Raw genomic sequence first — 57,671 nt, forward strand, 5'->3', positions numbered from 1 at the left:
TCGAGGCGATGTCTTCGAAGTGGGTCAGCACTTTGTTCGGGATGTCGGGGCTTGAGACGTGATAGACGGACAGGCTGCTCATTGGGGCAATTCCTCGGTATCGGCCTTGCCGTCCGGTTCTTGCAGACCGGTCGGGCACAGCATTTCATCAGGCAAATGGGCTACTTCTGGTGAAGTCAGCCTTGGCGGTTCATGACGCTGCGGGTTTTCAACTCGCATTCAAACAGAAATTCAAAGGCCTCGATCTGCCGCAGCGCGTCGTTCATCTGCGCGCCCCAAGTGTAGAGGCCGTGGCCGCGAATCAGATAACCGACGCAATCAGGATGGGCGTCGAGCCAAGGCTGCACCTTGGCGGCGAGGCGCGCAATGTCCTGATCGTTGTCGAAAATCGGCACGCGCACCGGCGATTCGTGGGTCGAGATGCCGCTGAAGGCCTTTTGCAATTCGTAGTCTTCGAACTCGATAAAGTCTTCAGGGGTCAGGCGCGACAGCACCGTGGCATTCACCGAATGGGTGTGCAGCACTGCGCCGATCTCCGGCCGCCAGCTATAAAGCTGAGTGTGCAGCAGGGTTTCGGCGGACGGCTTTTTACCCGGTTCCAGGCTGTTGCCCGACAGGTCGGTGGCGAGCACATCGTCCAGCCCCAACTGGCCCTTGTGCTTGCCCGACACGGTCAGCAGCGCTTCGCTCGGCGACAGGCGTGTCGAGTAATTGCTGCTGGTGGCCGGCGACCAGCCGCGACCATAAAGAAAGCGCCCGGCGTCGACGATTTGCTGGGCGAGTTGTTCACGCGTAAGGCTCATGGCCTGTCCTCTTGCATACGTGTGGCAATGATAACGGCAGCAGCGAGTGCCGCGAGACTGGCAATACTAAAGGTCAATGTCGCGCCGAGGGCATTCCAGCTGTAACCGGAATACAACGCGCCAAGCGCACCGCCGGTGCCGGCCAGTGCGGCGTACAACGCCTGGCCCTGCCCTTGCTGGCGGGCGCCGAAGCTACGTTGCACGAAGGCGATGGCAGCGGCGTGAAAACTGCCGAAGGTCGCCGCGTGCAGAATCTGCGCGAACAACAGCACCCAGAGAAACTCGGCGAACGAACCTAGCAGCAACCAGCGCAGCGCCGCCAGCAGAAAACTCGCCATCAGCACCCGGCGCAGGGAAAACCGCGCGAGAATCCGGCTCATTGCCATAAACATCAGCACTTCGGCGACGACTCCCACGGCCCAGAGCATACCGATCGTGCCGCGTGTGTAGCCGAGCCGTTCAAGGTGCAGGGTCAGAAAGGTGTAATACGGGCCGTGGCTCATCTGCATCAACGCCACGCAACCGTAAAACGCCAGCACGCCGGGATTGCGCAGCTGTTTGAGAAAGCCCTCGCCGTTCGGCCGATTGCCTTGCGGCGGTTGCGCATTCGGCACCCACAGACTGCTGAGCACGATGCCGGCCATGATCAGCACCAGCGCCGCCGGATAGATGTCGAGGCTGAGCCATTCGAACAGCCGCCCCAGCGCGACCACGGTGATGATGAAACCGATCGATCCCCACAGACGGATCTGGCTGTAACGCGAGGTCTGCCCCTGCAAATGCGCCAGCGTAATCACTTCGAATTGCGGCAGTACCGCGTGCCAGAAAAACGCATGCAGCGCCATGACCATCGCCAGCCAGGCGTAGGTCTTGCTGACAAAAATCAGCGAGAAGGTCAGCAGTGTGCACACCGCACCAAAGCGCACGATGGCCAAGCGTTTGCCGGTGTAATCGCCGAGCCAGCCCCAGATGTTCGGCGCCACGCAGCGCATCAGCATCGGGATCGCAACCAGCTCACCAATCCGCGCCGGACTGAAGCCGAGGTGGTCGAAGTACAGCGCCAGAAACGGCGCTGTCGAACCGAGCAAGGCGAAATAGAACAGATAGAAACTGGACAGCCGCCAGTAAGGGAGCGCCGCCACGGTTATGCCGCGACGGCTTTAGAGCCCGCCATCAAAGCTGACCCAGCACCGGCGTGCTCACGCGCACATCGGCGTTCTGGCCACGGTGACGCAGCAAGTGATCCATCAGCACGATGGCCATCATCGCTTCGGCAATTGGCGTGGCGCGGATGCCGACGCACGGGTCGTGACGGCCCTTGGTGATCACATCGACCGGGTTGCCGTGGATATCGATCGAACGACCCGGGGTGGTGATGCTCGACGTCGGTTTCAACGCCAGGTGCGCAACGATCGGCTGACCGGAAGAAATACCACCGAGAATGCCGCCGGCATTGTTGCTGAGGAAACCTTGCGGGGTCATTTCATCGCGGTGCTCAGTGCCGCGCTGGGCGACCGAGGCGAAACCGGCGCCGATTTCCACGCCTTTGACCGCGTTGATGCTCATCAGCGCATGAGCCAGCTCAGCGTCGAGGCGGTCGAAAATCGGCTCGCCCAGGCCCGGCATCACACCTTCGGCGACAACGGTGATCTTGGCGCCGACCGAGTCTTGGTCGCGGCGCAACTGGTCCATATAGGCTTCCAGCTCCGGGACTTTGTCCGGATCCGGGCTGAAGAAGGCATTCTCTTCCACCGAATCCCAGGTCTTGAACGGGATTTCGATCGGGCCGAGCTGGCTCATGTAGCCACGGATGACGATGCCTTGGCTGGCCAGGTATTTCTTGGCAATCGCACCGGCCGCCACGCGCATCGCGGTTTCGCGCGCCGAGCTGCGGCCACCGCCACGGTAGTCGCGCTCGCCGTATTTGTGGTGATAGGTGTAGTCGGCGTGGGCCGGGCGGAACAGATCCTTGATCGCCGAGTAGTCCTTGGACTTCTGGTCGGTGTTGCGGATCAGCAAGCCGATCGAGCAACCCGTGGTGCGCCCTTCGAACACGCCAGAGAGGATTTCGACTTCGTCGGCTTCCTGACGCTGGGTGGTGTGGCGGCTGGTGCCGGGCTTGCGGCGATCGAGGTCACGCTGCAAGTCTTCGAGGGAGATCTCCAGGCCCGGCGGGCAGCCGTCGACAATGGCGACCAACGCCGGACCATGGCTTTCGCCAGCGGTGGTGACAGTGAACAACTTGCCGTAGGTATTGCCGGACATGCAGGACGCTCCGTGAAATCAAACCCAAATTCGTGATGCGCGCCAGTATACGCAGGCTAACCGAGTAGTTCATCCTCGAACCTTAGTGGTGCTGGCGAGTCCAACCGGCACCTTGGCGAATGATGGCGTGATGATGCTGCGAGTTTTGATCTTGAGTCTTACCCTGTTTACGGGCTTTGCCCAAGCGACTGTCCTACAACGCCCGGTTACTTTGGATACCGGCACCGGCGAACTTTTCGGTTCGCTACTGCTGCCAAAATCTGACAACCCGGTGCCGGTTGTCCTGATTATTTCTGGCTCAGGTCCTACGGACCGTGACGGAAACAACCCCGACGGCGGGCGCAACGATAGCCTCAAGCGTCTGGCCTGGGTGCTGGCCAAACACAACATCGCCAGCGTGCGCTACGACAAGCGCGGTGTTGCGGCGAGCCTGGCGGCGACGCCGGATGAGCGCAATTTGTCGGTGGAAGCCTATGCGGCGGACGCGGTGGCGTGGGGGCAAAAACTCAAGGCCGATCCGCGTTTCGGCAAATTGATCCTGCTCGGCCACAGTGAAGGCGCGCTGATTGCCAGCCTCGCCGCGCCGAAAGTCGATGCTGCAGCGGTGATTTCCCTGTCCGGCAGCGCCCGCCCGGTCGATCAGGTGATCCGCGAGCAACTGGCCCGCAGCCTGCCGCCGCCGCTGATGCTGCGCAGTAACGAACTGCTCGACAGCCTCAAGGCCGGCCACACCGATGACAATGTGCCGCAACCGTTGCAGGTGATTTTCCGCCCGAGCGTGCAGCCGTATCTGATTTCGCTGTTCCGTCAGGATCCGGCGAAAGCCTTCGCGCAATTGAAGATGCCGGCGCTGATCGTCCAGGGCAGCAACGACATGCAGGTCGGCGTTGGCGATGCGCAGGCGCTGAAAGCCGCCAAACCTGACGCCGAACTGGCGGTGATCGACGGCATGAACCACGTCATGCGCATCGTCCACAACGATATGAAGCGGCAATTGGCTTCGTACAAGGATCCAAATTTGCCGCTGGCAGCGGAACTGGGCAGCAAGATCATCGAGTTTATTGACGGACTTCGCACCCGTTAACGGTTGTTTGCCCTCTAGTCCTGACAGAAACGGCCGATAAGTCTTTGTCGCCAGCGCAACGGCTGGCGACAAGCAGGGCTTGGACAGGATCTCGCCGTTATGACTGATACCCAGACTTCACCCGACACCACCGCTGAAAAAGACGCACCGCCAGCGGTCGAGCTGCCGTGGGCGGATGTCCACGTCGAGCACCACAAGATGCTCCGCCTGGCCCCGCTGCAAACCGATCGCAACACCGGCGGGCGCCCCTTGCGCTTCGTCGAATTCGGCTATGCCGAGCGCAACAGCAAAGAAAAAAGCCTGATGCGCATGGCGATCAAACTGCCCGGCCAGCGTGTGCGCAAAGAGCAGAATCAGCTGGACGTGTGGGTGGATCACACCACCAAGCGTGTGCACTTCGGCCCCGACAGTGGCTTGCAGATCGAACCGATGAACCGTGGCATCGGCCGTTACATGGCCGCGCAAGGCATCAATTGGGCGAAAAAACGCTGGCCGACCTACACCGTCGACGGCATGGACTTGAACAACAAGGACGCGTTGAACGAAGACACGCGTCTGCGTCGCGATCACTTCCTGCGTGTGCATGGTTTTGATGTGGTGTACGCCGATGCCCAGCACTTGAAGGGCAGCGTCAAGGATGTGTTGGTCGGCGATTTGCTCGGCGACTGGAACAGCGAGAAGCTGCAGATCGTCGAGATTCTTGAAGCGGCGCAGATGCTTCAGCAAGCCGAACAGAATCTGGCTGAGCAGGAAGTGAAGCTGAAAAAGCAGGAAGACAAGGTCAGCAAGTTCAAGCGTGAAGATGCCGGGCTGCGCTTCACGATTACCTGTCTGGTGGCGTTTGCGGTGTTTCAGGCGGGGTTGTTGATCTGGATTGCCACACACCGATAACAGCTTGAGACCGAGTCGCGGCCATTCGCGAGCAAGCTCGCTCCCACAGGATTTGTGTCGTACACCGAACCTGTGGGAGCGAGCTTGCTCGCGAAGCTTTTAAGGGTCAGATGCGGGAAGCGAACAACGCCTGATGATCGCGGCACTGCTCCGCTGTCAGCATGAACACGCCATGCCCGCCGCGCTCGAATTCGAGCCAGGCGAAATCGACTTCCGGGTACAGCGCGTCAACGTGCACCTGGCTGTTGCCCACTTCAACGATCAACAAGCCCTTCTCGGTCAGATGATCGGCCGCTTCAGCCAGCATGCGTCGAACCAGATTCAGACCATCATCGCCACAGGCCAGACCCAGCTCCGGTTCATGCTGATATTCGTCCGGCATGTCAGCGAAATCTTCCGCATCCACGTAAGGCGGGTTCGACACGATCAGGTCGAAGCGCTGACCCGGCAAACCAGCAAAACCATCGCCCTGCACGGTGTACACGCGCTCATCGACACCATGACGCTCGATGTTCTGATTGGCCACTTCCAGCGCTTCGAACGACAGATCCGCCAGCACCACTTCGGCATTCTGGAACTCGTAGGCACAGGCGATGCCGATGCAACCGGAGCCGGTGCACAGGTCGAGGATGCGCGCAGGTTCGCTGCCGATCCACGGGGCGAAGTGATTTTCGATCAGTTCGCCAATCGGCGAACGCGGGATCAACACGCGCTCATCGACGATAAACGACATGCCGCAGAACCACGCCTCACCCAACAGGTAAGCGGTCGGAATGCGCTCTTCGATACGGCGCTTGAGCAAACGCTGCAAATTGACCAGCTCATCGTCTTCCAGCGCGCAATCGAGGTAGCTGTCGGCGATTTCCCACGGCAGGTGCAAAGCGCCGAGCACCAACTGCCGCGCTTCGTCCCAGGCATTGTCGGTGCCATGGCCGAAAAACAGATCCTCCCCATGGAAGCGGCTGACGGCCCAACGGATATGGTCACGCAGGGTACGAAGTCGGGAAGTGATCACGGCGCAGAACTCCAGAAAAAACGACTGGCGATTCTAGCAGCCAAAACGCCTGACGACGACGCAGGAAAAATATCGCCCCGACGGTGGGAGTTTTCTGTTTTTTGCATCAGCTATTGAACAGAACGTGTAACTTGACAAGGCTGCAGGCCAATAACGACGGTGCCTACGATGGTAGCGATTCACAGAACCGCTCAGCCAGAGGACAATGTCGCAAAAGCCCCACCCCAAGGAGCCCCAGAATGTCCGTTCCAAAAACGATGTTTCAACTCAGCGGTCGCGGTTACGCAGCGGCCACGCTGAGCCATGCCACCGTGGTCATCATCGATGCCCAGAAAGAATATCTCAGTGGCCCGCTGGCCCTGAGCGGCATGGACGCGGCCGTCGCGAACATCAAACAAGTGGTTGCCGCAGCCCGTGCAGCCGGTCGGCCGATCGTGCACGTGCGTCATCTCGGCACCGTCGGTGGCCTGTTCGACCCGCAGGGCGAACGCGGCGAATTCATCCCCGGCCTCGAGCCGCAGGGCGATGAAACCATTATCGGCAAACTGCTGCCGAGCGCGTTTCATGGCACCGAGTTGCTGGATCGCTTGCAAAACCTTGGCTCGCTGGACCTGATTGTCTGCGGTTTCATGAGCCACTCCAGCGTCAGCACCACCGTGCGTGCGGCGAAGAACCTGGGCTTCCGTTGCACTCTGGTGGAAGACGCCTGCGCCACCCGCGACTTGCCGTTCAAGGGCCGCGTGCTCAGCGCCGCTGTGGTGCAGGAAGCCGAAATGGCGATCATGGCGGACAACTTCGCCACCCTCGCACTGACTCAAGACCTGATCTGATCTGCTCTGATGAGCGGCTCACGGCGCCGCTCATCCGCAAAATCCTCTCATTTGCCGCAAATGCCATAGCCTCAGGAACAACCCGGTCAACTCCCGGTCGAAGGGCCGATACCCATTGAGGAAGGTCGGAATGAAGTTATCCGATGGATTTGACGCACGCCGCTTGCGGCCCAAAGGCCAAAGCAACTGGCGTTTTCGATTTGGCGCGGCGATTGCGGCCATTCTGGCCACGTTCGGCGTGCTGATGGCGATGGCCGGAGCGGCCAGCCTGCTCGGGCGCCCACCGGCACTCGGTGACTTGAACGCTACGCCGATGGGCTCGGCGATCATTCTGGCGGTCGGTTTGCTGTTTCTGTATTTCGGTGTCGCCCTGTGGCGTCGCTGCCGCCGTCGCGCACGGCAATCGCGGGAACTGAACATGTCCCCGCATCTGATGAAAAAACACGACTGACTCACCGGCCTGGCTTTTTGCCGGGCCGTTTTGTTTCGACTTGGGTAAACTGGCCGCCCTTCGCGGAGGCTGACATGCAAGACGACGATTTTTCCCTGTTCAAAAACGAGTTGCGCGGCGTCAAGCCGATCAAGCACGACCGCGCCGACACCGGCAAACCCAAGACTGACCGCGCACAGATTGCCAAGCTGCGTCAGTCCGCCACCGTACGCACCGATGCCACCACCGTTGACGGTCTGTCCGATCAGTTCGTGATCGACGTTGGCCCGGAAGACGAGTTGATGTGGTCCCGTGACGGTGTGCAGGAAAGTCAGATGCGCAAGCTCAAGGTCGGCCAGATTCCGTTCGAGGGCAGCCTCGACCTGCACGGCATGAGCGTGGAAAAGGCCCGCGAAACACTTTGGGCTTTTCTCGCCGAAGCGACCAGGTTCGAAATTCGCTGCGTGCGCGTCACCCACGGCAAGGCTGTGCGCCTGGACGGCAAGCGGCCGATGATCAAAAGCCACGTCAACACCTGGCTGCGTCAACATGCGCAGGTCCTGGGTTTCTGCTCGTGCCAGGCCAGACACGGTGGGGCCGGTGCGGTTTACGTGATGCTTAAACGCACCATGATGGAAGGTCGCGACGAATAATCCGCCCCATCTGAAGCCCCGCATCGTTAGTCACGATGCAGGGCTTTCACTTTGCTGAAGCTGTTCGAATGGCGGTGCTGAACGGCAGCTTTCGGCAGTCGGCTTTGCACCCACTGCCAGCGCCCTTCGCGATAAGCGGGATTCAATGAGTGACAGGCGACAGCGCATCGTTTGCTGACGATGAGGGCACATAAACCGAATTGCTCTGCTCATGTTCCTCTTGGTGAGCCTTTTCGATACGGTACGCAAGTTCTTCTTCAAGGTTTTCATAGTCGACGTTTTTGCCGTCTTCGTCGCGCAGACCACCATAGTTGAACACGACAAGATGCTTACGAAAGCCTTTACCCTTGCGCGCACTTGGCATCTTGAAAAAGATCTTCCACCGGCTGTCATTGAAGTTCGGCAGGGTGTCAGCCCTTTCGGCAATGATATGAAGTACCGTATTGAGTTGCATCTGAGCGATCCCGCTGTACGATTCGACCTCTGTGGCTTCAATCGATGTGTAAGGGACTAACCCATCAGCGTTGAAAAACCAGATGCCCTTGTCCTTGAGGATCATCAAGGTTTGCGAACCCGCCTTGCGATTCAGCCACGCCATGCCCAAGTACCATAACGAACACACTAGCAGCAGCGCAGCGATTCCATTGGACTCCATACGGAATCCCTGGATGGCCATGATCAAGAATAAAACACCGCCCAATAAAGCCCTCACAGGCACGCGGCGACGCTCGGTAAACGCCATATCATTGATTGTACTTTTCATGATTTTCCTTTGGCTAACAGGCGCGAAAATCGCATCCAGGTAATGCAAAAGGCCCTTTCGGGCCGTCGTTTCAAGTGAACCTTTCACTCAACGTTTGTTGCCTTCCAAATGCCAAGGCTCAGCCTCGACACGCAGCCGCTCTGCGCGTTCTTTACACGGTAAAGGTGACCTGCGGCCCGCGATTTTACTCGATAAAATCGCTGAAGTGAGAGATCGGGTCTGGCGCTCTGGGTGTCGGTGAGCGTTTCAGGCTGCACTGACCGAATTGGGGATTCGCGCCCGCCGGCAATACAACTGCCGACACACATACGCTACCATGTGCCTCATGGCGGGTATGAACCCTGCGTTTATTGCCACTCTGCTCGGTCATAGCGTTCAGATGTTGCTATCGACTTACGCCCGATGGATCAATTCCAGCACTGACTGGGGTGAACTCGGTAAGCTCGAAAACAGCTTGATTGGTACAAAATTGGTACAGACAGAAACAGTACCCCTCTGAAACCCTTATGGAATCAGCCCCTGTGACACTGGAACAGAACTACACCGCGATTCTCGGCCAATTGGGCGAGGACGTGTCCCGCGAGGGCCTGCTCGACACGCCAAAGCGTGCCGCCAAAGCCATGCAGTACCTCTGCCGCGGTTATGAACAGACGCTCGAAGAGGTCACCAACGGTGCCCTGTTCAGCTCCGACAACAGCGAAATGGTGCTGGTCAAGGACATCGAGTTGTACTCGTTGTGCGAACACCACCTGCTGCCGTTCATCGGCAAGGCGCACGTTGCGTACATCCCGAGCGGCAAAGTGCTGGGCCTGTCGAAGGTCGCGCGGATCGTTGATATGTACGCCCGCCGCCTGCAGATTCAGGAAAACCTCAGCCGTCAGATCGCCGATGCTGTGCAACAAGTCACCGGCGCGCTGGGCGTGGCCGTGGTGATCGAGGCCAAGCACATGTGCATGATGATGCGCGGTGTCGAGAAACAGAATTCGTCGATGATCACCTCGGTGATGCTCGGTGAGTTCCGTGAAAACGCAGCGACACGCAGCGAATTCCTCAGCCTCATCAAGTAATTTGCAGCACGAAGAAAACCGGCATTCATCGCCGGTTTTTTTTCGTCCGTGAAAAATCGGGTAAGCTGCGCGCCTTTCTCAATCTGCACCGTGAGGCTTCAACGTGTTCGTCAAAGCGCTTCGTGTCGGCCTCGGCCAACTGGTTATCTTCATCGACTTCATCACCCGTCCGGGCAAGAAAAAACGCCCCGCCGCTGCTCAGGCGCAGGTCGATACGGCAGCGAAGGATCTGACGCTGTATCAGTTCCACGCCTGCCCGTTCTGCGTGAAAACCCGCCGTACGCTGCGCCGTTTGAATGTGCCGGTGGCGTTGAAAGATGCGAAGAATAGCGAGCAGGATCGTCAGGCCTTGCTGGAACAGGGTGGCCGGATCAAGGTGCCTTGCCTGCGCATCGAAGAGAATGGCCAGACCACCTGGATGTATGAGTCCAAGGTGATTATTGATTATCTGGATAAGCGCTTTGCTGCTGTCTGATGATTATGTGGTGGGTTGATTGACGCTTTCGCGAGCAGGCTCGCTCCCCCCCTTTGGAATGCATTTCCACTGTGGGAGCGAGCCTGCTCGCGAAGAGGCCCTCTCAGCCACCGCAAACCCAAGTCAAAAATAAACCGGCCCTTGAGCCGGTTTATTCGTTTTCAGGCCGCTTTCTCTAGCTGCGCCCGACGTACCACCGCCGCCAGTCGCTTCAACCCTTCATCCAGTCGTGCCGGATCGATATGGCTGAAATTCAAGCGCAAATGCCCATGATGATTATCTGGCTCGGGAAAAAATGGCTCCCCCGGCATAAACGCCACATCATTGGCCAACGCCTCTTTGAGCAACGTTCGCGTATCCAGCGGTTGCTTCAACGTCAGCCAGAAAAACAGCCCACCCTGCGGCATGTTCCAATCCGCCAGATCAGCAAAATGTGTCTCCAGCGCCGCCTGAAACGCATCGCGCCGCTGCCGATAAAATCCACGTAACTCACTCAAGTGCTGCTGATATTTCTCAGTGCCGATCCACTGCAACGCCTGCCACTGACCGATGCGGTTGGTGTGCAGATCCGCTGATTGCTTGAGTTTGAGCAAGTGCGGAAACAGATCGGGACTGGCAATCAGGTAGCCGACACGCAATCCCGGCAGCAAGGTTTTCGACACGGTGCCGGTGTAGATCCAGCTGGATTTCTGCAGGCGTCCGGCAATCGGTTTGGCGCTGCCGCCATCGAAAGTCAATTCACGGTAGGGCTCGTCTTCGATCAGCGTGACGCCGAATTCATCGAGCAATGCCGCAACGGCGGCGCGCTTGGCTTCGCTGTAGCGCACGGCGGACGGATTCTGAAAGGTCGGGATCAAGTAGATGAAAGCCGGACGATGCTGCTCCAGACGCTCGCGCAGTTGCGCCAGGTTCGGGCCGTCGGACTCCTGTGCCACGGTCAGGCAATCGGCGCCGAACAGTTGGAATATTTGCAGCGCGGCGAGATAGGTCGGCGCCTCCAGCAAAATTTCCGTGCCTTTGTCGATGTACAGCTTGGCCGCCAGATCGAGGGTCTGCTGGGAACCACTGACCACCAAAACTTGACCCGCCTCGCATTCCAGGCCAAGCGCCCTCGCCTCCGCCGCCAACGCTTCGCGCAACGCTGGTTCGCCTTCGCTCATGCCGTATTGGCCGAGCGCCAGCGGCATGTCCGCCCATTCGACTTTCGGCAGCATGGCTTCGGCGGGCAAGCCGCCAGCGAACGACATCACCTCCGGACGCTGGGCGGCGGCGAGGATTTCACGGATCAAAGAACTTTTAAGGCGCGAGACACGTTCGGAAAAAGCCATGGCGGTCACCGGTAGCAAGGGGTTCGAAAAATGAGTCAAACTGATTGACTGAAATTACGACAGCTTGAGTGAGTACGTCAACATGCTTGACCTTAAAAATCCGTCCAGTCAGCAACAGGCCATGGAAGCGTTTTTCTTCGGCTATCAGGCCTTCACCGCCAAGGCTGATGAAATGCTCGAGCGCCGTGGGCTATCGCGGGTGCATCAGCGCATCGTGTTTTTCATCGCGCGGTACCCGAATTTGAGCGTGAAGGAATTGCTGGGATTGCTCGGCGTAAGCAAACAGGCGCTGAACATGCCGTTGCGGCAGTTGCAGGAAATGCATCTGGTGGACAGCGTGGCGTCCGAGGCTGACAAGCGTAAGCGGCTGCTGGAGTTGACGGCCGAGGGGGCGAAATTTGAACAGGCCTTGCGGCGTGAGCAGGTGAAGTTGCTGGAGCGGGTGTTTGCCGAGGCTGGCGAGGCGGCGGTGAATGGCTGGTTGGCGGTGAATCTGGCATTGGGGAAAAGTCAGACACATCTCGACTGACAGGTGCGCCCTCTTCGCGAGCAGGCTCGCTCCCACATAAGAGCGCATTTCCCTGTGGGAGCGAGCCTGCTCGCGAAGGGGCCAGGGCAGGCGATATATCCCTATCGACGGAACTTTCGTAAACAAAACCAAAAACAATATTTGCTTTATTTGTACACAAAAGCATAATCCACAGCGTGCGAGTTCCTGACCGCATGGTCAACAAATTCGCGTATGCCTCAAAGGGTCGCTGCCACCCCTCATGGGTCCGGCCCTGGAAATAACAATAAAACTCTTGAGGAGTACTCGCTGTGGAAAGCCGCAAATCCGAAGCATCGACGCTGGACCTCTCGCCACCATTACGCAGTGGCCTGCTGGAACGTCTGTTTAAACTCAGCTTGCATGGCACCACGGTGAAGACCGAGCTGATTGCCGGTCTGACAACCTTCATCACCATGGCCTACATCATCTTCGTCAACCCGAACATCATGGCCGATGCCGGGATTGACCACGGTGCAGCCTTCGTCGCCACCTGTATCGCCGCTGCGTTGGGCTGCCTGTTGATGGGCCTCTACGCCAACTGGCCGGTGGGTCTGGCGCCGGGCATGGGCCTCAACGCGTTCTTCACCTACACCGTAGTCGGCACCATGGGCTACAACTGGGAAACCGCACTCGGTGCGGTGTTTGTCTCCGGTGTGCTGTTCATGATCCTGACCTTCTCGCGGATTCGCGAGTGGCTGCTCAATAGCATTCCGGTCAGCCTGCGCTTTGCGATGGGTGCCGGTGTCGGTCTGTTCCTAGGTCTGATCGGCCTGAAAACTGCTGGCATCGTCGTCGATAGTCCGGCGACGCTGATCAAACTCGGCTCCCTGCGCGAACCTGGCCCGCTGCTCGCGGCCATCTGCTTTCTGATGATCGCGATCCTCAGCTATCACAAAGTGTTCGGTGCGATCCTCATCAGCATCATCACCGTAACCCTGGCCGGTTGGGGCCTGGGTATCGTGCATTACGAAGGGATCATGTCGACTCCGCCGAGTCTGGCGCCGACGTTCATGGCGATGAACGTCGCTGGCGTATTCAACGTCAGCATGATCAGCGTTGTCCTGGCCTTCCTCTTTGTGCACATGTTCGACACCGCCGGCACCCTGATGGGCGTCGCCCAGCGCGCCAATCTGGTCAACGCTGACGGCCGTATCGAAAACCTCTCACGCGCGATGAAAGCCGACAGTGCCTCGAGCGTGTTCGGCGCCGTGGTTGGTGTCCCTCCAGTGACAAGCTATGTGGAAAGTGCTGCCGGTGTGGCCGCTGGTGGTCGGACTGGTCTTACCGCAGTCACCGTAGGTGTGCTATTTATAGCGGCAATGTTTTTTGCACCGCTGGCCGGCATGATTCCCGCCTACGCCACCGCCGGTGCACTGATCTACGTGGCGATGCTGATGATGGGCGGCATGGCCCACATCGAATGGGACGAAGCCACTGACGCGATCCCGGCCATCGTCACCGCGATCATGATGCCACTGACCTTCTCGGTCGCCGACGGCATCGCGCTGGGCTTCATCACCTATGTGGCGTTGAAGGCCGGTACCGGCAAGTACAAGGAAATTTCCGTCAGCCTGTGGGTGCTCTGCGCGATCTTCATCGCCAAGTTCATCTTCTTGTAAGCGGCGCGCGGTTCAAGCTTCAAAACGGCCTCACCCTCGCGGGTGGGGCTTTTGCACATTCTCGATACCAACAAAAAAGGAGGAAAGTGATGAGTCTGGAAACCTGGCTGCTGTTCAGCGGCGCTGCATTGGTGGTGATCCTCATTCCCGGGCCACTGTCACTGCTGATGATCAGCAACAGTCTGAATTACGGTTTGCGCCGTTCTTACCCGGCATTTCTTGGCGGGGTAACAGCATCGATCTGCTTGCTCAGTGCCTCGGCGCTGGGCCTGGGCGCGCTACTGCTGGCATCGGAACAGCTGTTCAGCGCCCTTAAAATTGTCGGCGCTCTTTACTTGTTCTACCTCGCCTGGCAGAGCTGGCAGCAATCGCGCCAGCCATCGACGGGTGCCGAAGTCCCGCAAACAGCGGCCGTGCCACGCTTCCGCGCACTGTTCGGGCGCGCCTTCGTGCTAGGTGCAAGCAATCCGAAAGACATCCTGTTCTTCGCCGCCTTCCTGCCCCAATTTCTCAACGCCGAGCAACCATTCCTGCCTCAGTTACTGGTCATGATCGCTACCTGGACCGTGCTGGATCTGCTGTGCAAGCTGGCATACGGCCTTGGCGCCCATGGCGCAGCGCGCTACTTGCGTAGCGGCAAGGGACAAAGTTGGTTCAACCGGATCAGCGCCGGGTTGTTTGGTGGAGCAGGCGCCGCGTCTTTGCTCAGCAGCCACTGATTGAAATAAACCCGTGCATTGAGCAACCGCCAATGACAACCACCCTGAGCATTTAAATATCCAGGGTGGTTTCTCATCCCCGGTACGACGTAGCGGCATTAATTGCCCGGCCTGACTAGCGCCCAATCGTAATACATCGCAATACCCCATCGATGTACAGCAACAAGGATTTGCTCATAACATCACGCCTATTCCGTACAACAAATTGCCCTGAACAAGGATGTTCAAATGGCCACATTGATTCAAGACTCCGTCATACACCATGACACCGTCGTCATTAACGACATCGATATTCATACCAATGAAAAAACAACTTCGACTCTGGATTTGAACAGTCAGTCGGACAATTCAGCGCTGCCTAAAAACCCTGCAAAGACCGCTCAACTGAAAATGGTCGATGACTTGTTCGGTCCGATCGAGATTGGTTCGCTGTCGGTGACCCGCGTTTCCCTCGATATATTGGGCGCCACGATCGACGGTCAGTCCTTGAACGGTCGAAACACTTTTTTCCGCACACCGAAGCGCTCTTTCATCAACTCGTTACAGTTCAACCCGGCCAATGTCGAACTGCAGATGCGGCAATCGGCGGGTACAGACAGTTATCTATTACCGTCGCTGCTATTCGAAGTTGCCAGCCGACGTCCACTGACGGCGCCTCCTGTAATGAAAGAAGCAGTTGGCGAGGAGATCGATGCGGACGGCTATCGCGGCAAACTGCAGAAACTCTTGAATGCGGCACAGAGACTCGATCTCAGACACGCGCAATTACCCCGAAAAACACATCGCTGGGTCAATATCGCCAAAAGTACGACGACGCTGGGTTCGAGCCTCGGTATTCAGGGGTTTGGAATTTACATGGGCTTGCGCGGAATTTATGACGGGATAAGAACCAACAATACCGACGAGATCGTGATCAACACCACCGGCCTCGCCTCCGAGCTGGGTTCCATTGCCGTTGATATCGCCGTGACCCGGTCCGCGACGCAGATGCTCAAAGCCGGACACAGTGCCTACACCGACTTTGTCAAAACCCGATTTGCGATCAGGTTGAGCCGCTCCGGAGGCCTGGTCGGTGGCGCCCTGACGCTGCCTTTCGATATCTATACCGCCGTCAGGTCATTCAATGCTGCCGACAATGCAAAAGGCAAAGAGGCCATAGACCATTACGTCAGCGCTGGTTTGAGTATCGCCAGTGCCGGCATGACAGTGATTCTCGGCCTGGCCGCACTGGCCGGTTTTTCATTCGCCGGGCCGGTCGGCCTTCTCGCGGGTGCGTTGCTTGCCGTCGGCTCACAGATTTATGGCGCTGTACGGATCGTCGATGACATTGATGATTACATCGAACTCACCGACGAGGAGCGCTGGCGTACAGGCTGGTTTTCGTTCGTGGGAAAGAGTCCCGACAAAGATGTCCAGGACCGCTATTCCATAGCCAAAGCCACGGTTGAACATAGCCGGCAATTAAAACGGACCGCCCGAAGATTGCTCGATGGGACCTGGGAGAAAAAGCTCGAAGCTGTCGTCAACGGTGCATTCGAAGTAGAACTCGAGCCGAGCCGCAGGCTAATCAGAAACTGGTGGACCAAGCAGGACAATTGGGAAACGGTCGATGTGCCAAAAATCAAAGGCAGGGATGACACGATCGATGCCCGAGACGGCGTCACATCTGATACTCCCGGCGCAGAACTGGGAACCGCCGCAGCGCACAAAGGCGTCATCTGGTTCATCGGCGACGGTAAAGACGTGATCAAAGGAGTGAAGGAAAAACCCAACACGGTTCATTACGGCGCGGGGAAAAAAGATCTCACGGGAGGCGAAAAAGATGACCGGTTTGTCTTCGAAGCGGCCGGGAAGCTGATCGAGACGGGCGCCGACGTGCCCGGGTATTCGAAGATCAGGGGCGGCTCTGGCAACGATACGCTGGTGCTGGAAGGCAACTACATCTCAAGATTGCCCGAAGGCTCCGGTTATGACGTCGACCTGCAATACGGTACGTTGCATGTCAGCGTGACAGACAGTGAAACAGAGGACGGGAAAAAACATACCTTCCATAGTTTGCTCGAAAGTATTGAAAACATTGAGACCGTGCCTGGCGCCACGTCAACCGTCAACGGTACGGACGGCGCCAATATCATCAGATCCCAAGGCAGGGACACGATCACCGCAGGCGGTGGCGATGACCAGATAGTTCTGTCTCACACCGGTGCCTCTGCACACGGAAACGCGGGAATGGATACTTACATCATTGCCCACGTCCCTGGCGATCTGGCCATCTTCGAGGACGGTGAACAGGCCAGCGTTATTGCGTTGAACTGGCGAGCGGATCAGATTGAAAGCTGGGCCATCAAAGAAAACAGCCTGGTAATCACATCACGATTCGACTTTTATGAGATGCCCAGGAATGTTGTTTCCGTCCATGACATTTACCAGCAAGTGAATGGCAGGCTCACGCTGAAAAACAATCAACTGACGTTTATCACCAAGGATGACTTTCACCTGGTGCCGGACTTGCCGGAAACCATCGAACACAACAAGAACATTGATGTACAGGCAGTGATTAGCAAAGTCGGGAGACGACAAGGTCCGATTATTCTTAACGCCGATACACATATCATCAAAGACGACAGACCGCTGGACTTGTTCATCCCGAAAACCCATGACCTGACCACGCTTTATCTAGCGAAAAAACGCAATTCGGTAACCCGTCTGTTTGTGGACTATTCAAGCGCAGAACTGAGCAAAGTCGAGGCCCGCTTCGGCGCCAGAATATCCGACGCCAATGGCGACCTGGTGGTGGGGTGTGATCTGTCCTGCCACTTTGCAGATAAATCGTTACTCATCAAAGGCTACTCGACCAAGCGTGGCGGCATGGACCCGATGAATCTGCTGAAGATCCTGAGAGCCATGGACACTTATCTCGATCATAAAGTGACACTGGTCTTCAAGGATGGCGTCGCAGCGAATTTACGCCTGACTCCGGAAACCGAGGCACAACCCGCTGATGCAAAATTTGCCATGTATGCCTTCACCGAATGGACCACTCCGATTTCACTCCCGCTGCAACTGCTGCCCGGCGACTACGCCTACGACCTGACGCAGAATGAGCCGTACCAACTGAAGGCCAATGCCGGATGCGCCAAGCTCTACGCTTATGCGCTCCAGCCCGGGCTGGACACACTGGAAGGCCAGGGCTCGACATACCTGGTTCACCTTGCCGCCAACATGCATATCCGTCTGTGTACGCCGGGCGCCCTTGCCAGCTCCAGCCTGCGCCTGCCATTTGCATCCACCTGGGACCTGGACGCCACGGAGCTCGGCAAAGTCGACATCACCCTCGAAAACAACCAGTTGCGAATCGGCACCTGCGTTATTCACCTGCCGACTTACGACAGCGAAGACCTCATCGACCAGGTGCGTGTGATCACCGAAAAGGGCATCGTCCACACCGTCGACCTTTCCTTTGACTGGGTGTATCAGGATGGACTGGACGCACGGTTCTTTGAAGAGCCCGATGCGACGGCGGCGTTGCCGGACGAATTCGCATCGGTCGCCGACAAAGTGCTGAAAGTCAGGTACATCGCCCTGCCCGACAATGAGCCCGGGACACTGAGTTACAGCTTGCCGATGCGGCGATGGATCCTGGATAGCGACAAGCGTCGAGTCATCGATTACTCGCAGCTGCAGGTTTTCAGATATTGCACGCATCAACGACCAAGCCTGTTAACCCCGGCACCTCCACTGATCGAGGTTCCGGCGGCGTGAGCCTCCGTGCCGGGTAACGCCCGACAAATCTGCATCATCCGCAAGAACGATCACTGACGCCTCGAAACCTTCCCAGGCCCGACTCATCGGGGCTGGCAGCGCGTGCGTCCGGCGAATGCAAACAGATCATTTCCTTATTCAGAAACGCCTATCAACAGGATGTTGTTCATGGCCAAGCCCCCAAAGAAAGTCGCTGGTTCCGCCAGTACCGATACACCCGCCACCACACGACTACCCGAGGCAGAGCCCCTCACAAATCGTCTTCAGGCAGCCGGCCCTTCCACCGTGCGACTGCCTGGCGATCCGACGCCCATCGCGCATTTACCGAATGTGCAGGTTGACGCTGATTTGAGTCGACCCGCCGTGATCGTGAGCGACATGCCGCAACCGGCCGTCGAATCGGCGAGGAACGAAATCGCCTGGCCGCGCAGTCGCTATGCGGAACTGACGCCTTTCGGAGCCGCAGATAGCGGACTGTTTGAGGGGCCGGATTTGCGGGTATACGCAGAAATAGGTACGGAAGGCCGCTTTCAGGTCGAGCAGAACGCACAGGGGATCTACCACGTACCGCTTTCCTTCGCGCCCGGGGTTCCCGGGCCGGTCCTGGCGAAAATCGACGGCCAGCCACGCTGGCGTATCGAACGCCCTGGCTGGCAATCACCACCGATCTCGTCCGAGTTTCCCCCAAGCTCACGCTCACCCGCCTACCTTGCCCCTCAATTGACTGCTCTGCTGGAGCCGGCAATTTCGACGGACGGAATCCGTTACGACAAGCACAATAAAGCCTACGTCGAAATGGAAGGGGGGATGGTTCTGGTGGGCAAGCGCCGCGACGGGCACTACCAGGAAATATCCGCCAGCGAACGATCGTCCTCCGGTGCCGAGGTGGAGATGATTCCGGGCACGAAACTCTGGCGCCGGAAAGTCCCGGTCAGTCCGATTGAACAGCCCCCCGCGCCATCAGGCCTGCGTCCCACTGCCGAGTCAGACGCTGCCCAGCCTGGCCCAGGCAAGCGACCACGGCTCGACGCAGGCGCGATTCCGGAACAGCCAACCTCCGCTGACGCGGATCAAACACCATATTTCTGGTTGCCGTGGGGCCATTTGAACCCACCGTCATCGGGAGAGTCGGTGCAATTGGGCTGGCTTCATTACTCGATCGTGCCAATCGGCACGGCCCCCAACCGGCTTCCCAAGGTGTACTTCCTGCAGCACCCGGAGTTTGCACCGGCGTATTTCGATGCCTTTGAACAGATGTCGCGCGACGCACCTGACTTGCAGCCGGTTGCAACCTTTCGCATCGGGTATGAGCCGGGCGAGGCGCGACCGGGCAAACGCTTCTTCGAGAAGCCGTTGTCGCAATCCGTCGCCGAGACCTTCGTGGATTTTTCCGCGTTCACTTCACGGGCCGTCGCCAGAAGACTGTTCGAACTGTCGGATTACCCACCAGCCATCACGGCCACCGGACTGATGAACATACAGGCCGTGTTGCATCAGTGGAACCACAAGCCCTTCCCCACGGTGCCTGCCTATGCCGACCCGCTCAACCTGTTGCCCGTCGCTTCCACCAGCGAAATCGCGGGCAGGAAAGTCATCAAACTGCTCCCGCAGATCGAGGGTGAACTGCACAGGCTCACCTTCGATCCGCAGCATTTCGCGTTCGAATGGCGGCACTACTCGGCTGACCCTTCTGACTACAACCTGCGGCGTCTGGTCGGCGCCCTGCTGATCCGCAGTGGCTATGACGTTTTCCCGCTGACGCACGATCACCGCAGACCGGCGCTGGTCTTCAAACGCGCAGATCAGGAGACGGTATTTTTCCTGAAACTGGGGGTGCTCAACCATGAACTGGTGGTGCATAACACCCTGCCGGGTACCGAGTTGGCCGATCCGGATCTGCCCGCACGCATCGGCAGTGCCGCGCACCTCGCGCTGACGAGCGCCGAGGCACAAAAGAATCTGGTGTGGTTGATCGGCGGCGTGCTGAAGACCGAGTCGGCCGCCGATTCGGTGTTCATTCTCAGAGAGCGTTGAAGCCCGCCGCCCCCCCCTGTGTCTCGCGCCTCGAGGGTTCCCAAGCGGCCACGGATACTCTTCGATAACACTGACATGCCTTGCATCATCTGGCCACAAAGCAAGACGTATATACCGCACGCCACGACTGCCGATTGCCGAACATAAGTGCTCTTGAAACCCGCCGCGCGATTTCAGAATCGTTGCGGCGCAAGTTCGCCTGATCATTTTGGCGCGTCCGCTGCAGAGCCTCGGATGCCGCTTTATCGGAGCACTTCAATGGCTAAGCCACCCAAGAAAATTCCGGCTTCAACGTCAGCCGATACATCACTGCCTCCGCCGAGGCCAGACACCCCGGCGGATACGCGCGCAGGCACCGGGCTTTCCATCGCCGACACGGCAGGCGGGAGTCCGACGCCGGGTTCATCCTCAGCGATGATCGTCTCCGATGTGCCCGGCCAGCGCCCAAGCGTCATCGTCAACGCCCTGCCCGACCCGCTGCCCCACTCACCCGTCCAACCCACGCAAGCGGCGCCGGGAGCAGCAGACTCGACGCCGCCGCACGCAGGTGCTGTGGAGGGGGCCGGCAACCTCAACATTGCACCTGAGCTGGCGGCACTGCTGATGAATACCCCGCACACGCCGGAAGGTTTTCGTCACGACAAACGTGGTGCGTCGTATATCAATATGGAGGACGGCAGTCTCTGGCTGGTGCGCAGACAACCCGAGGGGCATTACCGGCAAGCCTCGGCCCATGACCGAAACTGGCTTGGCGCTGAGGTTGAACTGATTCCCGCCAGCAAACTCTGGCGGCGAGTAGAGCCGACATCCACGACGGCAAAACGTCCGCAGGCAGATCCAGAGCTCCCGCCTGCTGAAACGGCGGGGCCGAGCAAACGCCCGCGTCATGAACAGGCCGACACCGCTCGGGCAGACGCATTGATGGAGTCGTTGATTTCGCGACAGCCGAATGTTCTGGATTTGTCTGCTGGCCAATGGAAAAACTGGGGGAAAACCAGCAAACCGGAACAGGGCGACTCGATAGAAATAGACGGCGCCCACTTCTCGATTGTCTCCACTGGCGGTCAACCGCACACCGGCCTGGTTTACGTACAACATCCGCGATTTTCGCCCGAGGGCTACGACGGTTTTGAACACGTACTGATCAATGAGCCTTCACATCAGCCGAAGTGGGCAATCCAGCGCGACGGCCAATGGCACGTCGTGGAAAACCATTTGCCGTTCGAAATGCCAATGGCGCAATACGTCTCCAGTGCCTTCAAATATTTGTCGGAACATACCGAGCGCGCCCTCGCACGCGGGGTATTCGATCACAGCAGACAATCCAAAGCCCTCGACAACCATGCGTTGTCGATGATGGTGTTGACCTTTCGGCACTGGCACGACCGCATCAACAACGAAGCGCCGACCACACGCGGCCTTCTCGACCCGTTGATGCTGTTGCCCAGACTGTCGGTACAGCCCGACCCACTGTATCCCGGCGGCCTCCTTTCCTTGCCCCCGTCCAACGCGCATAGGTTTCAGCGGATCGATTTCGATCCACAGAAGTTTCCCGGTGAATGGGCCGAATACGCAGCAGCACCCACCCCTGCCAATCTGCGCAACGTGTTCGGCACGCTTCTGCGCAACAACGGCTACACGCTCCATCCGTCCTCGCGCGCATTGCAGGAAGGCGCATTGATCTTTCACCGCGAAGGCGTCGCTGCGGTGTTCGTGTTGAAACTGCCGCGCATCACCGGTCACTCGATTCCTCGCCCCACGCTACCAGGCAGCGAAATCTCCGGTTCCGCGTTTCAGGCAAGGCTGACCCCCGCGGCCCAGCGCGAATTGAACATTCACCTGGCCCAGAAACAGGTCATCTATCTGGTGGGCGGCGTGCAACCAACCGGGCCGGGCAAAAAGAGTTTCTTCATCGTCAGAGAAGGCTGAAAGCCGTTCGTAACCCAATAACCCAATGGAGCACCAAGGATGGTGAAGCCACCCAAACCAATTCCACTGACCATATCGCCCGACACCTTGTCGACTCCGCCGAGACCGGGATCGAATCAGTCCGCGGGCCCCCGTTCCGGCACCGACACTCCCGATCTCGCGGCAGGCAACGCTGTCCGCACCCCAGAACCGTCGGCGGATGCTGCACCAGACGCGACCGGGCGCCTGCCATCGGTAGTGGTCAACGCATCGCCTGAATCGATTGCCAGGTTGCTGGAGAGCAATATGAATTCCATTACCTGGCCCGCTGCCAATGCCCATATGTTGCGCGCGATCGACAATGGCCTGTTTCACAGCCCGCAGGGCGGCACGTATGCGCAGGTCATCGGCGAGGGTTACCTGCAAGTCGAGCGTCAAACGAACGGGCGTTATCGAGTTTTCTGGCCTGCGTCTCTGGGGGAGCCTGGCCCGTTTCTGCAACAGATCGACGGTCAGCCCTTGTGGAGGCCCGACTCGGTTGATCGAGCGGAGCTCTCCTCCGAGGCAGATCGTGCGAGGGCAGGCGCATCAGGCGGCGAATTGCCCAGTCACCTCACGGCCGACCAGGCCAACTGGCGAACAAGAAATACCGCGGCCAGCCCGGACGGCCTCCGTCACGACAAACGCGGAGCGACCTATGTCGAGATGCAAGACGGCACGCTCTGTCTGGTGCGTCGGCAACCCGAGGGGCACTACCGGCAGGCTTCCGCCCACGAACGAAACTGGCTCGGTGCAGACGTTGAACAGATTCCGGGCAGCGGACAGTGGCGGATAAAAACGCCGCAATCATCATCGCAGCATGATTTACCGCACCCCGTGCACAAACGGCCTGCGAGTGAGGCCGACGAAAGTGTGCCCGCTGCCGGCAAACGCCCCCGCCTGGCAGAGGAGCAAACACCAGACGACACAGGGTCAATATCCGGGACGACAGCTGATGCCCGACCGCTGGCACCGGCCACGTCTGCCGGGGAATGGCGGCACTGGGGGATGCCCCTCAAACCCGAATGGCATGACTCCATAGAAATAGACGGCCAGCACTACGTGATCGTGCCGCAACGCGTACTGCCTGACACTACCCTGGTCTTCCTTCAACACCCGCTGTTCAGTCCGGGTCGATACGACGCGTTCGAGCAGATGCTCAAGAATAATCCGTCACTGCAACCGAAGTGGGCCATCAGGAAAGATGACCAATGGACAGTGGTGGAACTCCCGTCATTCGAAAAATCGCTGACTGAGTCTGTAGCCACCTCTTTCCGGTACCTGGCCGACCACTCCTTGAGCGCCATCGCCAGAGCAGCGTTCAACGAGGTCAACCACAGCGAAGTCATCAACGGTGATGGACTGCGCGTGTTGTTCGACACCTTCTATCACTGGGAAAACCGAACCCTTGCCCTCGCCTCCAGACGCGAGCTCGCTGACCCGCTGATGATGCTTCCCGTGTTGCCCAGCCAACCCTCCGCCCATCTGAATGGACAGACACTGTTGCTGCCCTCGCCCTTTGCCACGGGTCTGGAACGCATCGACTTTGATACCCGGATGTTCGAACAACGATGGCGTGAGGCCGTGCACGCCCCCGGCTCCAGCCTGCGCGCGTTATTCAGCGAGCTCCTGCAGGACAACGGTTATGCCGTGGATCGCACCAGTCGACTGTTCAGCGAGGATTCCTTGCTGTTTCAGCGCAGCACTCTGGACGTGGTGTTCGTCTTGCGTCTGCGTCCAAGCACCCCGGACGGGAGGGTGAATCGCAGGAGCGATCCTGGCGACGAACTGCTGGTACCGACACTCAGGGCCCGCCTGGCGCGATCCAGATGGCGGCAAATGCTCGAACCCGACAAGGTCATTTACCTGGTCGGTGGCACGCAAACCGTCTCTGCGCAGCAGACGCTGCTGTTCATCGTCAGAGAAGGTTGAGCGCCATGTCCATCCCCAACCAACTCCATCGAGAATGACCTGCATGGCCAAACCACCAAAAAAAATCCCGGGTACCGCCGTAGCCGATTCCACCACGGGGCCCCGTTCACCGGCGGCGGAGTCGGCTGATATCAGTCCCGCCCCTGGCGCGGCTATCGACACCGTGCGGGTGGGTGAACAGCGCATGGCTGACCTCACACCCCATGTGCCGACCGGCGAATTGCCCCCCCCACCATCGGTGCTGGTCAGCGACCTGCCTGCCCACCGTCCATTGTCACCCAATACTGCGTTGCGCTCGCTCACCTGGCCCGCTGAACACCTGCATTTGTTGATTCCTCTGGATATCGACAGCGGCCTGTCCATCAGCGCCGATGGCAGAATTTATGCCGCTGTCGAAAACGAAGGCCATTTGCTGGTCGAGCGCCAATCCGACGGTCGCTATCAGATTCCCTTCGATTTTGCCCCCGGAGTGCCCGGCCCGTTCATCAGCAAAATCAGGGACCAGTCATTGTGGCGTTTCGAGATCCCGGCCTGGCTTGTCGAAGACTCAGGCAGACCAGCCCCCTTCACGCCCCCGCCTGGCCCGATTGCCGGTCACACGCCGACATACCTGGCTCCGCATCTGGCGGCCCGGCTTTCTCCAGCAACAGACTCACCCGATGCGATCCGGTATGACCGGTACCGAAAAACCTATGTGGACACCGCCGAAGGCACGGTCATGGTGGGGAAAAATGACGACGGCGATTATCAGCAAACCTCCGCCGCAGATCGCCACCCCTCTGGCGTATTTCTGGAACGGATGCCCGGAACGCTCTACTGGCGGCAAAAAAATCCGCAAACCTCTGCCCGCCACGACAATCCACGTCAGGACAGGCGCCGACCTGCGACGCCGACCGATTCCGCACCAAGCCCCGGTAAACGGTCATTCATGGGCCACGACGCAGACAGTGCCACCGATACGCAGGCACTTGCCCAAAGCCTGATTTCGTCAAGCGAAGGCGCGCTCGATCTGTCTCACGGGGCATGGCGCGACTGGGGCAAGACAACCCCCTGGCCGCTGGAAACGCACGTTGAAATCGACAACCTTTATTACCCGGTGGTGACTCAGACCCTAATCGCCGACACCCCCATGGCCTATATGAAACACCCACGGTTTTCACCGGATCTGTATGACAATTTCGAGCGCATGCTTGTCACCGACCCCGCCTTGCAACCCCGGTGGGTGGTCAAGGTCAATGATCGGTGGAGCGTTCTGGGCCAGCGCTTGCCGTTCGAGTTGCCGCTGACGCAATACATTTCAGCCCATTTCAAATATCTCACCGAGGAATCGACCAGTTTCCTCGCCCGAGCCATGTACAACCAGGCCAACAGATCCGAAATCATCAACGGCCACGGTCTGGCGGTATTGAATCAGACGTTGCGCTTCTGGGCCGACCGGACGAACAACAAGGTGCAGCGACAGGATCTGGCCGAGCCACTTTGCCTGTTGCGCAAACTGCCGCCCTTGAATGAGGCCCAACGGTCATCAGCGCTTCCTTCCTCGCTGGGTGAAGGTTTGCAGCGACTGGATTTCGATCCGGGGCAATTTGCTCAGCTCTGGATCGATCATGCCGTGCTGCCGGCGACACCTGAACTGCGAAAACTGTTCAGCGCCGTACTGACGAAAAACGGCTACCGCCTCGAGTCTGCAACGCTCAGCACTGGTGAAAACACGCTGCTGTTCCACCGGGAAAAGATCAACAGCCTGTTTGTATTGACCTTCCCAGCAGTCAGCGGTCAGCAAATACAGCGCAACGCAACGCCCGGTATTGCCTGGAGCGATACCGACCTGCAAATCCGTATGGGTGAAAAACAGCAAACATTGGCCACTTATAGAGAGGAACAGCGGCTGGTCCATCTATTGGGTGGCATTGATAAACGCACGCAACGTCTGGCAACGCTGTTTATCGTCAGGGAGGGCTGAGTCTTTCCTGGACAAGTACAACCAATGAAATAACCCAACGTCGCAAGGCGACGATGGCCATTTGTTGTCTGCGGGACGACCGTTACAGGCACCCCGCAACAAACACTGCACGGCCCATTCAATCAACCCATGGCCCGACAACATTCAACCATCGATCACTTAGAGATACGCCAATGACTAAACCACCCAAGCCCCCGATAGGCAATCGAACGCCTGATGCTTCTACGACCCGACCGGTGCAGGATCAGGGGCCGCCCCATTCGCCCGCCCTTATGATTGGCCCTATGCCTGGCCCGTTGCTTGCCTCGTTCCTCGACAATGTTCCCACCGCAAGTTCAGGGAGGGATACAAGCCCACAAGTAACAGTGACGTACATAACCGATCCAGTGACTACCGACCTCAATGCGAAACTCAGGGAGATTTCCTGGCCCGCCTTGCAGAGTCATCTGCTGCGACCGCATGAATCCGTGGACGGTTTGTTTTTCAGTCCAGAAGGTCACCTTTATGCGCATCTTGGTGAAGGTGGCTATTACCGCGCCGAACACAACGTCGATGGCGACTTGCAGATTCCCTGGCCCGCCGCTCCGGGTGTAACGCCTCCCCTGCTGAAAAAAATCGCCGGTCAGCCACGCTGGCGTCTCGAGGCCGACTGGTATTCCCGCCCGCCAACGTCTGAAACCCGGTTACCGCCAGTGCTGGCACCCGCGCCTCCCTCACAGACGTCACTCTTTCTGCCCCCGCACCTCGCGGCGCTGCTGACCATTGCGCCAGACACCACGAACGGTATCCGTTACGACAAGCACAAAAATGCCTACGTCAACATGGCAGAAGGCACTGCCATGGTGCGCCGCAACGATGATGGCCAGTTTGAACTGGCGTGGTCCGGACAGCGGTCAACCGGCGATCTGGTCGAGCAGATACCGCAAACAACGCTCTGGCGTCGCAAGGTCGGCGGCGCGGTGCAAGCGGACAATCGCCGACCAGCCCCCGCCGCCGAGGAGCCGACAGCCGGGCCAAGCAAACGGCCACGCCTGGAGGCTGAACCGGACGCTACCGGGCCGTCTGCTCCTGTGTCATCTGCCAGCGACTGGCATGCCTGGGGAAGCGCCGTAAAACCAAGCACCGGAGACTCTATCGAGATCGACGGACAACACTATCCGATCGTTTCGCAGGCGGGACATGCCACTGACGCCCTGGTCTTTATCAAACCCCCACTGTTCGCCGCCGAAGGCTTCGAGGCTTTCGAGCAGATGTTACGCACCACCCCGCAGTTGCAGCCCAAGGGCGCAGTGAAGTTGAAGGAAAGATGGGGAATACCGATCAACGACAAATGGGAGGTCGTCGCTGGCCCTCCATTTAAAAAACCCCTCGCGCAGTACGTGGCCGATACTTTTCCATACATGGCAGAGCATTCGGCGAGTGCCGTCGCCCGCGCCATGTTCAATCGAGCCAATCACGCCGAAACGCTCAATGGTTACGGGCTGAACGATTTGTTTGAAACCTTCCAGTATTGGGCAGTCAGGCCGCAAAACATGTGGGATCAAAAAGTCAGCCGATACGATCTGGTCGACCCGTTGTTGTTACTGCCTGCGCTTTCCCGACCCGGCGAGAGTTACATTGCCAAACCGTCAGGATTCGCCGAAGGCCTGCAACGTATCGACTTCGATTTGCAGCGCGTGCCTCAGCATTTGCGCAAGATCAACGACGAGTATCGCAGCAAAAAACTGCGAACACTGTTCCAGAGCATTCTGACGGAACAGGGTTATCAGGTTTCCTATAGCTTTCGGGGATCGGCGGCCCAGCAAGATGCATTGATGATTCAGCAGCAAGGTGTCGACCTTGTATTCATCCTGCGCTTCCCGGCCTTGATGCAGGGCAACTACCTGGATTTCGATGTCACGAACTGGCTGCGAACCAAAGCACTGGTCAACAAACATGAGCCTTCCGACGAGGCACTGTTGAACAAAGCACTCGCCGAAGACAAGGTCGTATATTTGATAGGCGGTCTGGAAAGAGATCCTTCGGGCCAACCGAGTCTTTTTGTTTTCCGACAAAAATAACGATCGCTTCGGTTCAAGCCTTAAGCCTGGCCAAGTCTGACATCAGCCCGACGCAGACGAAAAAAAGCCCGCAGTGTGAGCGGGCGAAAGACCAAAGAAGCTATATGCGCAGTCGCTTCCCGGTGGGGGCAGCTGCTTGGGGGTCAGCTGCCCCGGTACGTGGAATAGCTGTAAGGCGAAATCAGCAATGGCACGTGGTAGTGATCCTGTTCGGCAGAAATGCCGAAGCGCAGCACCACCACGTCCAGAAAGGCCGGCTCCGGCAACTGAACGCCTCGGGCGCGGTAGTAATCGCCCGCGTGGAACTGAACCTGATAAACGCCGGTACGATAATCATCGCCTTGCAGCAGCGGCGCATCGACCCGGCCATCGCTGTTGGTTACAGCACTGGCGACCAATTCCAGGTGCGAACCTTCAACGCGGTACAGCTCGACCTTGATCGAACTGCCAGGGCAACCGTGTGCAGCGTCCAAAACGTGTGTTGTCAAACGTCCCATTGATTCTGCGCGCCTGGCCGCAAAGAGCAGTCAGACTTCGCGCCTCCCGAAGTCAGTTGAAAAGGAGACCGCACCGATTCGGAGCACGAAAAGTTGCGGCGAGCGACTGATTAAGACACTTTTCAAAAAAATTGTACACAATAAAAACGACATTTTTCACACCACCCCCGCCATTCGGGGGTTTCCTCGAGTTCTGCCAGCAACACGCCTATTCATTGAACCTCCTATCCATTAGCTGACTGGTCAGGCAGGTTTCTTGCAGGCTCACGCCAATAGCAGCAAAAGATGACAGTCGGTGAAAAATGCGAAAATTCAGGCTTACAAATTGCGAATAAAGTTGTATACAATCAGCCCATCGCTGTGACGCCAGCCTGCCAGGCCGCCACACAAATCTGTCAACGAACAAGAAGGAAGACTGCAGTGAGCGCTGACTACCCACGCGACCTGATCGGTTACGGCAGTAACCCTCCTCACCCACACTGGCCGGGCAATGCCCGCATCGCCCTGTCGTTCGTACTCAATTACGAAGAAGGCGGCGAGCGCAACATTCTGCACGGCGACAAAGAATCCGAAGCCTTCCTGTCCGAGATGGTTGCTGCCCAGCCGCTGCAAGGCGCGCGCAATATGAGCATGGAATCGCTTTACGAGTATGGCAGCCGCGCCGGCGTCTGGCGGATTCTGAAACTGTTCAAGGAATTCGACATTCCGTTGACCATCTTCGCCGTCGCCATGGCCGCCCAGCGCCACCCGGACGTGATCCGCGCAATGGTCGATGCCGGCCACGAGATCTGCAGCCACGGCTATCGCTGGATCGACTACCAGTACATGGACGAAGCGCAGGAACGTGAGCACATGCTCGAAGCGATCCGCATCCTCACCGAAATCACCGGTGAGCGCCCACTGGGCTGGTACACCGGCCGCACCGGCCCGAACACCCGTCGTCTGGTCATGGAAGAAGGTGGTTTCCTCTACGACTGCGACACCTACGACGACGACCTGCCCTACTGGGAACCGAACAACCCGACCGGCAAGCCGCATCTGGTGATCCCGTACACCCTCGACACCAACGACATGCGCTTCACGCAGGTGCAGGGTTTCAACAAGGGTGACGATTTCTTCGAATACCTCAAAGACGCGTTCGATGTGCTTTATGCCGAAGGCGCTGAAGCACCGAAGATGCTCTCGATCGGTCTGCACTGCCGCCTGATCGGCCGTCCGGGTCGCATCGCTTCGCTCAAACGCTTTATCGAATACGCCAAAAGTCATGAACAGGTGTGGTTCAGCCGCCGCGTCGATATCGCGCGTCACTGGCACGAAACCCAGCCGTACCAAGGGGCCGCCCAATGAGCCGCTTTCAAACCCTGCAACCGTCGAGCCTGAGCCGCGACGCTTTCGTCAAAGCCTTCGCCGACATCTACGAACATTCGCCATGGGTGGCCGAGAAGGCCTATGACCTGGGCGCGGACGCTTCGATCGACGAGATCGAAACCCTGCACCAGCGCATGAGCGACATCCTGTTGAGCGCCGATCACGCCAGTCAACTGGCACTGATCAACGCTCACCCGGACCTGGCCGGCAAAGCTGCCGTTCAGGGCCAACTGACCGAAGCCAGCACCAATGAACAGGCTGGCGCCGGTATTCACCAATGCACGGCCGAAGAGTTCCAGCGCTTCACCGAGCTGAACGACGCCTACAAAGCCAAGTTCAAGTTTCCCTTCATCATGGCGGTAAAAGGCAGCAACCGGCATCAGATCCTCGCGGCGTTCGAAACGCGCATTCACAACTCGGAAGATACCGAGTTCAAATGCGCGCTGGCGGAGATCAACAAGATTGCCCTGTTCCGTTTACTGACTCTTTAGCAAGCCTGACCCGAGTACATCAGACGCGGAGAGTACCCAGGGTCTTGCAAGCATCCCCAGCCACTTATTTAAAGGCAGACAAGAAGAATGAAAGCTTACGCCGTACCTTTCGAAAAATTCGTCAACCTGGCCGATGCCCGTCTGGGCACCAAAATCATCTCGGTCACCGATGACTGGTTCGCAGACGCCAATCGTCTGTTCCAACCGACCCCGGCCGTATGGAAGGAGGGCGTGTTCGATGACAACGGCAAGTGGATGGACGGCTGGGAATCGCGCCGCAAGCGCTTCGAAGGCTTCGACAGCGCTGTGATTCGTCTGGGCGTACCGGGCTCGATCAAAGGCGTGGACATCGACACTTCATTCTTCACCGGCAACTTCCCGCCATCGGCCTCTCTGGAAGCGTGCTTCCTGGCCTCGGGCGAGCCTGATGAAAACACTCAGTGGACTGAAGTGCTGTCGGCCGTCGAGCTGCAGGGCAACAGCCACCACTACCACGAAATCAGCAACGACCAAGCGTTCAGCCACCTGCGCTTCAACATCTACCCGGACGGCGGTGTAGCCCGTCTGCGCGTGTACGGCATTCCGTTCCGCGACTGGTCGGCGGTTGGCGATAACGAGCAAGTCGATCTGGCAGCAGCCCTTAACGGTGGCCGCGCCCTCGCCTGCTCCGACGAACACTTCGGCCGCATGAGCAACATCCTCAACCCGGGCCGTGGCATCAACATGGGCGACGGCTGGGAAACTGCACGTCGTCGTACCCCGGGCAATGACTGGGTCATCGTCGCGCTGGGTCATCCGGGCGAGATCGAGAAGATCGTCGTCGACACCCTGCACTTCAAAGGCAACTACCCGGACACCTGCTCGATCCAGGGCGCGTTCGTCAAGGGCGGTACTGACAGCCAGATCGAAACCCAGTCGCTGTTCTGGCGTGAACTGCTGCCGAGCCAGAAGCTGGAAATGCACGCCGAACACACCTTCGTCGAGCAGATCAAGGCGCTGGGCCCGATCACCCACATCCGCCTGAATGTGTTCCCGGATGGTGGCGTGAGTCGCCTGCGCGTTCTCGGCAAGGTCGCGAAGTAAGCAGTGAAGCCATTCGCGAGCAAGCTCGCTCCCACATTTGGAATGCATTCCCCTGTGGGAGCGAGCTTGCTCGCGAAAGCGCCATAACAGTCAACACAGAATTCGGATAAGAAGAACAGCATGCGCACACTAACGATTGAACCGCTGACCAAAGAAGCCTTCGCCCCTTTCGGTGACGTCATCGAAACCGACGGCAGCGATCACTTCATGATCAACAACGGTTCGACCATGCGCTTCCACAAACTGGCGACGGTCGAAACCGCTCAGCCTGAGGACAACGCGATCATCAGCATCTTCCGCGCCGACGCGCAGGACATGCCGCTGACCGTTTGCATGCTGGAACGCCATCCGCTGGGCAGCCAGGCTTTCATTCCGCTGCTCGGCAACCCCTTTCTGATCGTGGTCGCGCCCCTTGGCGATGAACCTGTATCAGGCTTGGTCCGCGCCTTCGTCACCAACGGCAGGCAGGGCATCAATTACCATCGCGGCGTTTGGCACCATCCGGTGCTGACGATCGAAAAGCGGGATGACTTCCTGGTGGTTGATCGCAGTGGCACAGGCAATAACTGCGATGAGCATTTTTTCAAAGAGGATGAGCGTTTGATCCTCGCCCCCCACCAATAAGAGAAGGTCTGATCACTCGACAACAAGAGTGACAGGCGAGAGGTAAAGACTGTGGAAGCACATCTGTTGGAATGGCTGAACCTGAGCGTGCGCTGGGTTCACATGATTACTGGCGTGGCCTGGATCGGCGCGTCGTTCTACTTCGTCTGGCTGGAGAACAACCTCAACCGCGTCAACCCGAAAACCGGCCTGGCCGGTGACCTGTGGGCGATCCACGGTGGCGGTATCTATCACCTGGAAAAATACAAACTGGCCCCACCGGCGATGCCGGAGAACCTGCACTGGTTCAAATGGGAAGCCTACTTCACCTGGATGTCGGGTATCGCGCTGCTGTGCGTGGTGTTCTACTCCAATCCAACGCTCTACCTGCTGGCTCCGGGCAGCACCCTGAGCGGCCCTGAAGGCGTGGCAATCGGTATCGGCTCGCTGTTCCTCGGCTGGTTCATCTACTCCTTCCTCTGTGATTCGGCCCTGGGCAAACGCCCTGCTCTGCTCGGCTTCATCCTGTTCGTGCTGATCATCGGCGCGGCGTATGGCTTCAGCAAAGTGTTCAGCGGTCGTGGTGCGTACCTGCACGTCGGCGCGATCATCGGCACGATCATGGTCGGCAACGTGTTCCGCATCATCATGCCGGCGCAACGCGCACTGGTCGCGGCGATTGCCGAGAACCGCACGCCGGACCCGGCGCTGCCAGCCAAAGGCTTGCTGCGTTCGCGTCACAACAACTACTTCACCCTGCCGGTGCTGTTCATCATGATCAGCAACCACTTCCCGAGCACTTATGGCAGCCAGTACAACTGGTTGATCCTCGCCGGGATCGCCGTGTTGGCGGTGTTGGTGCGTCACTACTTCAACACCCGTCACGACAGCCACAAGTTTGCCTGGACTCTGCCGGTTGCGGCGGTGGGCATGATCACTCTCGCCTACGTCACCGGCCCAACGCCGATGTCGACCGCGCCGGAAGTGGCCAAGGCACCAGCGAAAATCGAGTACCAACCGCTGCCGGAAACGGCACTGGGCGGCGGCGCGAAACCGGCTGAAGCAGCACCGGCAGCCCCTGCTGAACCTGCTGCACCAGCACAAGCCTCCAACGCAGGCCCGGGTTTCGACAAAGTGCACACAGTGATCCAGGAACGCTGCGCGGTTTGCCACTCGGCCAAACCAACCAGCCCGCTGTTCAGTGCGGCGCCTGCCGGTGTGATGTTCGACACCCCAGAGCAGATCCGTCAGAACGCGGCACGCATCCAGGCGCAAGCCATCACCACGCAGATCATGCCACTGGGCAACATCACTCAGATGACCCAGCAGGAACGTGACCTGATTGGTGCATGGATCGCCCAGGGAGCACAGACCAACTAAGCCGTAAAACTTCGCGAGCAAGCTCGCTCTCACAAGGACACCTTCAATCCCTGTGGGAGCGAGCTTGCTCGCGAATGGCCGCAACGCGGTCGACCTGATGCAAAGAAACAGCTGTGAGCAACCCGACAGCTGTTAATCACAAGAATAAAAAGATCCGAGGTGTTGCATGTCCGAGCTGTCCAAAGCGCGCATCCCCGACGCACCCGCCATTCAGCGATTGCCCCTTTTGCAACTGATCCTGGTCGGTTTGCAACATGTTCTGCTGATGTACGGTGGTGCCATCGCGGTGCCGCTGATCATTGGACAGGCCGCTGGCCTGAGTCGTGAAGAAATTGCCTTCCTGATCAACGCCGACCTGCTGGTCGCCGGTATCGCCACCATCGTGCAATCCTTGGGCATCGGCCCGATGGGCATTCGCATGCCGGTGATGATGGGCGCCAGTTTTGCCGCTGTCGGCAGCATGGTCGCCATGGCCGGCATGCCCGGTATCGGCCTGCAAGGCATCTTCGGTGCGACGATTGCCGCCGGTTTCTTCGGTATGCTCATCGCGCCGTTCATGTCCAAAGTCGTGCGCTTTTTCCCGCCGCTGGTGACCGGCACGGTCATCACCTCGATCGGTTTGTCGCTGTTCCCCGTGGCCGTGAATTGGGCCGGTGGCGGCGCTGCCGCTGCGCAATTCGGCTCACCGATTTATCTGGCCATCGCCGCTCTGGTGTTGGGCACCATTCTGTTGATTCACCGTTTTATGCGCGGTTTCTGGGTCAATATTTCCGTGTTGATCGGCATGTGCTTTGGCTACCTGCTGTGCGGCGCGATCGGTATGGTCGACCTAAGAGGCATGGCCAACGCGCCATGGGTTCAGTTCGTCACTCCGCTGCATTTCGGCATGCCGAAATTCGAACTCGCACCGATCCTGTCGATGTGTCTGGTAGTCGTGATCATCTTCGTAGAATCCACGGGGATGTTCCTCGCGCTGGGCAAGATCACCGGCCAGGAAGTTTGCCCACGCATGCTGCGTCGCGGCTTGCTGTGCGATGCCGGCGCCTCGTTCGTGGCGGGTTTCTTCAACACGTTTACCCACTCCTCTTTCGCGCAGAACATCGGCCTGGTGCAGATGACCGGCGTGCGCTGCCGCTCGGTGACCATCGTTGCCGGTGGCTTGCTGATCGTGTTGAGCCTGTTGCCGAAAGCCGCATTCCTTGTTGCCTCTATTCCCCCAGCAGTGTTGGGCGGCGCCGCGATTGCGATGTTCGGCATGGTCGCGGCCACCGGCATCAAGATTCTCCAGGAAGCCGACATCGGTGATCGGCGCAACCAACTGCTGGTGGCGGTGAGCATCGGCATGGGCCTGATCCCGGTGGTACGTCCGGAGTTCTTCGCGCATCTACCGCTATGGATGAGCCCGATTACTCACAGCGGCATCGCCATGGCCACGCTCAGCGCGCTGACGCTGAACCTGCTGTTCAACATTCTCGGCGGCAAAGAGCGCGCGGCGATCAACGACTGCCATGCGCATTAACAGCATTACCGATTATCCCTGTGGGAGCGAGCTTGCTCGCGAAGAGGCCATGTCAGTCAACATCCCTGTTGAATGACACACCGCTTTCGCGAGCAAGCTCGCTCCCACAGGGACTGTGCAACGCCCTGCCTCAAACAATAAAAACAAGAGGGAGCAACAGATGATTCGCACGCAAACCAACGTTCTGTTGAGTGGCGGCCTGCTGGCCGCGAGTCAGGCCATGGCCGGCGATTTACTGCTGTGGCAGACCAACAGCCTCAGTTATCTGTACGGCAAGAACTTCGCGATCAACCCGTCGATCCAGCAGACGCTGACCTTCGAGCACGCCGACAAGTGGAAGTACGGCGACAACTTTCTGTTCGTCGACAAGATCTTCTACAACGGCAAAGAAGACGCGAACAAAGGCCCCCACGCCTTCTATGGTGAATTCACCCCGCGCTTCTCGTTCGGCAAGATCTTCGACCAGAAACTCGAGTTCGGCCCGATCAAAGACGTCCTGCTCGCCATGACTTACGAGTACGGCGAAGGCGACAGCGAGGCCTATCTGATCGGCCCCGGTTTCGACCTCAAGGTGCCCGGCTTCAACTACGTCACCCTGAACATCTTCCGCCGCCAGACCGAAGGCCCGCGCCCCGGCGACGGCGTCTGGCAGATCACCCCCGGCTGGTCCTACAGCTTTCCCCTGGGCAATTCCGATGTGCTGATTGACGGCTACCTCGACTGGGTGGTCGACAACGATGAGAACTCGCGCGGCACCTATCACGCCAACCTGCACATCAACCCGCAGATCAAATATGACCTGGGCAAAGCCTTGGGCTGGAGCCACAAGCAACTGTATGTCGGCACCGAATACAGTTATTGGAAAAATAAATACGGCGTCGAAAACACCCACAACTTCGACACCAATCAGAACACCGCCAGCCTGCTGGTCAAGGTGCACTTCTAAGATGGCCCGCAACCGTGCCCCATGCCTGTCGTCGGTGCTCTGTTGCGGGGCACTTGAGACCTGGCCGTTGAGTCAGTATTCTCCGCGGCCTCTTGAATTCGGTCTAAAAAAAAGCCCGGATTTAATTCCTGACCGAAAAGCCAACTTATCCCGGCCCCGGTCAGTACCGAGGCATCCCGAAAACACACTCAATCGACTGTTTTTCAGCAGCCGAGCGGGTGTTTTTTTGCTTTTCGAAAGCCTTGGCTCGGCTCTTGCTAACAGCAACGAAGCTGACCGATCGGATGACTTTTGCAGCAACGAAAAAAGGCGCCACACCAGAGCGCCGATCTTAAAAAAATAAACGTGGAACACCTACTTTGGGAGCAACCGAATGAAACGTATGTGCACCAGCCTGATGCTCGCGGGATCAATGTTGGCCGGCGGCCAGGCCATGGCCGAGGGCCTGCTGCAGTGGCAGAACAACAGCCTGACCTACCTCTATGGCAAGGACTTCCAGGTCAACCCGCGCATCCAGCAGACCGTCACCTTCGAGCACGCCGATGCGTGGAAGTACGGGGACAACTTCTTCTTCCTCGACAAGATCTTCTACAACGGTGGCAAGGACTTCAGCAACGGTCCGAACACCTACTACGGCGAGTTCAGCCCGCGCATCTCGCTGGGCAAAGTGCTCGACCAGAAGATCGAGTTCGGCCCGATCAAAGACGTGCTGGTGGCGATGACTTACGAGTTCGGCGAAGGCGACACCGAGTCGTACCTGATCGGTCCAGGCTTCGACCTGGCGATCCCGGGCTTCGACTACTTCCAGTTGAACTTCTACCAGCGTCACACCCAAGGTGCTCGCGCCGGTGACAACGTCTGGCAGATCACCCCGGTCTGGTCCTACACCATCCCGGTCGGCAAGTCGGACATCCTGATCGACGGCTTCATGGACTGGGTCACCGACAACGACTCCAACTCCAAAGGCGACTACCACGCCAACCTGCACTTCAACCCACAGGTCAAATACGACTTGGGCAAGGCGTTGAGTTTTGGCGAGAAGCAGTTGTATGTCGGTGTGGAATACGACTACTGGAAAGACAAGTACGGCATCGACGACACCGGTGCGTTCAAGACCAATCAGAGCACCACGAGCTTCCTGGTGAAGTTCCACTTCTGATCCGGCGGCGTCCGTATGGACGCCTTCGCGAGCAAGCTCGCTCCCACAGTGGTTCTATGTTGAATGCAAATGCCGCATACGACGCCGAACCCTGTGGGAGCGAGCTTGCTCGCGAATGGCGGCACCACAAATCTCAAGCCGGAACCACCGCTTCGGATATGCCCAAAAACCGGCACAGCTCCTCGCGCTTGGCCAACGCATCACGCCGCCCCAGATCAATCAACTCGCTGCAATACCCCGCCTCGAACAGCAGATAACTCAACACCCCAGCCCCACTGGTCTTGGTCGCTCCCGGCCCGCGCAAGAACAAACGTAACGCCGCCGGCAATTCCTGGCGATGCCGCGCCGCGATCTCATCGATCGGCTGACTCGGCGAAATCACCAACACCTCCACCGGTGCCACACCCAACTCGCGGGTCGGCGTGCCGGCGGGCATCAAGTGGCTGAACTGGTTGAGACGCTGCAGCAACTCGATGTCGCTCTCAAGGCTGTCAATGAACGTGCTGTTGAGCATGTGCCCGCCAATCTGCGCCAGCGTCGGCTGTTGCCCCGTGTAGGCGCGCTCCAGCGGCTGCTGCGGATCAAACCCGCGCGGGTTGCCGCTGACACCCACCACCAGCACCCGGCTCGCCCCTAAGTGCAGCGCCGGGCTGATCGGCGCCGATTGCCGCACCGCGCCATCGCCAAAGTATTCATCGCCAATTTTCACCGGCGCGAACAGCAACGGAATCGCCGAACTGGCCAGCAGGTGATCCACCGACAGCTGCGTCGGCACACCAATACGCCGATGCCGCAGCCATGCATCGATCTTGCCGCCGCCCTGATAGAACGTCACCGCCTGCCCCGACTCATAGCCAAACGCGGTCACCGCCACCGCATGCAATTGCTTGCGCGCAATCGATTCGGCGATGCCGGGCATGTGCAGTTTTTCATTGAGCAGTTCGCGCAGCGGCGAACTATTGAGCAGCGCCACCGGCAATTGCCGACCGAGGCCGAGCAGGCTGTGGCTGACAAAGCGGCTGGCCTGACGGATAACGCCGGGCCAGTCACTGCGCAGCACGCGATGGCTGCGAAAGCCCTGCCAGAACAAGGTGAGACGCTCGATCGCAGCGCGAAAATCCGTGGCACCACTGGCGAGACTGACCGCATTGATCGCCCCAGCCGAGGTGCCGACGATCACCGGAAACGGATTGTCCGCGCCCACCGGCAGCAATTCGGCAATCGCCGCCAGCACCCCCACCTGATACGCCGCCCGAGCCCCGCCGCCGGAAAGAATCAAACCTGTGACCGGTTCAGCTGGGCTCATCGCAACACTCCATGGTGCTTGTCAGTGATTGGTTCAGCGGCGTTTGGCGTACAGCTTCGGCTCGCCCGGTGGACGGCTCTTGAAGCGACGGTGCGCCCACAGATATTGCTCGGGGCAGGCACGCAAGGCGCTCTCGACCCACTGGTTGATGCGGATGCAGTCGGCTTCTTCGGTTTCGCCGGGGAAATCTTCCAGCGGCGGATGAATCACCAAGCGATAACCGCTGCCATCGGCCAGACGCTCCTGCGTGAACGGCACCACCAGCGCCTTACCCAGCCGCGCAAATTTGGTCGTCGCCGTCACAGTCGCCGCTTGAATGCCAAACAGCGGCACGAAGATGCTCTGCTTGGCGCCGTAATCCTGATCCGGCGCATACCAGATCGCGCGACCGGAGCGCAGCAGCTTGAGCATGCCGCGCACGTCGTCACGCTCCACCGCCAGCGAGTCGAGGTTGTGCCGCTCGCGGCCCTGGCGCTGAACATAGTCAAACAACGGATTCTTGTGCTCGCGGTACATGCCGTCGATGGTGTGCTGCTGACCGAGCAACGCCGCACCGATTTCCAGCGTGGTGAAATGCGCCGCCATCAGGATCACGCCTTTGCCTTCGCGCCGGGCCTTTTGCAAATGCTCCAGGCCTTCAACGTGGGCCAGCTTGGCCAGACGCTCGCGCGACCACCACCAGCTCATGGACATTTCAAAAAAAGCGATGCCGGTGGAGGCGAAGTTTTCCTTGAGCAGGCGTTTGCGCTCGGCGGCGGATTTTTCCGGGAAGCACAGCTCAAGATTGCGCTTGGCGATGCGCCGCCGGTCGCCGGCCACGCGATACATCAAGGCGCCCAAAACTCGACCGATGGTCAGCAAGGCCGGATACGGCAACTGCACGATCAGCCACAAAAGCCCCAGACCGCACCAGAGCGGCCAGAAGCGTGGCGATAAAAATGCTTTTCGAAAACGCGGGCGATCCATTAAAGCTTCCGTAAATACAGTGGCCGCGCATTCTACATCGTTCGACCCGGCTTGCGGCCTGCGGGCGTTCTCGTTATAAGTCTCGGCACTTTTAGTGACAAGCCGTTGTATGCCGACATGAGCCAAACCGAACCGTTAGACCAAGATCCCGTATTTCAGCTCAAGGGCAGCATGCTGGCCATTACTGTGCTGGAACTGGCCCGTAACGACCTCGAAAGCCTCGATCGGCAATTGGCCGCCAAAGTCGCCCAGGCGCCGAACTTCTTCAGCAACGCGCCGCTGGTTCTGGCGCTGGACAAACTGCCGCCGAGCGAAGGCGCCGTCGATCTGCCAGGCCTGATGCGCGTCTGCCGCCAACATGGCCTGCGCACCCTGGCGATTCGCGCCAGCCGCATCGAGGACATCGCCGCCGCCATCGCCATCGACATTCCGGTGTTGCCGCCGTCGGGCGCCCGTGAGCGGCCGCTGGAAACACCCGAAGCCGAAGTCAAAAAGAAGCCGGAAAAGCCGCCTGAGCCGACCGTCAAACCGACCCGTGTCATCACTACGCCAGTGCGTGGTGGCCAACAGATATATGCGCAGGGTGGCGATTTGGTCGTGGTGTCTTCGGTCAGTCCGGGGGCGGAACTTCTCGCCGATGGCAACATCCATGTATACGGCCCGATGCGCGGTCGGGCGCTGGCCGGCGTGAAGGGTGACACCAAGGCACGGATATTCTGTCAGCAATTGAGCGCTGAACTGATCTCCATCGCCGGTCATTACAAGGTCTCCGAAGATTTGCGCCGCGACCCTATGTGGGGCTCGGGCGTACAGGTCAGCCTGTCGGGCGACGTGTTGAACATCATTCGGCTTTAACGGATACTGCCGCATTTTCCAAGCATCTCTAAAACGTAGCGAAAACGGCTCAAACGAAGTAGGAAAAAGGCTCAACGCCGAATTCCAGCCAAGGCTGTCCGACTGCAGTAGTTTTCAAGAGATGTTTTTCAGGGGCTAAAAAGTCCTTCTTCCTTAGGGGTGAAACACCTTGGCCAAGATTCTCGTGGTTACATCCGGCAAGGGTGGTGTGGGTAAGACCACCACCAGCGCCGCTATCGGTACCGGCCTCGCTCTGCGCGGCCACAAAACAGTGATCGTCGACTTCGACGTGGGCTTGCGTAACCTTGACCTGATCATGGGTTGCGAGCGCCGCGTGGTGTATGACTTCGTCAACGTGGTCAACGGCGAAGCCAACCTGCAACAGGCACTGATCAAAGACAAGCGCCTGGAAAACCTCTACGTACTGGCCGCCAGTCAGACCCGCGACAAAGACGCGCTGACTGTCGAAGGCGTGGAAAAAGTCCTGATGGAGCTCAAGGAACAATTCGAGTTCGTCGTCTGCGACTCCCCGGCCGGCATCGAAAAAGGTGCACACCTGGCCATGTACTTCGCTGATGAAGCGATCGTCGTGACCAACCCGGAAGTGTCCTCGGTACGAGATTCGGACCGCATGCTCGGCCTGCTGGCGAGCAAATCGCGTCGCGCCGAACGTGGCGAAGACCCGATCAAGGAACACCTGCTGATCACTCGCTACCATCCAGAGCGTGTTGAAAAGGGCGAAATGCTCGGCGTTGAAGACGTCAAGGAAATCCTCTCGGTAACGCTGCTCGGCGTGATCCCGGAATCCCAGGCGGTGCTCAAGGCATCCAACCAGGGCGTGCCGGTGATTCTCGACGACCAGAGCGATGCCGGTCAGGCTTACAGCGATACCGTCGACCGTCTGCTGGGCAAAGAAAAAGCCCACCGTTTCCTCGATGTCGAGAAGAAGGGATTCTTCGAGCGCCTGTTTGGAGGTAGGTAATGAACCTTTTTGACTTCTTTCGTGCCAACAAAAAGCCAAGTACCGCCTCGGTAGCGAAAGAGCGTCTACAGATCATCGTGGCGCATGAGCGCGGCCAGCGCAGCACGCCGGATTACTTGCCAGCCTTGCAGAAGGAACTGGTCGACGTGATCCGCAAGTACGTCAACATCGGTAACGACGACGTACATGTTGCACTGGAAAGCCAGGGCAGTTGCTCGATTCTGGAACTCAACATCACCCTGCCTGATCGCTGAGTCGATCCGGCAGGTACGACGGCGGTTCAGGGCCATCCCATGCGGGAATGGCCCTGAACCGCCGTTGGCATTTGTTACGAGGCTGTTTTAATGCCGCTGTCCAACATCCACATCCTCCATCAGGACGCCGCCGTACTGGTGGTGAACAAGCCGACGTTGCTGCTCTCGGTGCCCGGTCGCGCCGACGACAACAAGGATTGCCTGATTACCCGCCTGCAGGAAAACGGCTACCCGGAAGCGCGCATCGTCCATCGCCTGGACTGGGAAACCTCCGGCATCATTTTGCTTGCGCGTGACGCCGACACGCATCGCGAACTGTCGCGCCAGTTTCACGACCGCGAAACCGAAAAGGCCTACACCGCTTTGGCCTGGGGTCAGCCGGAACTCGACAGTGGCAGCATCGACTTGCCGCTGCGTTACGACCCACCGACCAAACCGCGCCATGTGGTTGATCATGAATTCGGCAAACACGCGCTGACCTTCTGGCGCGTGCTGGAGCGTTGCGGCGACTGGTGTCGCGTCGAGCTGACGCCGATTACCGGTCGTTCGCACCAGTTGCGCGTGCACATGCTGTCGATCGGGCACCCGCTGCTCGGCGACGGGCTCTACGCTCACGAGCAGGCGCTGGCGGCATGGCCGCGTCTGTGCCTGCACGCGAGCATGCTCAGCTTCACCCACCCGCAAACCGGCGAACGCCTGCGCTTCGAGTGCCCCGCACCGTTCTGACAGACCACACTGCCCCCCTGTAGGAGCTGCCGAAGGCTGCGATCTTTTGATCTGGTGTTTCGTAAATCAAAAACAAGATCAAAAGATCGCAGCCTTCGGCAGCTCCTACACGGATCCGGTGCAGATTCAATTCCCCGGCCGATGCGTTAAACTCCCGCCCATTGCTGTCTGGAGTTTCTTATGCGCGAAGAGTTGAACCAAGGCCTGATCGACTTTCTCAAGGCCTCCCCTACCCCGTTCCACGCCACTGCCAGTCTTGTTCAGCGTCTGGAGGCTGCCGGTTTCGTGCGCCTCGACGAGCGCGAGCCATGGACCACCGAGCCGAACGGCCGCTACTACGTCACCCGTAATGACTCTTCGATCGTCGCGATCAAAATGGGCCGCACTTCGCCACTGCACGGCGGTATCCGTCTGGTCGGCGCGCACACTGACAGCCCGTGCCTGCGGGTCAAGCCGCAACCGGAACTGCAGCGTCAGGGTTTCTGGCAACTCGGCGTTGAAGTCTACGGCGGCGCGCTGCTGGCGCCATGGTTCGACCGCGACCTGTCGCTGGCCGGCCGCGTAACCTTCCGTCGCGACGGAAAAGTCGAAAGCCAGTTGATCGACTTCAAGGCACCCATCGCGATCATTCCCAACCTGGCGATTCACCTCAACCGTGAAGCCAATCAAGGCTGGGCGATCAACGCGCAGACCGAACTGCCGCCGATCCTCGCGCAATTCGCCGGTGACGAGCGTGTCGATTTCCGTGCCGTGCTCACCGATCAACTGGCCCGCGAACATGGCTTGAACGCCGACGTCGTGCTGGATTACGAGTTGAGTTTCTACGACACGCAAAGTGCCGCCGTTATTGGCCTCAATGGCGACTTCATCGCCGGCGCGCGTCTCGACAACCTGTTGTCTTGCTACGCCGGCCTGCAAGCCTTGCTCACCGCCGAAACCGATGAAACCTGCGTTCTGGTGTGCAACGACCACGAAGAAGTCGGTTCCTGTTCGGCCTGCGGTGCCGACGGCCCGATGCTCGAACAGACCCTGCGCCGCCTGCTGCCGGAAGGTGACGAGTTCGTCCGCACCATCCAGAAATCCCTGCTGGTCTCGGCCGACAACGCCCACGGTGTACACCCCAACTACGCCGAAAAGCACGACGCCAACCACGGCCCGAAACTCAACGCCGGCCCGGTGATCAAGGTCAACAGCAACCAGCGCTACGCGACCAACAGCGAAACCGCCGGGTTCTTCCGCCACCTGTGCATGGCCGAAGAAGTGCCGGTGCAAAGCTTCGTGGTGCGCAGCGACATGGGCTGTGGCTCGACCATCGGCCCGATCACCGCCAGCCACCTTGGTGTGCGCACTGTCGATATCGGCCTGCCGACCTTCGCCATGCACTCGATCCGCGAACTGTGCGGCAGCCATGACCTGGCGCATCTGGTCAAAGTGCTGAGCGCGTTCTACGCCTGCCGCGAGTTGCCTTAAAACCTTCGGCAGCTCCTACTCAGATCAATACCGGCCGGCAGAAACCGACCTAGACTTACATCATTCATTTCGACAAGGCAGTCTCCATGATCTCGATGTCTTCGTTCCACGCCATGCTCATTCCCATCCTGTGCGGAATGATCCTGTTGGCGATCGGTTTCAACTTCCGTGACAAGAACGCCGGGGTGTTCGCCATGTGGATCGGCATGCTGACGATCCTCGCCACGGTGGTCTACAAGATACTCGCCAAACTCAACGAATAAATCCGCGCCCGGCTCGCATTGAATGGGTGGGCCTCGTACACTCCAGCGAATCCGCCCCTTGCGAGGTTGACCGCCTAGTGTTCGCTCGTCTTTTTGCTTTGCCCAGTCTGTTCCTTGTCTGCCTGATGACACTGCTGCCGATGGCGCCCGCCCACGCGGTCGGCTTGCCTGGTCTGCTCAACACCAACAAGGCCCAGCCAGAAGCCCAGGAACCGCTCGGCCAGTCCCTCGACGAAGTCATCAAGTCGCTGGAAAACGACAAGCAACGCGCGCAACTGCTGACCGACCTGAAAAAGCTGCGCGACGCCACCAAAAAGGCCCAGGCCAGCCCCGAAGAAGGCGTACTCGGCCTGATCGGCGGCACCCTCGCCAACTTCGAAAAGCAATTCACCGGTGCCGACAGCCCGCTCAACCGCTGGGGCAACGAGTTCGACCTGGCCAAGGACGAACTGAGCGCGATGCTGCTACCGGCCAACGAGTGGCTGCCGATCATTTTCGGTTTCGCCATGATCCTGATGGTCTGGAGCCTGCTCGCCGCCGCGCTGATCTGGCTCAGTCACCGGGTACGCATGCGCTTCGGCCTCACCGAAGAACTGCCGCAACACCCCAAAGCCCTCGACATGCTGCGCTTTGCATTACGCAAGCTCGGGCCATGGCTGATCGCGTTGGTAATGACCGTCTACATGAGCTACGCGCTACCGTCGTCGCTAGGCAAAAGCCTGGCGATGGTGCTGGCGTATGCGCTGGTGGTCGGCACCTGTTTCTCGGCGATCTGCGTGATCGCGTTTTCCCTGCTCGATGGCCCGCATCGCCATCGGGCGCTGTACATCCTGCGTCATCAGGCGTTTCGGCCGCTGTGGCTGATCGGCAGCTTCGCCGCGTTCGGTGAGGCGCTGAACGATCCACGCCTGATCGAAAGCCTGGGCGTGCATCTGGCCCACACCGCCGCGACCATCGCCAATGTCCTCGCGGCGCTGTCGACCGGTCTGTTTATCCTGCGTTTCCGCCGACCGATTGCGCACCTGATCCGCAACCAGCCGCTGTCGCGACGCCTGACCCGCCGCGCCCTCAGCGACACCATCGAAATCCTCGGCACCTTCTGGTACGTGCCGGCGCTGGTGCTGGTCGGCATCTCGCTGTTCGCCACCTTCGTTTCCGCCGGCGACACCAGCACTGCCTTGCGCCAGTCGCTGATCTGCACCGTGCTGCTGGTTATGTGTATGGTGATCAACGGCCTCGTGCGCCGCCACTCACTGAAACCGCAACGCGGACCGAAACGCCACGCGCTGTACTCCGAACGCCTGAAAAACTTCTTCTACACCCTCGCGCACCTGGTGGTCTGGCTGGTCTTCATCGAACTCGGCCTGCGCGTGTGGGGCCAGTCGCTGATCGCTTTCGCCGAAGGCGAAGGGCACGACGTCAGCGTCAAACTCTTCAGCCTGATCGGCACACTGATTTTCTCCTGGCTGATCTGGATCCTCGCCGACACCGCCGTGCATCACGCCCTTACCCGCTCGCGCAAAGGTCTGGCGAATGCCCGTGCGCAAACGATGATGCCGCTGATCCGCAACGTGCTGTTCGTGGCGATTTTCATCATTGCGCTGATCGTCGCGCTGGCGAACATGGGCATGAACGTCACGCCACTATTGGCCGGTGCCGGTGTGATCGGTCTGGCCATCGGTTTCGGTGCACAGTCGCTGGTTGCGGACTTGATCACCGGCTTGTTCATCATCATCGAAGACTCACTGGCCATCGATGACTACGTCGACGTCGGCGGCCACCTCGGCACCGTCGAAGGGCTGACCATCCGCACCGTGCGCCTGCGCGACATCGACGGCATCGTTCACACCATCCCGTTCAGCGAAATCAAAAGCATCAAGAACTACTCACGGGAGTTCGGCTACGCGATCTTCCGCGTCGCGGTGCCGTACAACATGGAAATCGACGACGCGATCAAACTAATGCGCGAAGTCGGTCAGAAGATGCGTACCGATCCACTGCAACGGCGCAATATCTGGTCGCCGCTGGAGATTCAGGGGGTCGAGAGTTTCGAATCCGGCAGCGCGATCCTGCGCGCACGGTTCAAGACTGCGCCGATCAAACAGTGGGAAGTTTCCCGGGCGTTCAACCTGTCGCTAAAGCGCCATCTCGACGAAGCCGGACTCGATCTGGCAACGCCGCGCATGAGCGTGCAAGTGATCACTGCCGGTGGCGGCGAGCCGAAGGAATAGCACTCAAGCGCGCGGTTGCAGTCACAGGCAGGGAAGCCCGACAACAATAATCAAGGAGAAACCGATGCAACTGACGCGCATTGCCCAAGCCGTTCTACTCAGCCTGTTCGCCAGCCACGCTGGCGCCGCGACGTTGGAAAGCACCCGCACAACGATCGCCGAACAGGCGCAAAAACTCGAACCGGAACTGCTGGAAACCCGCCGCGACATCCACGCTCATCCAGAACTCGGCAACACCGAAAAACGCACCGCCGAGCTGGTCGCCAAACAACTCAAAGCGATGGGCCTGGACGTCAAAACCGGCGTCGCCCGTACCGGCGTGGTCGCCGTCCTCAAAGGCGCCCTCCCCGGCCCGACCGTGGCCCTGCGCGCCGACATGGACGCGCTGCCGGTCAAGGAAGTCGCCGACCTGCCCTTCGCCTCGAAAGCCAAAGGCATCTATCTGGACAAAGAGGTCGACGTCATGCACGCCTGCGGCCACGATGCCCACACCGCGATCCTGCTGAGCACGGCGAAAATTCTCACGGGCATGCGCGACACCCTGCCCGGCACCGTGGTGTTCTATTTCCAGCCCGCCGAAGAAGGCCCGAGCGACTTCATCCCCGACGGCAAAAACACCTGGGGCGCAAAAATGATGGTCGAGGAAGGCGTGATGAAATCACCGAAACCCGACGCCGTTTTCGGACTGCACGTCTGGGCCGGCGTCCCCGCCGGCCAGATCGCCTACCGCCCCGGCGCCACCCTCGCCAGCTCCGACGATCTACGGATCAAAATCCTCGGCAAACAGACCCACGCCGGCCGCCCATGGGACGGCATCGACCCGATCACCGTCGGCGCGCAAACCATCGTCGGCCTGCAAACCGTGGTCAGCCGCCGCACCGATATCTCCTCGTACCCGTCAGTGGTCAGCATCGGCACCATCAACGGCGGCACGCGCTACAACATCATTCCCGAATCGGTCGACATGACCGGCACGATTCGCTCTTACGACTACGGCATCCGCCAGAAACTGCATACCGACGTCCGCCAGACCGTGGAAAAAATCGCCGAAAGCGGTGGTGCGAAAGCGGATGTCACCATCATCGAAAAATACGACCCGACCATCAACAACCCGGCGCTGACGGAAAAGATGCTGCCGACGTTGAAGTGGGCGGCCAAGGATGATGTGGTGAATGCACCGCTGGTGGGTGGCGCGGAAGACTTTTCTTTCTATGCCAAGGAAGTACCGGGGTTGTTTGTGTTTCTCGGCGTGACACCGCGGGATCAAGACATGAGCAAGGCTGCGCCCAATCATAATCCGGGGTTCTTTGTGGATGAGTCGGCGCTGGTGGTGGGCGTGAGGACATTGGCCTCGTTGGCGACGGATTATTTGTATACCAATGCGGGGGCAGGCAAGTAGAGATTAGGTGACTGTGGGGGCGCTTTCGCGAGCAGGCTCGCTCCCACATTTGAATTGTGTGCAGCCTGCAAGAAATGGGTCGGCTGTCAGGACGCCATCGCGAGCAGGCTCGCTCCCACATTTGGACCGTGTGCAGCCTGTCAGAAACAGGTCGGCTGTCAGGCCGCCATCGCCGGCAAGCCAGCTCCCACAGGGATTGAGTCCAACCGGTAAACCTATATCGCTTCTGCTTCTCACCACTCAACACAATGAGCGCAAGCTCGAGTACCGCTCTTGATCTTGATCCACGGGCGACGTCGGAAGGCTGAGTGGAGGGATTGATCCGGGGGTGGGAGCGTAGCGACCGTTTGGCGAAGCCAAACACAGCGAGAGGAGGTGCAGCGAAGCAAACCGTAGGCGCTGCGCCCGGATCGATCCCGGAGCGAAGGGACCCCGAGCCCCAGCGAGCGGGCCGCACGTAGGAGCAAGCCTTTTTGGTTACTTTTTCGGCGTCTGGAAAAAGTGACCCGCCGTAAGGGCGGAACCCTAATCAGCAACACCCGAAGCAACGGATATACCCCCAAAACGCTCAAACAACATCCACCCCGACATGAATCGCATCATGCCGCCAAAACTCCAGATCACAATCAATCAACCGCTCATGCTGATCATAATTGACCCGAGCAATCCGCAACCCCGGACTCCCCACCGACACCCGTAAAGCCGCCGCCGCATCCACCGACAACGACGTAGGCACAATCTCAAAGCGCACCCGCCCATAGTGCAAATCGTAATGCCGCGCATACAACTCGGTCATCGACTGATTCAAATCAAACTCAAGAATCCCCGGAAAAAACTGCGGATTCAAATAGTGCTCCACATACAGCACCAACCGCCCATCAATGCGCCGCGATCGGCAAATCTGAATCACGCTCGACAACGCCGGCAACTGCAACCACGCACACACCGCCGCCGAAGCCGGCTGCAACCGCGCCGAAATCACCTCGGTCGACGGCACCCGCCCCTGCGCACTGACCATCGCGTGAAAATGACTGCGTTGCATCAGGTTATAGGCCAGACGCGGCGGCGAAACGAACCAGCCACGGCGCTCCTCGCGATAAATCTGCCCCTGCGCCTCCAACTGCAACAACGCCTCACGCACGGTAATCCGCGTCGTACCGAACAACTCACTGAGCTTGCGCTCGGCCGGCAACTTGCTGCCCGCAACCAGCAACCCGTGATCGAGCTGCTCCTGCAACACCTGGCCAATCGCTGTCACCGCTTTTGTTGCCTCATCGCGCATCAACGTTACCTATCTGGACTAGACCAGCACTGTTTCGGGGCAAAACCGCACGGCAATCGAGCCGTTTCCTGATATTGCAAGCCTAGGCAGTGCAGATGACCGAGAGATGACAAAACTACCGAACGGTCGTCTTCACGACTTGCAATACATCGGCCAAGTCCCTTGCTCTTCGGGCCTTTGAGCATGGTCTACGCTTATCTGGCAGCCGCCCATACCGGGCAAACATAAGGCCTGAAACAAGGCCGCCGACATCAAAGTGTCATCCAGCCCCCTTAAATTGGCTCAGGTATTGCTGACCTAGACCAACAACCACCGCAATCGCAGCGTTGAACACGACCAAGGAGCTTCGGAATGAAACAGCTTTTCCTGGCAACACTGTTAGGCTCGACCATTGCAATGTGCACCTCCGCCATGGCGGCCGGCACCGATCTGAAAACCCTCGAAGCCGCTGCGAAAGCGGAAGGCGCCGTCAACAGCGTCGGCATGCCCGATGACTGGGCCAACTGGAAAGGCACCTGGGAAGACCTGGCCAAGACCTATGGCCTGAAACACATCGACACCGACATGAGCTCGGCTCAGGAAATCGCCAAGTTTGCTGCCGAGAAAGACAATGCCACCGCCGACATCGGCGACGTCGGTGCTGCCTTCGGCCCGATCGCGGTCAAGCAAGGTGTGGTGCAACCGTACAAGCCAAGCACCTGGGATCAAGTCCCGGACTGGGCCAAGGACAAGGACGGCAACTGGGCGCTGGCCTACACCGGCACCATCGCCTTCATCGTCAACAAAAAACTGCTGCACGGCTCCGAAGTGCCGACCAAGTGGGCTGACCTCAAGGGCGGCAAATACAAGGTCTCGATCGGCGACGTGAGCACCGCCGCCCAAGCCGCCAACGGCGTTCTGGCTGCCGCACTGGCCAACGGTGGCGACGAGAAAAACATCAAGCCTGCGCTGCTGCTGTTCGCCGACATCGCCAAACAGGGTCGCCTGTCGATGGCCAACCCGACCATCGCCACCATGGAAAAAGGCGAGATCGAAGTCGGTGTGGTCTGGGACTTCAACGGTCTGAGCTACAAAGCGAAGATGGCCAACCCGGATGACTACGTGGTGCTGATCCCGTCCGACGGTTCGGTGATTTCCGGCTACACCACGATCATCAACAAGTACGCGAAAAACCCGAACGCCGCCAAGCTGACCCGCGAATACATCTTCAGTGACGCCGGCCAGACCAACCTCGCACGCGGCAACGCCCGTCCGATCCGCGCCGAGCACCTGCAACTGCCGGAAGACGTGAAGGCCAAACTGCTGCCGAACGAGCAGTACAAAAAGGTCACCCCGATCAAAGACGCCGATGCGTGGGAAAAGACCTCCAAAGCCCTGCCACAGCAGTGGAACGAAGAAGTCATCGTCGAGATGAAATAACACGGCTGATCACCACTTTGTGATCTGAAACAAATCCCCATGTAGGAGTGAGCCTGCTCGCGATAGCGGTCAATCATTCAACGACAATGTTGACTGGACTACCGCTATCGCGAGCAGGCTCGCTCCCACAGGAGATCTCGGCTGAGTCTGAAATTTCCTGTTTCGCGGAGTTTTTGCCCCTATGAAGCACAACGTCATCCTTGTCGTGCTCGACGGCCTCAACTACGAGGTCGCACGTCACGCCATGGGGCATCTGCAGGCTTATGTTGGCGCAGGACGCGCCGCGCTCTACCAGTTGGAGTGCGAACTGCCGGCCCTGTCCCGACCGCTTTATGAATGCATCCTCACCGGCGTACCGCCGATCGACAGCGGTATCGTCCACAACAACGTCGCGCGCCTGTCCAATCAGCGCAGCATTTATCACTACGCCCGCGATGCCGGTTTGAAAACCGCTGCGGCGGCGTATCACTGGGTCAGCGAGTTGTACAACCGTTCGCCGTTCGTGGCAGCACGCGACCGCCACACCGACAATCTGTCGCTGCCGATCCAGCACGGGCATTTCTACTGGAGCGATCACTATCCGGATTCGCACCTGTTCGCCGACGCGGAAAACCTGCGCCTGCGCCACGATCCGAATTTCCTGCTGATCCACCCGATGAACATCGACGACGCCGGGCACAAACACGGCCTCGACTCTTCGCAATACCGCAACAGCGCGCGCTTCGCCGACATCATCCTCGCCGACTATCTGCAGAGCTGGCTCGACGCCGGCTATCAAGTGTTGGTGACCGCCGACCACGGCATGAACAACGACCGCTCGCACAACGGCCTGCTGCCGGAAGAGCGTCAGGTGCCGCTGTTCGTCCTCGGCGATGCGTTCAGCCTCGACGCTGGCGCGGCTCCGAAGCAAACGGAAATCTGCGGCACCGTCTGCGAGTTGCTTGGCGTGCCCCACGACAAACCTGTGTGCCGGGAGTTGCTCAAGTGAACTCAATGACTCGCGGCAAATGGCTCGCGGCGCTGTGCCTGGTGCCCTTCGCGCTGTTCTTTATCGTCTTCGAGATCGCCCCGCTGGTCTGGGTGATGATCAACAGCCTGCAATCGGAAGAGTTCGGTTGGGGCATCGAAAACTTCACCAAGATCTTCAATTCGAAGTTCTATTTGCAGGCGATCCAGTACAGCCTGGAGATCAGTTTCTGGTCGAGTGTGTTCGGCATCATCATTGCCGTGCTCGGGGCGTATTCCCTGCGCCGGGTCGACTCGAAACTGCGCAACTTCGTCAACGCCTTCGCCAACATGACCAGCAACTTTGCCGGCGTGCCCCTGGCCTTCGCCTTCATCATCCTGCTCGGTTTCAACGGCAGCATCACCATCATGCTGAAGCAGTCGGGGATCATTCAGGACTTCAACCTGTACTCGAAAACGGGGTTGATCATCCTTTACACCTACTTCCAGATACCCCTCGGCGTGCTGCTGCTCTACCCGGCCTTCGACGCGTTGCGTGAAGACTGGCGCGAGTCCGCCGCACTGCTCGGCGCCAATGGCTGGCAGTTCTGGCGGCACATCGGTTTGCCGGTACTGACCCCGGCGTTGCTCGGTACGTTCGTGATCCTGCTGGCCAACGCCCTCGGCGCGTATGCCACGGTGTACGCGTTGACCACGGGCAACTTCAACGTGCTGCCGATCCGCATTGCGGCGATGGTTTCCGGCGATATTTCCCTCGACCCGAATCTGGCCAGCGCTTTGGCCGTGGTGTTGGTGGCGCTGATGACCATCGTCACCGTCGTGCATCAACTGCTGCTGAAGAGGAGCTACCATGTCTCGCGCTGAATCCGGCCCGGCCGGCCTCTACCACCGCGTCGTGGTTTACCTGCTGTTCGCGATCCTCTTGCTACCACTCGTAGGCACGCTGGTTTATTCGATCGCCAGCAGTTGGTCAGCGACCATTCTGCCCAGCGGCTTCACCTTCAAGTGGTACATCCAGTTGTGGAGCGATCCGCGCTTTCTTCATGCCTTCGGCCAGTCGTTGCTGGTCTGCGTTGGCGCGCTGGTGCTGTCGGTGGTGCTGATCCTGCCGCTGCTGTTTGTGGTGCATTACCACTTCCCGAAACTCGATGCACTGATGAACATCCTCATCCTGCTGCCCTTCGCGGTACCGCCGGTGGTGTCTTCAGTGGGACTGCTGCAACTCTACGGTTCCGGGCCGATGGCCATGGTTGGTACACCGTGGATTCTGATCGGCTGCTACTTCACCGTGGCGCTGCCGTTCATGTACCGGGCGATCACCAACAACCTGCAAGCGATCAACCTGCGCGACCTGATGGACGCCGCGCAACTGCTCGGCGCCAGCACCTTTCAGGCAGCCGTTCTGGTGGTGCTGCCGAACCTGCGCAAAGGTCTGATGGTCGCGTTGCTGCTGTCGTTCTCGTTCCTGTTCGGTGAGTTCGTCTTCGCCAATATTCTGGTCGGCACCCGCTACGAAACCCTGCAGGTGTACCTGAACAACATGCGCAACAGCAGCGGCCACTTCACCAGTGCGCTGGTCATCTCGTACTTCTTTTTCGTGCTGGTCCTGACCTGGATCGCCAACATCTTGAACAAGGACAAAAGCGAATGAGCTATGTCAGCGTCCAACACCTGCAGAAAAACTACGCGGGCACCACGGTGTTCAGCGACATCAACTGCGAGATCAACAAGGGCGAGTTCGTCACCCTGCTCGGTCCGTCCGGTTGCGGCAAATCCACTCTGCTGCGTTGCATCGCCGGCCTGACGCCGGTGGATGGCGGCAAGATCCTGCTCGATGGCGTCGATATCGTGCCGTTGAGCCCACAGAAACGCGGGATCGGCATGGTGTTCCAGAGCTACGCGCTGTTCCCCAACATGACCGTGGAGCAGAACGTTGCCTTCGGTTTGCGCATGCAAAAGGTCAACGCCGACGACAGCCATAAACGCGTTTCCGAGGTATTGAAACTGGTTGAACTGAACGACTTCGCCAGCCGCTATCCGCATCAACTGTCCGGAGGACAATGCCAGCGCGTCGCCCTTGCTCGCTCACTGGTCACGCGTCCGCGCTTGCTGTTGCTGGATGAGCCGCTGTCGGCGCTCGATGCGCGCATTCGTAAGCACCTGCGCGAACAGATCCGCCAGATTCAGCGCGAACTCGGCCTGACGACGATCTTCGTCACACACGATCAGGAAGAAGCGCTGACCATGTCTGACCGGATTTTCCTGATGAATCAAGGAAAAATCGTACAAAGCGGCGACGCCGAAACCCTCTACACGGCGCCCGTCGATGTGTTCGCCGCCGGCTTCATCGGCAACTACAACCTGCTCGATGCCGACGACGCGTCGAAGCTGTTGCAACGCCCGATCAACCACCGCATCGCCATTCGCCCGGAAGCCATTGAGCTGAGCCTGGAAGGCGAACTCGATGCGCAGATCCGCAGCCACAGCCTGCTCGGCAACGTCATCCGCTACCGGATCGAGGCGCGCGGCGTGGAACTGGTAGTGGATGTGCTCAACCGCTCGGCCGCCGATCTGCATCCCGACGGTCAGCGTCTGGCACTTTCCATCGATCCGACGGCCCTGTGTGAGGTAGCCTGATGACTTTGCTGACGTTGAAGAGAGAACTGCACTGATGGCTTTGGCAATTTTTGATCTGGACGAAACGTTGATCCACGGCGACTGCGCCACCCTCTGGAGCGAGCAAATGGGGCGCCTGGGCTGGGTCGATCCTGAATCGTTCATGCGCAAGAACAACGAACTGATGGACGCCTACAGCCATGGCAAATTGCGCATGGAAGACTACATGGAGTTCAGCCTCGAACCGCTGATCGGGCGCACGCCGGAAGAAGTCGAGCACCTGGTCGGGCCATGGGTTGAAGACTTCATCGAACCGATCATCTTCAGCGACGCGACCAAGACCATCGCCGCCCACCGCAAGGCAGGCGACCGGATTCTGGTGATCTCGGCGTCGGGCACGCACCTGGTCAGACCGATTGCCGATCGACTGGGCATCGATGAAATTCTGGGCATCGAACTGGAAGTCGCCCACGGCGTTTACAGCGGCCACACCCTTGGCACCCTGACCTACCGCGAAGGCAAGATCACCCGCTTGCTGGAATGGCTGGATGCCGAAGAGGAGAACCTGGAGGGCGCGAGTTTCTATTCCGACTCGCGCAATGATCTGCCGTTGTTGCTGAAGGTAGATTTCCCACACGTGGTCAACCCGGATCCGGTGCTACTGGAACACGCGGAAAAAGCCGGCTGGCCGATCCATCTCTGGAAATGACAAAGATTTAATCTGCAATTGCAGACAAGCTGACATCCCAAACCTGAGTTCGCCTTCAGGTGTCAGGTCGATGTAGCTCGACAGGACAACCCGGTCAGTCCCCTCTCCCTTTGGGAGAGGGTTAGGGTGAGGGGCTTCTGCTGCAAATCAGCTCAGACTTTCGTCAATCACCAATACCAGTTTTCCAGAAACGGTATTACTCGCCAACTCGGCAAACGCTGCCTCGGCATCCTTCACCGCAAACACCTTGGCCAACTGCGGACTCAACCGCCCTTCAGCAAACAACGGCCACACTTGCTGGCCCAGATCACTCAACAGATCGGCCTTGAACTGATCATCACGGCTGCGCAACGTCGAGCCGAGCAACTGCACACGCTTGGCCAATATCTGCGCCAGATCCAGTTTCGCCTCACGCCCGCCCATCAAACCGATCAACACCCAGCGTCCATCCAGCGCCATCAGCTTCAGGTTCAGCGCCGAATAATTGCCGCCGACCGGATCGAGAATCACATTGAACGGCCCGAAATCACGCAGACTCTCCAGATCATCGGTGCGCACCACCCCGCCCTGCGCACCCAGCGCCTCACAGTAAGCCAGACGCTCGGCCGAACCGACGCTGACCCAGCACGGATTGCCAAACGCCTTGCACAACTGAATGGCGGCTGAACCGATTCCACTTGCGCCGGCGTGCAAGAGAACTTTCTCACCCGGTTTGAGCGCCGCAAGTTGAAACACATTCAGCCAGACTGTTGCGTAAACCTCGGGCAATGCCGCCGCCTCGATCAGCGAGACGCCTTCGGGAACCGGCAGCACGTGCCGCCCGTCGACCACCACCTCTTCGGCCATCCCGCCCCCGGCCAGCAAGGCGCAAACCCGATCGCCGACCTGCCACGCACTGCCCGCGCCGACCTCGCTGATGACCCCGGAGCACTCAAGACCGAGCACTTGGCTGGCCCCTGGCGGTGGCGGATAAAGCCCTGCTTTCTGTAATAAATCGGCGCGATTGAGGCCCGCTGCCGCCACTCGGATGCGGACTTGTCCTACATCGCACGTAGGACTCGGCTCTTCAACCCATGCCACTTGACCGTCAACGCCTTGCAATGCCTTCACAGTGCCTCCATAGTGAGTCTGGACTGAGCCCGAAGCTGTAGCGCCGGGCTTTTTGCATTATGCGACCGGCTCTCGTAGAACCGGCGACTTCAAAGACGGCCTAATATGCGTTATCAATTGTCCCCGCGTCGAATCAGCATGAAGCATTTGCTCCCCAGCACCGCCCTCGCTCTTTTCATCGGTATCGGTTTGTTGCCGGTGTCGGGCAATACATTCGCAGCCAACAGCTGGGACAAATTGCAGCCTGATCGCGATGAAGTCATCGCCAGCCTGAACGTCGTCGAGTTGCTCAAGCGTCACCACTACAGCAAGCCGCCGCTCGACGATGCACGCTCGGTGATCATCTACGACAGCTACCTCAAGCTGCTGGATCCGTCGCGCAGCTACTTCATGGCCAGCGACATCACCGAATTCGACAAGTGGAAGACCCAGTTCGACGACTTCCTCAAAAGCGGCGACCTCAACGCCGGGTTCACCATCTACAAGCGCTATCTGGACCGCGTCAAGGCGCGTCTGGACTTCGCCCTTGCCGAGCTGAACAAAGGCGTCGACAAGATGGACTTCACCACCAAGGAGACCTTGCTGATCGATCGCAAGGACGCCCCTTGGCTCAAATCCACCGCTGAGCTCGACGACCTGTGGCGCAAACGCGTCAAGGACGAAGTGCTGCGGATGAAGATCGCCGGCAAAGAGCCGAAGCAGATCCAGGAAACCCTGACCAAGCGCTACAAGAACCAGTTGGCACGCCTGGACCAGACACGTCCGGAAGACATCTTCCAGGCGTACATCAACACCTTCGCCATGTCGTACGATCCGCACACCAACTATCTGTCGCCGGATAACGCGGAAAACTTCGACATCAACATGAGCCTGTCCCTCGAGGGCATCGGCGCCGTGTTGCAGAGCGACAACGACCAGGTGAAAGTCGTGCGTCTGGTGCCAGCTGGCCCTGCCGACAAGACCAAGCAGGTCGCCCCGGCCGACAAGATCATCGGCGTTGCCCAAGGCAACAAAGAGATGGTCGACGTGGTCGGCTGGCGTCTGGACGAAGTGGTCAAGCTGATCCGTGGTCCGAAAGGCACCGTGGTGCGTCTGGAAGTGATTCCGGCGAGCAATGCACCGAACGACCAGACCACCAAGATCGTGCCGATCACCCGTGAAGCGGTGAAGCTCGAAGACCAGGCCGTGAAGAAGTCCGTGCTCAACCTGAAACAGGACGGCAAGGACTACAAACTCGGCGTCATCGAAATTCCAGCTTTCTACCTCGACTTCAAGGCGTTCCGTGCCGGTGATCCGGACTACAAGAGCACCACCCGCGACGTCAAGAAGCTGCTTACCGAACTGCAGAAAGACAAAGTCGACGGCGTGGTCATCGACCTGCGCAACAACGGCGGCGGTTCCCTGCAGGAAGCCACCGAGCTGACCAGTCTGTTCATCGACAAAGGCCCGACCGTACTCGTGCGTAATGCCGATGGCCGTGTCGACGTACTTGAAGATGAAAACCCGGGTGCGTTCTACAAAGGCCCGATGGCGTTGCTGGTCAACCGCTTGTCCGCCTCGGCTTCGGAGATCTTCGCCGGCGCCATGCAGGACTACCACCGCGCGCTGATCATCGGTGGCCAAACCTTCGGCAAAGGCACCGTGCAGACCATTCAGCCGCTCAACCATGGCGAACTGAAACTGACTCTGGCCAAGTTCTACCGGGTCTCCGGTCAGAGCACCCAGCATCAGGGCGTATTGCCGGACATCGACTACCCGTCGCTGATCGACACCAAGGAAATCGGCGAGAGCGCACTGCCGGAAGCCATGCCGTGGGACACCATCCGCGCGGCGATCAAACCGGCGGCCGATCCGTTCAAGCCATTCCTGGCCCAGCTCAAG

51 protein-coding genes and 1 pseudogene (2 of these 52 only partly in view) are annotated in these 57,671 nt (G+C 59.0%); 40 read left to right on the plus strand and 12 right to left on the minus strand.

The genetic code is table 11. The annotated features are described in order from the left end of the window. The 4 genes from HUW52_RS22230 to aroC form a co-directional block, all read right to left on the minus strand. Positions 1–82: the 5' end (the start) of an acireductone dioxygenase gene (locus tag HUW52_RS22230; RefSeq protein WP_007914042.1), read on the minus strand. 464 nt of this gene lie to the left of the window's left edge; only the first 82 of its 546 coding nucleotides appear in the window; its start codon is at positions 80–82; its stop codon lies off the left edge, out of view. Positions 83–176: 94 nt separating this feature from the next. Continuing rightward, positions 177–803 (minus strand): methylthioribulose 1-phosphate dehydratase, encoded by a 627-nt coding sequence (locus HUW52_RS22235; protein ID WP_108226880.1) that lies wholly within the window; start codon positions 801–803, stop codon positions 177–179. Continuing rightward, positions 800–1,945, minus strand: coding sequence for an MFS transporter (locus tag HUW52_RS22240; protein ID WP_034151740.1), 1,146 nt, complete (start codon positions 1,943–1,945; stop codon positions 800–802). Before HUW52_RS22240 ends, HUW52_RS22235 begins: the two co-directional genes overlap by 4 nt. 31 nt (positions 1,946–1,976) lie before the next feature. After that, complete coding sequence (aroC, locus tag HUW52_RS22245) at positions 1,977–3,068, minus strand: chorismate synthase (protein ID WP_008080929.1); 1,092 nt, start codon at positions 3,066–3,068, stop codon at positions 1,977–1,979. A gap of 130 nt (positions 3,069–3,198) precedes the next feature. Here aroC and HUW52_RS22250 point away from each other — a divergent pair, with 130 nt between their 5' ends. Together HUW52_RS22250 and HUW52_RS22255 are read left to right on the plus strand one after the other, a co-directional pair. After that, the gene (locus HUW52_RS22250) at positions 3,199–4,152 is read left to right on the plus strand and encodes an alpha/beta hydrolase (protein ID WP_108226921.1); all 954 of its coding nucleotides are present in this window, start codon (positions 3,199–3,201) and stop codon (positions 4,150–4,152) included. A gap of 99 nt (positions 4,153–4,251) precedes the next feature. Continuing rightward, on the plus strand, positions 4,252–5,043 hold the full coding sequence (locus HUW52_RS22255; protein ID WP_034151741.1) for a hypothetical protein: 792 nt from the start codon (positions 4,252–4,254) through the stop codon (positions 5,041–5,043). Between the two features lie 106 nt (positions 5,044–5,149). On the opposite strand, the gene prmB is transcribed toward HUW52_RS22255, so the two are convergent. Continuing rightward, positions 5,150–6,058: a 50S ribosomal protein L3 N(5)-glutamine methyltransferase gene (gene prmB / locus HUW52_RS22260; protein WP_175554925.1), complete on the minus strand. Its 909-nt coding sequence runs from the start codon at positions 6,056–6,058 to the stop codon at positions 5,150–5,152. Positions 6,059–6,297: 239 nt separating this feature from the next. Here prmB and HUW52_RS22265 point away from each other — a divergent pair, with 239 nt between their 5' ends. The 3 genes from HUW52_RS22265 (at position 6,298) to HUW52_RS22275 (ending at position 7,971) form a co-directional block, all read left to right on the plus strand. Further along, entirely contained in the window at positions 6,298–6,888 is a 591-nt protein-coding gene (locus HUW52_RS22265; RefSeq protein ID WP_007914026.1) for a cysteine hydrolase family protein, read from the plus strand. Between the two features lie 130 nt (positions 6,889–7,018). Next, positions 7,019–7,339 (plus strand): hypothetical protein, encoded by a 321-nt coding sequence (locus HUW52_RS22270; RefSeq protein ID WP_175554926.1) that lies wholly within the window; start codon positions 7,019–7,021, stop codon positions 7,337–7,339. Positions 7,340–7,413: 74 nt separating this feature from the next. Next, the gene (locus HUW52_RS22275) at positions 7,414–7,971 is read left to right on the plus strand and encodes a Smr/MutS family protein (RefSeq protein WP_175554927.1); all 558 of its coding nucleotides are present in this window, start codon (positions 7,414–7,416) and stop codon (positions 7,969–7,971) included. Between the two features lie 142 nt (positions 7,972–8,113). Here HUW52_RS22275 and HUW52_RS22280 read toward each other — a convergent pair whose 3' ends face one another. Beyond that, positions 8,114–8,734, minus strand: a complete 621-nt coding sequence (locus HUW52_RS22280) for a hypothetical protein (RefSeq protein WP_100216356.1) — start codon at positions 8,732–8,734, stop codon at positions 8,114–8,116. A gap of 250 nt (positions 8,735–8,984) precedes the next feature. Here HUW52_RS22280 and HUW52_RS30455 point away from each other — a divergent pair. The 3 genes and pseudogenes from HUW52_RS30455 to HUW52_RS22290 form a co-directional block, all read left to right on the plus strand. Then, positions 8,985–9,233, plus strand: a pseudogene (locus tag HUW52_RS30455) (site-specific integrase); the annotation flags it as partial. 22 nt (positions 9,234–9,255) lie between these two features. Next, positions 9,256–9,801: a GTP cyclohydrolase I FolE gene (folE, locus tag HUW52_RS22285; RefSeq protein ID WP_010456659.1), complete on the plus strand. Its 546-nt coding sequence runs from the start codon at positions 9,256–9,258 to the stop codon at positions 9,799–9,801. 103 nt (positions 9,802–9,904) lie between these two features. Next, positions 9,905–10,276: a glutathione S-transferase N-terminal domain-containing protein gene (locus HUW52_RS22290; RefSeq protein ID WP_026000435.1), complete on the plus strand. Its 372-nt coding sequence runs from the start codon at positions 9,905–9,907 to the stop codon at positions 10,274–10,276. Positions 10,277–10,437: 161 nt separating this feature from the next. Here HUW52_RS22290 and HUW52_RS22295 read toward each other — a convergent pair whose 3' ends face one another. Then, on the minus strand, positions 10,438–11,604 hold the full coding sequence (locus HUW52_RS22295) for a PLP-dependent aminotransferase family protein (protein WP_175554929.1): 1,167 nt from the start codon (positions 11,602–11,604) through the stop codon (positions 10,438–10,440). An 82-nt stretch (positions 11,605–11,686) separates the two neighbouring features. Between HUW52_RS22295 and HUW52_RS22300 the strand changes: the two genes are divergently transcribed. The 9 genes from HUW52_RS22300 to HUW52_RS22340 all read left to right on the plus strand — a co-directional run bounded on the left by HUW52_RS22300 (position 11,687) and on the right by HUW52_RS22340 (position 28,190). Then, entirely contained in the window at positions 11,687–12,133 is a 447-nt protein-coding gene (locus HUW52_RS22300) for a MarR family winged helix-turn-helix transcriptional regulator (protein WP_175554930.1), read from the plus strand. 290 nt (positions 12,134–12,423) lie between these two features. Beyond that, on the plus strand, positions 12,424–13,773 hold the full coding sequence (locus tag HUW52_RS22305) for an NCS2 family permease (RefSeq protein WP_141129337.1): 1,350 nt from the start codon (positions 12,424–12,426) through the stop codon (positions 13,771–13,773). 89 nt (positions 13,774–13,862) lie between these two features. Then, entirely contained in the window at positions 13,863–14,492 is a 630-nt protein-coding gene (locus tag HUW52_RS22310) for a LysE family translocator (RefSeq protein ID WP_016982883.1), read from the plus strand. Positions 14,493–14,720: 228 nt separating this feature from the next. After that, positions 14,721–18,254: a calcium-binding protein gene (locus tag HUW52_RS22315; protein WP_175554931.1), complete on the plus strand. Its 3,534-nt coding sequence runs from the start codon at positions 14,721–14,723 to the stop codon at positions 18,252–18,254. 168 nt (positions 18,255–18,422) lie between these two features. Further along, complete coding sequence (locus HUW52_RS22320; RefSeq protein WP_175554932.1) at positions 18,423–20,288, plus strand: hypothetical protein; 1,866 nt, start codon at positions 18,423–18,425, stop codon at positions 20,286–20,288. A 234-nt stretch (positions 20,289–20,522) separates the two neighbouring features. Then, entirely contained in the window at positions 20,523–22,217 is a 1,695-nt protein-coding gene (locus HUW52_RS22325) for a hypothetical protein (RefSeq protein ID WP_175554933.1), read from the plus strand. Between the two features lie 285 nt (positions 22,218–22,502). After that, a complete protein-coding gene (locus HUW52_RS22330; protein WP_175554934.1) occupies positions 22,503–24,167 on the plus strand; it encodes a hypothetical protein in 1,665 nt (554 codons plus the stop codon). 43 nt (positions 24,168–24,210) lie between these two features. Further along, on the plus strand, positions 24,211–26,130 hold the full coding sequence (locus tag HUW52_RS22335; protein ID WP_175554935.1) for a hypothetical protein: 1,920 nt from the start codon (positions 24,211–24,213) through the stop codon (positions 26,128–26,130). Positions 26,131–26,414: 284 nt separating this feature from the next. Further along, positions 26,415–28,190, plus strand: coding sequence for a hypothetical protein (locus HUW52_RS22340; protein ID WP_175554936.1), 1,776 nt, complete (start codon positions 26,415–26,417; stop codon positions 28,188–28,190). A gap of 143 nt (positions 28,191–28,333) precedes the next feature. On the opposite strand, the gene uraH is transcribed toward HUW52_RS22340, so the two are convergent. Beyond that, the gene (gene uraH, locus HUW52_RS22345; RefSeq protein WP_007913983.1) at positions 28,334–28,687 is read right to left on the minus strand and encodes a hydroxyisourate hydrolase; all 354 of its coding nucleotides are present in this window, start codon (positions 28,685–28,687) and stop codon (positions 28,334–28,336) included. 420 nt (positions 28,688–29,107) lie between these two features. Here uraH and puuE point away from each other — a divergent pair, with 420 nt between their 5' ends. The 8 genes from puuE (at position 29,108) to HUW52_RS22385 (ending at position 37,236) form a co-directional block, all read left to right on the plus strand. After that, the gene (gene puuE / locus HUW52_RS22350; protein ID WP_038366990.1) at positions 29,108–30,034 is read left to right on the plus strand and encodes an allantoinase PuuE; all 927 of its coding nucleotides are present in this window, start codon (positions 29,108–29,110) and stop codon (positions 30,032–30,034) included. Then, on the plus strand, positions 30,031–30,546 hold the full coding sequence (uraD, locus tag HUW52_RS22355; protein ID WP_038366993.1) for a 2-oxo-4-hydroxy-4-carboxy-5-ureidoimidazoline decarboxylase: 516 nt from the start codon (positions 30,031–30,033) through the stop codon (positions 30,544–30,546). The genes puuE and uraD overlap by 4 nt, the downstream gene beginning before the upstream one ends. An 87-nt stretch (positions 30,547–30,633) precedes the next feature. Beyond that, on the plus strand, positions 30,634–31,629 hold the full coding sequence (gene alc, locus HUW52_RS22360) for an allantoicase (protein ID WP_007913974.1): 996 nt from the start codon (positions 30,634–30,636) through the stop codon (positions 31,627–31,629). A 120-nt stretch (positions 31,630–31,749) separates the two neighbouring features. Further along, positions 31,750–32,253, plus strand: coding sequence for an ureidoglycolate lyase (locus HUW52_RS22365; protein WP_016982872.1), 504 nt, complete (start codon positions 31,750–31,752; stop codon positions 32,251–32,253). 51 nt (positions 32,254–32,304) lie between these two features. Then, complete coding sequence (locus tag HUW52_RS22370; protein WP_175554937.1) at positions 32,305–33,612, plus strand: urate hydroxylase PuuD; 1,308 nt, start codon at positions 32,305–32,307, stop codon at positions 33,610–33,612. A 166-nt stretch (positions 33,613–33,778) separates the two neighbouring features. Next, a complete protein-coding gene (locus HUW52_RS22375) occupies positions 33,779–35,131 on the plus strand; it encodes a nucleobase:cation symporter-2 family protein (protein WP_175554938.1) in 1,353 nt (450 codons plus the stop codon). 160 nt (positions 35,132–35,291) lie between these two features. Continuing rightward, complete coding sequence (locus HUW52_RS22380) at positions 35,292–36,077, plus strand: outer membrane protein OmpK (RefSeq protein ID WP_016982869.1); 786 nt, start codon at positions 35,292–35,294, stop codon at positions 36,075–36,077. Between the two features lie 373 nt (positions 36,078–36,450). Then, the gene (locus HUW52_RS22385; protein WP_007913962.1) at positions 36,451–37,236 is read left to right on the plus strand and encodes an outer membrane protein OmpK; all 786 of its coding nucleotides are present in this window, start codon (positions 36,451–36,453) and stop codon (positions 37,234–37,236) included. A 133-nt stretch (positions 37,237–37,369) separates the two neighbouring features. On the opposite strand, the gene HUW52_RS22390 is transcribed toward HUW52_RS22385, so the two are convergent. Both HUW52_RS22390 and HUW52_RS22395 read right to left on the minus strand, forming a co-directional pair. Then, positions 37,370–38,542 carry a patatin-like phospholipase family protein gene (locus HUW52_RS22390; protein WP_016982868.1) on the minus strand — a complete coding sequence of 391 codons (1,173 nt, stop codon included), beginning with the start codon at positions 38,540–38,542 and terminating at the stop codon, positions 37,370–37,372. A gap of 33 nt (positions 38,543–38,575) precedes the next feature. Then, entirely contained in the window at positions 38,576–39,508 is a 933-nt protein-coding gene (locus tag HUW52_RS22395) for a lipid A biosynthesis lauroyl acyltransferase (protein ID WP_175554939.1), read from the minus strand. A 117-nt stretch (positions 39,509–39,625) separates the two neighbouring features. On the opposite strand from HUW52_RS22395, the gene minC reads away from it, so the two are divergent. The 8 genes from minC (at position 39,626) to HUW52_RS22435 (ending at position 47,688) form a co-directional block, all read left to right on the plus strand. Then, positions 39,626–40,363 (plus strand): septum site-determining protein MinC, encoded by a 738-nt coding sequence (gene minC, locus HUW52_RS22400; RefSeq protein ID WP_026000431.1) that lies wholly within the window; start codon positions 39,626–39,628, stop codon positions 40,361–40,363. Positions 40,364–40,532: 169 nt separating this feature from the next. Next, on the plus strand, positions 40,533–41,345 hold the full coding sequence (gene minD / locus HUW52_RS22405) for a septum site-determining protein MinD (RefSeq protein ID WP_007913953.1): 813 nt from the start codon (positions 40,533–40,535) through the stop codon (positions 41,343–41,345). After that, complete coding sequence (gene minE / locus HUW52_RS22410; RefSeq protein WP_003223146.1) at positions 41,345–41,599, plus strand: cell division topological specificity factor MinE; 255 nt, start codon at positions 41,345–41,347, stop codon at positions 41,597–41,599. Before minD ends, minE begins: the two co-directional genes overlap by 1 nt. Positions 41,600–41,689: 90 nt before the next feature. Next, the gene (locus HUW52_RS22415) at positions 41,690–42,325 is read left to right on the plus strand and encodes an RluA family pseudouridine synthase (RefSeq protein WP_016982865.1); all 636 of its coding nucleotides are present in this window, start codon (positions 41,690–41,692) and stop codon (positions 42,323–42,325) included. Positions 42,326–42,505: 180 nt separating this feature from the next. Next, positions 42,506–43,795, plus strand: a complete 1,290-nt coding sequence (locus HUW52_RS22420) for a M18 family aminopeptidase (RefSeq protein ID WP_007919200.1) — start codon at positions 42,506–42,508, stop codon at positions 43,793–43,795. A gap of 86 nt (positions 43,796–43,881) precedes the next feature. Then, a complete protein-coding gene (locus HUW52_RS22425; protein WP_162835980.1) occupies positions 43,882–44,058 on the plus strand; it encodes a hypothetical protein in 177 nt (58 codons plus the stop codon). Positions 44,059–44,135: 77 nt separating this feature from the next. Beyond that, positions 44,136–46,289, plus strand: coding sequence for a mechanosensitive ion channel family protein (locus HUW52_RS22430; protein ID WP_175554940.1), 2,154 nt, complete (start codon positions 44,136–44,138; stop codon positions 46,287–46,289). A 64-nt stretch (positions 46,290–46,353) separates the two neighbouring features. Beyond that, positions 46,354–47,688 (plus strand): amidohydrolase, encoded by a 1,335-nt coding sequence (locus HUW52_RS22435; RefSeq protein WP_175554941.1) that lies wholly within the window; start codon positions 46,354–46,356, stop codon positions 47,686–47,688. A 568-nt stretch (positions 47,689–48,256) separates the two neighbouring features. Here the strand turns inward: HUW52_RS22435 and HUW52_RS22440 are convergent. Then, entirely contained in the window at positions 48,257–48,970 is a 714-nt protein-coding gene (locus HUW52_RS22440; RefSeq protein WP_175554942.1) for a UTRA domain-containing protein, read from the minus strand. 351 nt (positions 48,971–49,321) lie between these two features. Here HUW52_RS22440 and HUW52_RS22445 point away from each other — a divergent pair, with 351 nt between their 5' ends. The 6 genes from HUW52_RS22445 (at position 49,322) to HUW52_RS22470 (ending at position 54,680) form a co-directional block, all read left to right on the plus strand. Further along, positions 49,322–50,389 carry an ABC transporter substrate-binding protein gene (locus HUW52_RS22445; RefSeq protein ID WP_007916337.1) on the plus strand — a complete coding sequence of 356 codons (1,068 nt, stop codon included), beginning with the start codon at positions 49,322–49,324 and terminating at the stop codon, positions 50,387–50,389. 181 nt (positions 50,390–50,570) lie between these two features. Then, positions 50,571–51,377, plus strand: a complete 807-nt coding sequence (locus HUW52_RS22450; RefSeq protein WP_175554943.1) for an alkaline phosphatase family protein — start codon at positions 50,571–50,573, stop codon at positions 51,375–51,377. 5 nt (positions 51,378–51,382) lie between these two features. Then, positions 51,383–52,219 carry an ABC transporter permease subunit gene (locus tag HUW52_RS22455; protein ID WP_162130782.1) on the plus strand — a complete coding sequence of 279 codons (837 nt, stop codon included), beginning with the start codon at positions 51,383–51,385 and terminating at the stop codon, positions 52,217–52,219. Then, complete coding sequence (locus tag HUW52_RS22460) at positions 52,206–53,006, plus strand: ABC transporter permease (RefSeq protein WP_016983774.1); 801 nt, start codon at positions 52,206–52,208, stop codon at positions 53,004–53,006. The genes HUW52_RS22455 and HUW52_RS22460 overlap by 14 nt, the downstream gene beginning before the upstream one ends. After that, the gene (locus tag HUW52_RS22465; RefSeq protein WP_016983773.1) at positions 53,003–53,992 is read left to right on the plus strand and encodes an ABC transporter ATP-binding protein; all 990 of its coding nucleotides are present in this window, start codon (positions 53,003–53,005) and stop codon (positions 53,990–53,992) included. The genes HUW52_RS22460 and HUW52_RS22465 overlap by 4 nt, the downstream gene beginning before the upstream one ends. 34 nt (positions 53,993–54,026) lie before the next feature. Further along, the gene (locus HUW52_RS22470) at positions 54,027–54,680 is read left to right on the plus strand and encodes an HAD family phosphatase (RefSeq protein WP_016983772.1); all 654 of its coding nucleotides are present in this window, start codon (positions 54,027–54,029) and stop codon (positions 54,678–54,680) included. A 147-nt stretch (positions 54,681–54,827) separates the two neighbouring features. Here HUW52_RS22470 and HUW52_RS22475 read toward each other — a convergent pair whose 3' ends face one another. Next, positions 54,828–55,790 carry a zinc-binding dehydrogenase gene (locus HUW52_RS22475; protein ID WP_175554944.1) on the minus strand — a complete coding sequence of 321 codons (963 nt, stop codon included), beginning with the start codon at positions 55,788–55,790 and terminating at the stop codon, positions 54,828–54,830. A gap of 138 nt (positions 55,791–55,928) precedes the next feature. Between HUW52_RS22475 and HUW52_RS22480 the strand changes: the two genes are divergently transcribed. Continuing rightward, positions 55,929–57,671, plus strand: partial view of a carboxy terminal-processing peptidase gene (locus HUW52_RS22480; protein ID WP_175554945.1) — the 5' portion only. Its footprint extends 342 nt past the window's final position; the window shows 1,743 of its 2,085 coding nt (coding positions 1–1,743); it begins with the start codon at positions 55,929–55,931; the stop codon falls past the right edge of the window.

Origin of the sequence: Pseudomonas sp. 43A (genome assembly GCF_013363935.1) — a bacterium.
Lineage (GTDB): Bacteria > Pseudomonadota > Gammaproteobacteria > Pseudomonadales > Pseudomonadaceae > Aquipseudomonas > Aquipseudomonas crudilactis.

What these genes read in the sequence shown, in the direction of transcription:
- HUW52_RS22265 (WP_007914026.1), top strand. Translation starts at nt 6,298, where the DNA reads ATGTCCGTTCCAAAAACGATGTTTCAACTCAGCGGTCGCGGTTACGCA.
- HUW52_RS22445 (WP_007916337.1), top strand. Translation starts at nt 49,322, where the DNA reads ATGAAACAGCTTTTCCTGGCAACACTGTTAGGCTCGACCATTGCAATG.
- uraH (WP_007913983.1), bottom strand. Translation starts at nt 28,687, where the DNA reads ATGGGACGTTTGACAACACACGTTTTGGACGCTGCACACGGTTGCCCT.
- HUW52_RS22460 (WP_016983774.1), top strand. Translation starts at nt 52,206, where the DNA reads ATGTCTCGCGCTGAATCCGGCCCGGCCGGCCTCTACCACCGCGTCGTG.
- HUW52_RS22320 (WP_175554932.1), top strand. Translation starts at nt 18,423, where the DNA reads ATGGCCAAGCCCCCAAAGAAAGTCGCTGGTTCCGCCAGTACCGATACA.
- HUW52_RS22340 (WP_175554936.1), top strand. Translation starts at nt 26,415, where the DNA reads ATGCCTGGCCCGTTGCTTGCCTCGTTCCTCGACAATGTTCCCACCGCA.
- HUW52_RS22465 (WP_016983773.1), top strand. Translation starts at nt 53,003, where the DNA reads ATGAGCTATGTCAGCGTCCAACACCTGCAGAAAAACTACGCGGGCACC.
- HUW52_RS22255 (WP_034151741.1), top strand. Translation starts at nt 4,252, where the DNA reads ATGACTGATACCCAGACTTCACCCGACACCACCGCTGAAAAAGACGCA.
- HUW52_RS22250 (WP_108226921.1), top strand. Translation starts at nt 3,199, where the DNA reads ATGATGCTGCGAGTTTTGATCTTGAGTCTTACCCTGTTTACGGGCTTT.
- HUW52_RS22455 (WP_162130782.1), top strand. Translation starts at nt 51,383, where the DNA reads ATGACTCGCGGCAAATGGCTCGCGGCGCTGTGCCTGGTGCCCTTCGCG.
- HUW52_RS22330 (WP_175554934.1), top strand. Translation starts at nt 22,503, where the DNA reads ATGAATTCCATTACCTGGCCCGCTGCCAATGCCCATATGTTGCGCGCG.
- HUW52_RS22425 (WP_162835980.1), top strand. Translation starts at nt 43,882, where the DNA reads ATGATCTCGATGTCTTCGTTCCACGCCATGCTCATTCCCATCCTGTGC.
- HUW52_RS22335 (WP_175554935.1), top strand. Translation starts at nt 24,211, where the DNA reads ATGGCCAAACCACCAAAAAAAATCCCGGGTACCGCCGTAGCCGATTCC.
- HUW52_RS22420 (WP_007919200.1), top strand. Translation starts at nt 42,506, where the DNA reads ATGCGCGAAGAGTTGAACCAAGGCCTGATCGACTTTCTCAAGGCCTCC.
- HUW52_RS22310 (WP_016982883.1), top strand. Translation starts at nt 13,863, where the DNA reads ATGAGTCTGGAAACCTGGCTGCTGTTCAGCGGCGCTGCATTGGTGGTG.
- HUW52_RS22280 (WP_100216356.1), bottom strand. Translation starts at nt 8,734, where the DNA reads ATGAAAAGTACAATCAATGATATGGCGTTTACCGAGCGTCGCCGCGTG.
- HUW52_RS22380 (WP_016982869.1), top strand. Translation starts at nt 35,292, where the DNA reads ATGATTCGCACGCAAACCAACGTTCTGTTGAGTGGCGGCCTGCTGGCC.
- aroC (WP_008080929.1), bottom strand. Translation starts at nt 3,068, where the DNA reads ATGTCCGGCAATACCTACGGCAAGTTGTTCACTGTCACCACCGCTGGC.
- HUW52_RS22395 (WP_175554939.1), bottom strand. Translation starts at nt 39,508, where the DNA reads ATGGATCGCCCGCGTTTTCGAAAAGCATTTTTATCGCCACGCTTCTGG.
- HUW52_RS22470 (WP_016983772.1), top strand. Translation starts at nt 54,027, where the DNA reads ATGGCTTTGGCAATTTTTGATCTGGACGAAACGTTGATCCACGGCGAC.
- alc (WP_007913974.1), top strand. Translation starts at nt 30,634, where the DNA reads ATGAAAGCTTACGCCGTACCTTTCGAAAAATTCGTCAACCTGGCCGAT.
- HUW52_RS22295 (WP_175554929.1), bottom strand. Translation starts at nt 11,604, where the DNA reads ATGGCTTTTTCCGAACGTGTCTCGCGCCTTAAAAGTTCTTTGATCCGT.
- HUW52_RS22365 (WP_016982872.1), top strand. Translation starts at nt 31,750, where the DNA reads ATGCGCACACTAACGATTGAACCGCTGACCAAAGAAGCCTTCGCCCCT.
- HUW52_RS22300 (WP_175554930.1), top strand. Translation starts at nt 11,687, where the DNA reads ATGCTTGACCTTAAAAATCCGTCCAGTCAGCAACAGGCCATGGAAGCG.
- HUW52_RS22450 (WP_175554943.1), top strand. Translation starts at nt 50,571, where the DNA reads ATGAAGCACAACGTCATCCTTGTCGTGCTCGACGGCCTCAACTACGAG.
- HUW52_RS22270 (WP_175554926.1), top strand. Translation starts at nt 7,019, where the DNA reads ATGAAGTTATCCGATGGATTTGACGCACGCCGCTTGCGGCCCAAAGGC.
- HUW52_RS22435 (WP_175554941.1), top strand. Translation starts at nt 46,354, where the DNA reads ATGCAACTGACGCGCATTGCCCAAGCCGTTCTACTCAGCCTGTTCGCC.
- HUW52_RS22415 (WP_016982865.1), top strand. Translation starts at nt 41,690, where the DNA reads ATGCCGCTGTCCAACATCCACATCCTCCATCAGGACGCCGCCGTACTG.
- HUW52_RS22315 (WP_175554931.1), top strand. Translation starts at nt 14,721, where the DNA reads ATGGCCACATTGATTCAAGACTCCGTCATACACCATGACACCGTCGTC.
- HUW52_RS22385 (WP_007913962.1), top strand. Translation starts at nt 36,451, where the DNA reads ATGAAACGTATGTGCACCAGCCTGATGCTCGCGGGATCAATGTTGGCC.
- HUW52_RS22325 (WP_175554933.1), top strand. Translation starts at nt 20,523, where the DNA reads ATGCCGCTTTATCGGAGCACTTCAATGGCTAAGCCACCCAAGAAAATT.
- HUW52_RS22375 (WP_175554938.1), top strand. Translation starts at nt 33,779, where the DNA reads ATGTCCGAGCTGTCCAAAGCGCGCATCCCCGACGCACCCGCCATTCAG.
- minE (WP_003223146.1), top strand. Translation starts at nt 41,345, where the DNA reads ATGAACCTTTTTGACTTCTTTCGTGCCAACAAAAAGCCAAGTACCGCC.
- HUW52_RS22440 (WP_175554942.1), bottom strand. Translation starts at nt 48,970, where the DNA reads ATGCGCGATGAGGCAACAAAAGCGGTGACAGCGATTGGCCAGGTGTTG.
- HUW52_RS22235 (WP_108226880.1), bottom strand. Translation starts at nt 803, where the DNA reads ATGAGCCTTACGCGTGAACAACTCGCCCAGCAAATCGTCGACGCCGGG.
- HUW52_RS22275 (WP_175554927.1), top strand. Translation starts at nt 7,414, where the DNA reads ATGCAAGACGACGATTTTTCCCTGTTCAAAAACGAGTTGCGCGGCGTC.
- uraD (WP_038366993.1), top strand. Translation starts at nt 30,031, where the DNA reads ATGAGCCGCTTTCAAACCCTGCAACCGTCGAGCCTGAGCCGCGACGCT.
- minC (WP_026000431.1), top strand. Translation starts at nt 39,626, where the DNA reads ATGAGCCAAACCGAACCGTTAGACCAAGATCCCGTATTTCAGCTCAAG.
- HUW52_RS22390 (WP_016982868.1), bottom strand. Translation starts at nt 38,542, where the DNA reads ATGAGCCCAGCTGAACCGGTCACAGGTTTGATTCTTTCCGGCGGCGGG.